49 protein-coding genes, 5 tRNA genes and 1 pseudogene (1 of these 55 running past the window's edge) are annotated in these 57,671 nt (G+C 69.8%); 34 read left to right on the top strand and 21 right to left on the bottom strand.

Annotation, left to right across the window (positions count from 1 at the left end; translation table 11 throughout):
- From O3W51_RS19085 to O3W51_RS19060, 6 genes are all read left to right on the top strand, one after another.
- A protein-coding gene (locus tag O3W51_RS19085; RefSeq protein ID WP_244809871.1) for a putative bifunctional diguanylate cyclase/phosphodiesterase crosses the window boundary here: on the top strand, positions 1-1,119 show its end. Its footprint begins 1,722 nt before the window's first position; only the last 1,119 of its 2,841 coding nucleotides appear in the window; the start codon falls outside the window, past its left edge; the stop codon is at positions 1,117-1,119.
- 197 nt (positions 1,120-1,316) lie between these two features.
- On the top strand, positions 1,317-3,194 hold the full coding sequence (locus tag O3W51_RS19080; protein WP_138358734.1) for an acetolactate synthase large subunit: 1,878 nt from the start codon (positions 1,317-1,319) through the stop codon (positions 3,192-3,194).
- 31 nt (positions 3,195-3,225) lie between these two features.
- Positions 3,226-3,753, top strand: coding sequence for an acetolactate synthase small subunit (ilvN, locus tag O3W51_RS19075; RefSeq protein ID WP_138358736.1), 528 nt, complete (start codon positions 3,226-3,228; stop codon positions 3,751-3,753).
- Positions 3,754-3,876: 123 nt separating this feature from the next.
- The gene (gene ilvC / locus O3W51_RS19070; protein WP_138358738.1) at positions 3,877-4,878 is read left to right on the top strand and encodes a ketol-acid reductoisomerase; all 1,002 of its coding nucleotides are present in this window, start codon (positions 3,877-3,879) and stop codon (positions 4,876-4,878) included.
- Positions 4,879-5,113: 235 nt separating this feature from the next.
- Complete coding sequence (serA, locus tag O3W51_RS19065; RefSeq protein WP_138358740.1) at positions 5,114-6,706, top strand: phosphoglycerate dehydrogenase; 1,593 nt, start codon at positions 5,114-5,116, stop codon at positions 6,704-6,706.
- A gap of 132 nt (positions 6,707-6,838) precedes the next feature.
- Entirely contained in the window at positions 6,839-7,423 is a 585-nt protein-coding gene (locus O3W51_RS19060; RefSeq protein ID WP_138358742.1) for a Uma2 family endonuclease, read from the top strand.
- 29 nt (positions 7,424-7,452) lie between these two features.
- Here the strand turns inward: O3W51_RS19060 and O3W51_RS19055 are convergent, their stop codons facing one another.
- On the bottom strand, positions 7,453-8,682 hold the full coding sequence (locus O3W51_RS19055) for a PucR family transcriptional regulator (protein ID WP_138358744.1): 1,230 nt from the start codon (positions 8,680-8,682) through the stop codon (positions 7,453-7,455).
- Between the two features lie 135 nt (positions 8,683-8,817).
- On the opposite strand from O3W51_RS19055, the gene O3W51_RS19050 reads away from it, so the two are divergent.
- Together O3W51_RS19050 and pruA are read left to right on the top strand one after the other, a co-directional pair.
- A complete protein-coding gene (locus O3W51_RS19050; RefSeq protein ID WP_138358746.1) occupies positions 8,818-9,747 on the top strand; it encodes a proline dehydrogenase family protein in 930 nt (309 codons plus the stop codon).
- Between the two features lie 121 nt (positions 9,748-9,868).
- Positions 9,869-11,497, top strand: coding sequence for an L-glutamate gamma-semialdehyde dehydrogenase (gene pruA, locus O3W51_RS19045; protein ID WP_198357694.1), 1,629 nt, complete (start codon positions 9,869-9,871; stop codon positions 11,495-11,497).
- A gap of 479 nt (positions 11,498-11,976) precedes the next feature.
- Here the strand turns inward: pruA and O3W51_RS19040 are convergent, their stop codons facing one another.
- The gene (locus tag O3W51_RS19040; RefSeq protein WP_138358750.1) at positions 11,977-13,569 is read right to left on the bottom strand and encodes a purple acid phosphatase family protein; all 1,593 of its coding nucleotides are present in this window, start codon (positions 13,567-13,569) and stop codon (positions 11,977-11,979) included.
- 130 nt (positions 13,570-13,699) lie between these two features.
- Between O3W51_RS19040 and O3W51_RS19035 the strand changes: the two genes are divergently transcribed.
- The gene (locus tag O3W51_RS19035; protein WP_138358752.1) at positions 13,700-14,737 is read left to right on the top strand and encodes a 3-isopropylmalate dehydrogenase; all 1,038 of its coding nucleotides are present in this window, start codon (positions 13,700-13,702) and stop codon (positions 14,735-14,737) included.
- 243 nt (positions 14,738-14,980) lie between these two features.
- Complete coding sequence (locus O3W51_RS19030; protein ID WP_138358754.1) at positions 14,981-16,069, top strand: branched-chain amino acid aminotransferase; 1,089 nt, start codon at positions 14,981-14,983, stop codon at positions 16,067-16,069.
- Between the two features lie 88 nt (positions 16,070-16,157).
- On the opposite strand, the gene O3W51_RS19025 is transcribed toward O3W51_RS19030, so the two are convergent.
- On the bottom strand, positions 16,158-17,585 hold the full coding sequence (locus O3W51_RS19025; protein WP_138358756.1) for a cytosine permease: 1,428 nt from the start codon (positions 17,583-17,585) through the stop codon (positions 16,158-16,160).
- A 133-nt stretch (positions 17,586-17,718) separates the two neighbouring features.
- On the opposite strand from O3W51_RS19025, the gene ureA reads away from it, so the two are divergent.
- From ureA to cimA, 7 genes are all read left to right on the top strand, one after another.
- Positions 17,719-18,432: an urease subunit gamma gene (gene ureA, locus O3W51_RS19020; protein ID WP_269287026.1), complete on the top strand. Its 714-nt coding sequence runs from the start codon at positions 17,719-17,721 to the stop codon at positions 18,430-18,432.
- Positions 18,429-20,120, top strand: coding sequence for an urease subunit alpha (locus tag O3W51_RS19015; RefSeq protein WP_198357696.1), 1,692 nt, complete (start codon positions 18,429-18,431; stop codon positions 20,118-20,120). Before ureA ends, O3W51_RS19015 begins: the two co-directional genes overlap by 4 nt.
- 14 nt (positions 20,121-20,134) lie before the next feature.
- Positions 20,135-21,169, top strand: coding sequence for an agmatine deiminase family protein (locus O3W51_RS19010; protein WP_198357697.1), 1,035 nt, complete (start codon positions 20,135-20,137; stop codon positions 21,167-21,169).
- A 27-nt stretch (positions 21,170-21,196) separates the two neighbouring features.
- Positions 21,197-21,808: a TetR/AcrR family transcriptional regulator gene (locus tag O3W51_RS19005; protein ID WP_244809446.1), complete on the top strand. Its 612-nt coding sequence runs from the start codon at positions 21,197-21,199 to the stop codon at positions 21,806-21,808.
- Positions 21,809-21,832: 24 nt separating this feature from the next.
- A complete protein-coding gene (locus O3W51_RS19000; RefSeq protein WP_138358224.1) occupies positions 21,833-22,375 on the top strand; it encodes a hypothetical protein in 543 nt (180 codons plus the stop codon).
- 60 nt (positions 22,376-22,435) lie between these two features.
- The gene (locus O3W51_RS18995) at positions 22,436-23,773 is read left to right on the top strand and encodes an MFS transporter (protein WP_138358223.1); all 1,338 of its coding nucleotides are present in this window, start codon (positions 22,436-22,438) and stop codon (positions 23,771-23,773) included.
- A gap of 277 nt (positions 23,774-24,050) precedes the next feature.
- On the top strand, positions 24,051-25,649 hold the full coding sequence (gene cimA / locus O3W51_RS18990) for a citramalate synthase (RefSeq protein ID WP_138358222.1): 1,599 nt from the start codon (positions 24,051-24,053) through the stop codon (positions 25,647-25,649).
- Positions 25,650-25,667: 18 nt separating this feature from the next.
- Here cimA and O3W51_RS18985 read toward each other — a convergent pair whose 3' ends face one another.
- The 5 genes and pseudogenes from O3W51_RS18985 to O3W51_RS18965 form a co-directional block, all read right to left on the bottom strand.
- Complete coding sequence (locus O3W51_RS18985; protein WP_269287025.1) at positions 25,668-26,336, bottom strand: hypothetical protein; 669 nt, start codon at positions 26,334-26,336, stop codon at positions 25,668-25,670.
- Entirely contained in the window at positions 26,333-26,932 is a 600-nt protein-coding gene (locus O3W51_RS18980) for a hypothetical protein (RefSeq protein WP_138358218.1), read from the bottom strand. The genes O3W51_RS18985 and O3W51_RS18980 overlap by 4 nt, the downstream gene beginning before the upstream one ends.
- Positions 26,929-28,299, bottom strand: a complete 1,371-nt coding sequence (locus tag O3W51_RS18975) for a hypothetical protein (protein ID WP_198357698.1) — start codon at positions 28,297-28,299, stop codon at positions 26,929-26,931. Before O3W51_RS18975 ends, O3W51_RS18980 begins: the two co-directional genes overlap by 4 nt.
- A gap of 60 nt (positions 28,300-28,359) precedes the next feature.
- Positions 28,360-28,656 (bottom strand): hypothetical protein, encoded by a 297-nt coding sequence (locus O3W51_RS18970; protein WP_198357699.1) that lies wholly within the window; start codon positions 28,654-28,656, stop codon positions 28,360-28,362.
- Positions 28,657-28,881: 225 nt separating this feature from the next.
- Positions 28,882-29,010, bottom strand: a pseudogene (locus O3W51_RS18965) (DUF397 domain-containing protein); the annotation flags it as partial.
- 207 nt (positions 29,011-29,217) lie between these two features.
- Between O3W51_RS18965 and O3W51_RS18960 the strand changes: the two are divergent.
- Positions 29,218-29,721 (top strand): hypothetical protein, encoded by a 504-nt coding sequence (locus O3W51_RS18960; RefSeq protein WP_138358232.1) that lies wholly within the window; start codon positions 29,218-29,220, stop codon positions 29,719-29,721.
- Positions 29,722-29,789: 68 nt separating this feature from the next.
- Here the strand turns inward: O3W51_RS18960 and O3W51_RS18955 are convergent, their stop codons facing one another.
- From O3W51_RS18955 to O3W51_RS18940, 4 genes are all read right to left on the bottom strand, one after another.
- Positions 29,790-30,035 carry an RICIN domain-containing protein gene (locus O3W51_RS18955; protein ID WP_138358210.1) on the bottom strand — a complete coding sequence of 82 codons (246 nt, stop codon included), beginning with the start codon at positions 30,033-30,035 and terminating at the stop codon, positions 29,790-29,792.
- A gap of 164 nt (positions 30,036-30,199) precedes the next feature.
- Positions 30,200-31,045 (bottom strand): class II fructose-bisphosphate aldolase, encoded by an 846-nt coding sequence (locus O3W51_RS18950; protein ID WP_269287024.1) that lies wholly within the window; start codon positions 31,043-31,045, stop codon positions 30,200-30,202.
- Positions 31,046-31,101: 56 nt separating this feature from the next.
- Positions 31,102-31,998 (bottom strand): SIS domain-containing protein, encoded by an 897-nt coding sequence (locus O3W51_RS18945; RefSeq protein WP_269287022.1) that lies wholly within the window; start codon positions 31,996-31,998, stop codon positions 31,102-31,104.
- A gap of 214 nt (positions 31,999-32,212) precedes the next feature.
- Positions 32,213-33,976, bottom strand: a complete 1,764-nt coding sequence (locus tag O3W51_RS18940) for a glycoside hydrolase family 35 protein (RefSeq protein ID WP_269287021.1) — start codon at positions 33,974-33,976, stop codon at positions 32,213-32,215.
- Between the two features lie 195 nt (positions 33,977-34,171).
- Here O3W51_RS18940 and O3W51_RS18935 point away from each other — a divergent pair, with 195 nt between their 5' ends.
- The 6 genes from O3W51_RS18935 to O3W51_RS18910 all read left to right on the top strand — a co-directional run bounded on the left by O3W51_RS18935 (position 34,172) and on the right by O3W51_RS18910 (position 41,288).
- Positions 34,172-36,598 (top strand): polysaccharide lyase 8 family protein, encoded by a 2,427-nt coding sequence (locus O3W51_RS18935; RefSeq protein WP_269287020.1) that lies wholly within the window; start codon positions 34,172-34,174, stop codon positions 36,596-36,598.
- A 53-nt stretch (positions 36,599-36,651) separates the two neighbouring features.
- Entirely contained in the window at positions 36,652-37,203 is a 552-nt protein-coding gene (locus O3W51_RS18930; RefSeq protein WP_269287019.1) for a GNAT family N-acetyltransferase, read from the top strand.
- Between the two features lie 151 nt (positions 37,204-37,354).
- The gene (locus O3W51_RS18925) at positions 37,355-38,416 is read left to right on the top strand and encodes an HpcH/HpaI aldolase/citrate lyase family protein (RefSeq protein WP_138358200.1); all 1,062 of its coding nucleotides are present in this window, start codon (positions 37,355-37,357) and stop codon (positions 38,414-38,416) included.
- A 5-nt stretch (positions 38,417-38,421) separates the two neighbouring features.
- Complete coding sequence (locus tag O3W51_RS18920) at positions 38,422-39,294, top strand: HpcH/HpaI aldolase/citrate lyase family protein (RefSeq protein WP_138358198.1); 873 nt, start codon at positions 38,422-38,424, stop codon at positions 39,292-39,294.
- 147 nt (positions 39,295-39,441) lie between these two features.
- Positions 39,442-41,025 carry an acyl-CoA carboxylase subunit beta gene (locus O3W51_RS18915; protein ID WP_138358196.1) on the top strand — a complete coding sequence of 528 codons (1,584 nt, stop codon included), beginning with the start codon at positions 39,442-39,444 and terminating at the stop codon, positions 41,023-41,025.
- 11 nt (positions 41,026-41,036) lie between these two features.
- Positions 41,037-41,288 carry an acyl-CoA carboxylase epsilon subunit gene (locus tag O3W51_RS18910; RefSeq protein WP_443048301.1) on the top strand — a complete coding sequence of 84 codons (252 nt, stop codon included), beginning with the start codon at positions 41,037-41,039 and terminating at the stop codon, positions 41,286-41,288.
- Between the two features lie 112 nt (positions 41,289-41,400).
- Here O3W51_RS18910 and O3W51_RS18905 read toward each other — a convergent pair whose 3' ends face one another.
- From O3W51_RS18905 to O3W51_RS18870, 8 genes are all read right to left on the bottom strand, one after another.
- On the bottom strand, positions 41,401-41,979 hold the full coding sequence (locus O3W51_RS18905; protein ID WP_138358192.1) for a GTP-binding protein: 579 nt from the start codon (positions 41,977-41,979) through the stop codon (positions 41,401-41,403).
- A complete protein-coding gene (locus O3W51_RS18900; RefSeq protein WP_138358190.1) occupies positions 41,960-42,481 on the bottom strand; it encodes a DUF742 domain-containing protein in 522 nt (173 codons plus the stop codon). The genes O3W51_RS18905 and O3W51_RS18900 overlap by 20 nt, the downstream gene beginning before the upstream one ends.
- Before the next feature lie 112 nt (positions 42,482-42,593).
- On the bottom strand, positions 42,594-43,007 hold the full coding sequence (locus O3W51_RS18895) for a roadblock/LC7 domain-containing protein (protein ID WP_138358230.1): 414 nt from the start codon (positions 43,005-43,007) through the stop codon (positions 42,594-42,596).
- A 9-nt stretch (positions 43,008-43,016) separates the two neighbouring features.
- Entirely contained in the window at positions 43,017-46,211 is a 3,195-nt protein-coding gene (locus O3W51_RS18890; RefSeq protein WP_381586281.1) for a sensor histidine kinase, read from the bottom strand.
- A gap of 312 nt (positions 46,212-46,523) precedes the next feature.
- The gene (locus O3W51_RS18885) at positions 46,524-47,129 is read right to left on the bottom strand and encodes a GTP-binding protein (protein ID WP_374117340.1); all 606 of its coding nucleotides are present in this window, start codon (positions 47,127-47,129) and stop codon (positions 46,524-46,526) included.
- Complete coding sequence (locus tag O3W51_RS18880; protein WP_138358185.1) at positions 47,110-47,517, bottom strand: DUF742 domain-containing protein; 408 nt, start codon at positions 47,515-47,517, stop codon at positions 47,110-47,112. The genes O3W51_RS18885 and O3W51_RS18880 overlap by 20 nt, the downstream gene beginning before the upstream one ends.
- Before the next feature lie 77 nt (positions 47,518-47,594).
- The gene (locus tag O3W51_RS18875; RefSeq protein ID WP_138358229.1) at positions 47,595-48,008 is read right to left on the bottom strand and encodes a roadblock/LC7 domain-containing protein; all 414 of its coding nucleotides are present in this window, start codon (positions 48,006-48,008) and stop codon (positions 47,595-47,597) included.
- A 9-nt stretch (positions 48,009-48,017) separates the two neighbouring features.
- A complete protein-coding gene (locus tag O3W51_RS18870; RefSeq protein ID WP_198357702.1) occupies positions 48,018-51,824 on the bottom strand; it encodes a sensor histidine kinase in 3,807 nt (1,268 codons plus the stop codon).
- Positions 51,825-52,426: 602 nt separating this feature from the next.
- On the opposite strand from O3W51_RS18870, the gene O3W51_RS18865 reads away from it, so the two are divergent.
- The 9 genes from O3W51_RS18865 to O3W51_RS18825 all read left to right on the top strand — a co-directional run bounded on the left by O3W51_RS18865 (position 52,427) and on the right by O3W51_RS18825 (position 56,326).
- The gene (locus O3W51_RS18865) at positions 52,427-52,609 is read left to right on the top strand and encodes a hypothetical protein (protein ID WP_138356494.1); all 183 of its coding nucleotides are present in this window, start codon (positions 52,427-52,429) and stop codon (positions 52,607-52,609) included.
- 96 nt (positions 52,610-52,705) lie between these two features.
- Positions 52,706-53,488: a fumarylacetoacetate hydrolase family protein gene (locus O3W51_RS18860; RefSeq protein ID WP_138356493.1), complete on the top strand. Its 783-nt coding sequence runs from the start codon at positions 52,706-52,708 to the stop codon at positions 53,486-53,488.
- Positions 53,481-54,962, top strand: coding sequence for a glutamate--tRNA ligase (gene gltX / locus O3W51_RS18855; protein WP_269287017.1), 1,482 nt, complete (start codon positions 53,481-53,483; stop codon positions 54,960-54,962). The genes O3W51_RS18860 and gltX overlap by 8 nt, the downstream gene beginning before the upstream one ends.
- A 56-nt stretch (positions 54,963-55,018) precedes the next feature.
- The gene (locus O3W51_RS18850) at positions 55,019-55,750 is read left to right on the top strand and encodes an HAD family hydrolase (RefSeq protein ID WP_269287016.1); all 732 of its coding nucleotides are present in this window, start codon (positions 55,019-55,021) and stop codon (positions 55,748-55,750) included.
- An 88-nt stretch (positions 55,751-55,838) separates the two neighbouring features.
- Positions 55,839-55,910: transfer RNA gene (locus O3W51_RS18845), tRNA-Gln, on the top strand.
- A gap of 21 nt (positions 55,911-55,931) precedes the next feature.
- Positions 55,932-56,004, top strand: a tRNA-Glu gene (locus O3W51_RS18840).
- Positions 56,005-56,065: 61 nt separating this feature from the next.
- Positions 56,066-56,138, top strand: a tRNA-Glu gene (locus O3W51_RS18835).
- A gap of 12 nt (positions 56,139-56,150) precedes the next feature.
- A tRNA-Gln gene (locus O3W51_RS18830) sits at positions 56,151-56,222 on the top strand.
- A 31-nt stretch (positions 56,223-56,253) separates the two neighbouring features.
- A tRNA-Glu gene (locus tag O3W51_RS18825) sits at positions 56,254-56,326 on the top strand.
- Positions 56,327-56,397: 71 nt separating this feature from the next.
- On the opposite strand, the gene O3W51_RS18820 is transcribed toward O3W51_RS18825, so the two are convergent.
- Positions 56,398-57,045: a MerR family transcriptional regulator gene (locus tag O3W51_RS18820; protein WP_187145332.1), complete on the bottom strand. Its 648-nt coding sequence runs from the start codon at positions 57,043-57,045 to the stop codon at positions 56,398-56,400.
- 83 nt (positions 57,046-57,128) lie between these two features.
- Here O3W51_RS18820 and O3W51_RS18815 point away from each other — a divergent pair, with 83 nt between their 5' ends.
- The gene (locus tag O3W51_RS18815) at positions 57,129-57,620 is read left to right on the top strand and encodes a DUF4188 domain-containing protein (RefSeq protein ID WP_138356490.1); all 492 of its coding nucleotides are present in this window, start codon (positions 57,129-57,131) and stop codon (positions 57,618-57,620) included.
- Positions 57,621-57,671: the final 51 nt, after the last annotated feature.

Raw genomic sequence — 57,671 nt, 5'->3', positions numbered from 1 at the left:
TACCAGATCCACGAGATCGCCGACCGGCTGCGCTCCGCGCTCTCCGAGCCGTACCGCGTGGAGTCCGGCGAGGTGCGGGTCGCGGCCAGCATCGGGGTCGCCTTCGCCGAGCCGGGGATCACGCCCAGCGAGCTCATGCGCAACGCGGACCTGGCGATGTACCGCGCGAAACAGGCGGGCAAGGGCCGGGTCGAGATGTACGCGCCCCAGATGCAGGCCGACGTGGTGCGCCGCGCCGAGCTGGCCACCCGGCTGCGCAACGCCCTGCACGACGGGGAGTTCACCCTGCTGCACCAGCCCGTCGTCGAGCTGCGGACCGGCCGGGTGGCGGCCGTCGAGGCGCAGGCCCGCTGGCGCTCCGCGCAGGGCATCCTCTTCACCCCCGCCGAGTTCCTGCGGGTGGCGGAGGACACCGACCGCACCGCGGAGCTGAGCCGCTGGCTGCTGCAGGAGGCGGTCGAGCAGGCCGCGCTGCGGCACGGCTCGGGCCATGCCGTGCCGGTGGCCGTCCGGATGTCCGTCCGCCGGCTGATGCACCGGGACCTGCCGCTCGGCAACATCGAGACGCTGCTGAGCCGCCATGAGCTGCCCGCCGGCGGACTGGTGCTGGAACTGACCGACAACGACCCGCGGATCTCCCTGGAGGAGCTGGAGCGCAGGCTCTCGGCGCTGCGCCGGCTCGGCGTGCAGATCGCGCTGGGCGGCTTCGGCACCGGATACGCCGCGATGACCGCGCTGCGCACCCTCCCGGTGGACCTGCTCAAGATCGACCGCAGCTTCGTGGAAGGAATCGTCGAGTCCGCCCGGCTGCACAAGATCACCGCGGGCATGCTGCGGATCGCCGAGGACCTGGGCATCCGCACCGTGGCGGACGGGGTGGACCGGCCCGAGCAGGTGATCGCGTTGCGCGCCATGGGCTGTACGCACGGCCAGGGCATGGCCTTCTCCGGTCCGCTCGACGAACACCGGCTGAGGGGCTCGCTGGCCCGTGGCGGCTACCCGGTACCTCATGGTTCCATCGCCCTGACCGGCGGCCCACTGCCCGTGCGGCACACCGGAAGCACCGGAACGGGTGATCCCCTTCGCTCAAATGCTGAGACGCCCGTCCCACCCGCTTGACACTCCGAGGGGTCCAGGGGGAGGGTCGTGTCCATGCGCACCCGAATTCTCGTACTTGGAAAGCGCGTCGGCTGACCGAGGCCCACCATCGCCTTGGAAAACGCACCGACGCGCTCCCCTCGCTTGCCTGACGGCACGAGGGGTTTTTTGTTGCCTGGCACCCAGAAGAAACTCATCTTCGAGAGAAGAGAACGCAGATGACCGAGCAGGCCACCGGGGCCCCCCATCCGCAGCAGCGGGCCCGCAGCGGGGGACAGCAGCCCACCACTCCCGAGCGCATGACGGGCGCGCAGTCCCTCATTCGTTCGCTCGAGGCGGTCGGCGCCGACACCGTATTCGGTATCCCTGGCGGTGCGATCCTGCCGGCCTACGACCCGCTGATGGACTCCGTCAAGGTCCGCCACATCCTGGTCCGCCACGAGCAGGGGGCCGGCCACGCCGCCACCGGCTACGCGCAGGCCACCGGCCGGGTCGGCGTGTGCATGGCCACCTCGGGTCCGGGCGCCACCAACCTCGTCACGCCGATCGCCGACGCCCACATGGACTCCGTCCCGCTGGTCGCGATCACCGGCCAGGTCGCCTCCAAGGCGATCGGCACCGACGCCTTCCAGGAGGCGGACATCTGCGGCATCACGATGCCGATCACCAAGCACAACTTCCTGGTGACCAAGGCCGAGGACATCCCGCGGACGATCGCCGAGGCGTTCCACATCGCCTCCACCGGCCGTCCGGGCCCGGTCCTCGTCGACATCGCCAAGGACGCGCTGCAGAACCAGACGACCTTCTCCTGGCCGCCGCAGATGGACCTGCCGGGCTACCGCCCGGTGACCAAGCCGCACGCCAAGCAGATCCGTGAGGCCGCCCGGCTGATCAACGAGGCCAAGCGTCCGGTGCTGTACGTCGGCGGCGGCGTCATGAAGGCCCGCGCCACCGCAGAGCTGCGGATCCTGGCCGAACTGACCGGCGCCCCGGTCGTCACCACGCTGATGGCGCTCGGCTCGTTCCCCGACAGCCACCCGCAGCACGTCGGCATGCCCGGCATGCACGGTGACGTCACCGCGGTCACCGCGCTGCAGAAGTCCGACCTGCTGATCGCGCTCGGCGCCCGCTTCGACGACCGGGTCACCGGCCGGCTCGACACCTTCGCCCCGTTCGCGAAGATCGTGCACGCCGACATCGACCCCGCCGAGATCGGCAAGAACCGCGCCGCGGACGTGCCGATCGTCGGCGACGCCCGCGAGGTCCTCGCCGACCTGATCGTCGCGGTCCAGGCGGACCACGAGGCCGGCCACAAGGGCGACTACGCCGACTGGTGGAAGGACCTCAACCGCTGGCGTGACACCTACCCGCTGGGCTACGACACCCCGGACGACGGCAGCCTCTCCCCGCAGCAGGTCATCGAGCGGATCGGCCAGCTGGCCCCCGAGGGCACCCTGTTCGCGGCTGGCGTCGGCCAGCACCAGATGTGGGCCGCGCAGTTCATCAAGTACGAGAAGCCCAACACGTGGTTCAACTCCGGCGGCGCCGGGACCATGGGGTACGCGGTGCCCGCGGCGATGGGCGCCAAGGCCGGCGTCCCCGGCGCGACCGTCTGGGCGGTCGACGGTGACGGCTGCTTCCAGATGACCAACCAGGAGCTGGTCACCTGCGCGCTCAACAACATCCCGATCAAGGTCGCCATCATCAACAACGGCGCCCTGGGCATGGTCCGCCAGTGGCAGAACCTCTTCTACGGCGAGCGGTTCTCCAACACCGTGCTGCACGCCGGTGAGACCAACTCCGACAGCGGCTCGACGGTCGGCGTCGGCTCGACGGTGAACCGCGGCACCCGCGTCCCGGACTTCGTCAAGCTGTCCGAGGCGATGGGCTGCGTGGGTCTGCGCTGCGAGAGCCCGGACGAGCTGGACGCGGTCATCGCCAAGGCCAACTCGATCAACGACCGCCCGGTGGTCGTGGACTTCATCGTCCACGAGGACGCCATGGTGTGGCCGATGGTCGCGGCCGGTACCTCCAACGACGAGATCCTGGCCGCCCGCGATGTCCGCCCGGACTTCAGCGACGGCCAGGAAGACTGAGGCGCAGGACCGAGAGAAGGAACGAAGCGACATGTCCAAGCACACGCTCTCCGTCCTGGTGGAGAACAAGCCCGGCGTCCTCGCCAGGATCACCGCGCTGTTCTCCCGCCGCGGCTTCAATATCGACTCCCTCGCGGTGGGCACCACGGAGCACCCCGAGATCTCCCGCATCACGATCGTCGTCAACGTGATCGACGAGCTGCCGCTGGAGCAGGTCACCAAGCAGCTCAACAAGCTGGTCAACGTTCTGAAGATCGTAGAACTGGAGCCCGCAGGAGCCGTTCAGCGTGAACTCGTTCTGGTGAAGGTGCGGGCCGACAACGAGTCCCGTTCCAAGATCGTCGAGATCGTCCAGCTGTTCCGCGCCAAGACCGTTGACGTCTCTCCCGAGGCCGTCACGATCGAGGCCACCGGCGGCGCCGACAAGCTCGAAGCGATGCTCAAGATGCTGGAACCCTTCGGCATCAAGGAGCTGGTGCAGTCCGGCACCATCGCCATAGGGCGTGGCGCCCGGTCCATCACCGACCGCTCGCTGCGGGCCCTCGACCGCTCCGCGTAGTGACAGCGCACCGCGTGGCCGCTCCGGCGGCGACGCGGTACCGCATAGCGAGACCGACAAGCTTTCTTCCGCCCACCGGACGTACTGTGTGGGCAATCCACCAGAACCAAGGAGATATCCCAAGTGGCTGCCGAGCTGTTCTACGACGACGACGCCGACCTCTCCATCATCCAGGGCCGCAAGGTCGCGGTCATCGGATACGGCAGCCAGGGCCACGCCCACGCGCTGTCGCTGCGTGACTCCGGCGTCGACGTGCGCGTCGGCCTGCACGAGGGTTCCAAGTCCAAGGTCAAGGCCGAGGAGCAGGGCCTGCGCGTCGTCTCCGTCGCCGAGGCGGCCGCCGAGGCCGACGTGATCATGATCCTGGTCCCGGACCCGCTCCAGGGCAAGGTCTACGAGGAGTCCATCAAGGACAACCTCAAGGACGGCGACGCGCTCTTCTTCGGTCACGGCCTCAACATCCGCTACGGCTTCATCAAGCCGCCGGCCAATGTCGACGTCGCCCTGGTCGCCCCGAAGGGCCCGGGCCACCTGGTCCGCCGCCAGTACGAAGAGGGCCGCGGCGTCCCGTGCATCGCGGGTGTCGAGCAGGACGCGACGGGCAAGGCGTTCGCGCTCGCCCTCTCGTACGCGAAGGGCATCGGCGGCACCCGCGCCGGCGTCATCAAGACCACCTTCACCGAGGAGACCGAGACCGACCTCTTCGGTGAGCAGGCGGTCCTCTGCGGCGGCGCCTCCGCGCTCGTCAAGGCGGGCTTCGAGACCCTCGTCGAGGCCGGCTACCAGCCCGAGATCGCGTACTTCGAGTGCCTCCACGAGCTCAAGCTGATCGTGGACCTCATGTACGAGGGCGGCCTGGAGAAGATGCGCTGGTCGGTCTCCGAGACCGCCGAGTGGGGCGACTACATCACCGGCCCCCGCATCATCAACGACCAGACCAAGGTCGAGATGAAGAAGGTCCTCGCCGAGATCCAGGACGGCACCTTCGCCAAGAACTGGATGGCCGAGTACGAGGCCGGTCTGCCGAAGTACAACGAGTACAAGAAGGCCGACCAGGACCACCTGCTGGAGACCACCGGCAAGAAGCTCCGCAAGCTCATGAGCTGGGTCGACGACGAGGCGTGAGCCTCATCGGGTGCGGGGCGGTCGCAGTGGCCGCCCCGTACCTTGTCCACGGCGTACAGCCACGTGCGGGTGATCCTTCCACCAAGGCACAAGTCGCGCTCGGCGGCGCCGATACACTGCAACTACAAAGCGCGTCAGGCTCACAGCGTCGTGCGTCTTCCACGCGGCATGCCATCCCCTCCCTCCCTGGAGCGTCCGCGGGACCGGCCGCCCACGAAGGACAAGTGAGGACCACGTGAGCCAGAAGCCTGTCGTACTCATCGCCGAAGAGCTGTCGCCTGCCACTGTCGACGCACTGGGGCCGGATTTCGACATCCGGCACTGCAACGGCGCCGACCGGGGTGAGTTGCTCTCCGCGATCAAGGATGCCGACGCCATCCTGGTCCGCAGCGCCACCAAGGTGGATGCGGAAGCCATCGCCGCCGCGCCCAAGCTGCGAGTCGTCGCCCGCGCGGGCGTCGGTCTGGACAATGTCGACGTGTCCGCCGCCACCAAGGCCGGCGTGATGGTCGTCAACGCCCCGACCTCGAACATCGTCACCGCCGCCGAGCTGGCCTGCGGCCTGCTCATCGCCACCGCCCGTAACATCGCGCCGGCCAACTCGGCGCTGAAGAACGGCGAGTGGAAGCGGAACAAGTACACCGGCGTGGAGCTGGCCGAGAAGACCCTCGGCGTCGTCGGCCTCGGCCGCATCGGCGCGCTGGTCGCCCAGCGCATGTCCGCGTTCGGCATGAAGATCGTGGCGTACGACCCCTACATCCAGCCCGCTCGCGCGGCCCAGATGGGTGTCAAGATCCTCAGCCTGGACGAGCTGCTGGAGGTCTCCGACTTCATCACCGTCCACCTGCCGAAGACCCCCGAGACCCTCGGCCTGATCGGTGACGAGGCCCTGCACAAGGTCAAGCCGTCGGTCCGGATCGTGAACGCCGCGCGTGGCGGGATCGTGGACGAGGAGGCGCTCGCCTCGGCCCTGAAGGAGGGCCGCGTCGCGGGTGCCGGCCTGGACGTCTACGCGAAGGAGCCGTGCACCGACTCCCCGCTCTTCCAGTTCGACAACGTGGTGGCCACCCCGCACCTGGGCGCCTCCACCGACGAGGCGCAGGAGAAGGCCGGCATCGCCGTCGCCAAGTCCGTCCGCCTCGCGCTCGCCGGTGAGCTCGTACCGGACGCGGTCAACGTCCAGGGCGGCGTCATCGCCGAGGACGTACGTCCGGGCCTGCCGCTCGCCGAGAAGCTCGGCCGGATCTTCACCGCGCTGGCCGGCGAGGTCGCCGCCCGCCTCGATGTCGAGGTCCGCGGTGAGATCACCCAGCACGACGTGAAGGTGCTCGAACTCTCCGCGCTCAAGGGCGTCTTCGAGGACGTCGTCGCCGAGACCGTCTCCTACGTCAACGCGCCGCTGTTCGCCCAGGAGCGCGGTGTCGAGGTCCGGCTGACCACGTCGAGCGAGTCGCCCGACCACCGCAACATGGTCACGGTGCGCGGCACTCTGACGGACGGCACGGAGGTGTCGGTCTCCGGCACGCTGGCCGGCCCGAAGAACATCCAGAAGATCGTCGCCGTCGGTGACGAGGACGTGGACCTGGTCCTCGCCGACCACATGGCCTTCCTCCGCTACACCGACCGCCCCGGCGTCGTCGGCACGGTCGGCCGCATCCTCGGTGAGGCCGGCGTCAACATCGCGGGCATGCAGGTCGCCCGCGCGGCCGTCGGCGGCGAGGCCCTCGTGGCCCTGACCGTCGACTCCTGCATCCCGCCGGCCGCCCTGGCCGAGATCGCCGAGGAGATCGGCGCCACGTCGGCCCGCGCGGTGGACCTCACGGACTGACCGCAGGTCACCGACCGACCGAGGTCACGACGTCAGCGACGAAGCCGCCCTTCACTCGTATGAGGGGCGGCTTCGTCATTCCCTCCCGCTACGCTGAACGCTGCGGACAGAATCCCGTCGATGGGAGGAATCATGACTGCCGAACCGCTTCCGGCCTGGGCTTTCCCGCCCCCGGGCGGGTTCACCGCGGACGACCTCGACCGTATCCCCGATCTCCCGCCGCACACAGAGCTGATCGACGGGAGCCTTGTCTTCGTGAGTCCGCAGAAGTATTTCCACATGCTGGCCGTGGATCTGTTGAGCACTTTCCTGCGACAGGCGGCCCCGGAGAAGTTCCGTGTACTGCGCGAGATGACCATTACCGTGAGCAGGAGCAATCGCCCTGAACCCGATATCTCGATCGTCCGGGCCGAGGCCGTGTCGGAATCGGCGAATGAAACCGGTTATCAGGCCTCGGACGTCGTTCTCGCCGTCGAAGTCGTCTCGCCCGAATCCGAGGACCGGGACCGCAAGCGCAAGCCCCAGCTCTACGCGGAAGCGGGTATCCCGCACTTCTGGCGGGTGGAGAAGGGTGAGGGCCGGCAGCCGGTCGTCTACGTCTACGAGCTCGACACGATGACCCATACCTATGTTCCGTCGGGCATCCACCACGAGCGGCTCAAGGTTCCCGTCCCCTTCACCATCGATATCGACCTCACCGAGATCGACCGTCTCTAGGCTTCCCGCAAGACGGCACATCCGGCCGATCACAGCCGCGCGGCCTTCAGCGCCATGTGGAGCAGCAGCCGGTCCTCGCCCTCGTCCAGGTCGAGGCCGGTGAGCTGCTCGATGCGGGAGAGGCGGTAGTAGAGGGTCTGCCGGTGGATGGCGAGGGCGGCGGCCGTGCGGCCCGCCTGGCCCGCGCAGTCCAGGTAGACCTCGGCGGTGCGGGCCAGCTCGCGGTGGGACGGCTCCAGCAGCGGGCGTACGGCGGGGTCGGCGGAGGAGCCGCCGGGGAGCGCCGAGAGCATGCGGTACGGGCCGAGGCCCGCCCAGTCGGCGACCGGCGCGAGCCGGGGCTGGGCCCGTGCCGCGCGGGCCGCACCGGTCGCCTGCCGCCATGCCTCGGACAGTCCGTCCAGCCCGCGGGCCGGCTCGCCGATACCCGCCACCGCGCCGGGCGAGCTCGAGGTCTCCAGCAGCCGGGCGGCGGCGGTGCGGGCGGGGGAGAGGTGCTGGACGGAGCGGAGCCGGACGAGCACGGCGAGCGGGTCGGCGGCCGGGACCGGGCCGGGGGTGGGCGGCCCGTGGGCCGGGACCCGGCAGAGGGCTGCGGCGCCCGGGATCGAGCGGATCCCCGGCAGTTCCGCCGAACCGTCGTCCGCGCCGTCGGCGGTATCCGGCCCGGCGCTGCTGTCCAGAGTGGGCGGGGCCGTCCAGCCAAGAACGCACACCAGCGCGTGCACCTCGTCCGCGTCCGGGCCGAGCGCCGCGCTCAGCGCGTCCCGCGCGGCCTCGCGCCGCTGGCCGGGGCCCGCCGTCAGTGCCGCACGCAGTTCACGGCCGACATCGGCGCCCGCCCGGGACTCGGCGGCCAGCCGGTCGCCGATCCGGTCGCAGACCTCCATCGCGGCGACGAGCCGCGGATCGGGATCCGGTCCGGCGTCCGAATCGTCGAGCAGCCACACATAGCCGTGCACGATGCCCCGATGGCGCACCGGCAGGCAGATCCGGCCCCGGACGACGCCCGCGTCGGGCGCGGCGGGGATGCGCACCGGGCCGGTGGCGCGGGCGATGCCGAAGCGTTCGAACCAGGACCGGACCTCGGCCGTCGAGCGCCGGGTCAGGATCGACCGGGTGCGGACGGGGTCCATCGCACCGTCGTCGCTGTCGTGCGCGCCGAAGGCGATCAGCCGGAAATCGCGGTCCTCCAGGGTCGCGGGCGCGCCGACGAGAGCGGACACCTCGTCGACCAGTTCCTCGTAGTCACCTCGCACCCCGCCATTGTCTCTTACATCTGTATGAGGGATGCCGCACGGATGCGTGACAGGTGTCGATGGTTCACGGGGTAGGTGAACCCTAGATTTCGCGGTGTCGCTGCCTGTTCATGCTCTGATCCTGAAGGAGCCCCCGTGCTCGGTCCCGTGTTGCTCGCCGCCTCGCGCAGCGACCGCATGCGTCGCATCGTCGCCGCCGCGCCGATCACCCGTCCCGTGGTGAACCGTTTCGTCGCCGGCGACGAACTGCATCCCGCCATGGACAACGTCCGCGAGCTCACCGCCTCCGGCCTGGAGGTCACCCTCGACCACCTGGGCGAGGACGTCACGGACGAGGCCACCGCGCACGCGACCCGCGACGCGTACCTGAGCCTGCTGCGGGCGCTGGAGACCGAGGGCCTCGGCACCCGCGCCGAGGTCTCCGTGAAGCTGTCCGCGTTCGGGCAGGCGCTGCCGGACGGCGGCCACGACATCGCGCTGGAGAACGTCCGCGAGGTCGCGGAGCTCGCCACCGCGATCGGCACCACGGTCACCCTCGACATGGAGGACCACACCACGGTCGACTCCACCCTGGGGATCCTCGCCGAGCTGCGCAAGGAACACCCCGACACCGGCGCCGTCATCCAGTCGTACCTGTTCCGCACCGAGGACGACGCCAGGAAGCTGGCCGTCGCCGGCTCGCGCGTGCGTCTGGTGAAGGGCGCCTACAAGGAGCCCGCGAGCGTCGCGTTCCAGTCCAAGGCCGAGGTCGACAAGGCGTATGTGCGAGTCCTGAAGATCCTCATGGCCGGTGACGGCTACCCGATGATCGGCTCGCACGACCCGCGCATGATCGCCATCGCCCAGGAGCTGGCCGCGCGCTACGACCGCAAGCCCGGCAGCTACGAGTTCCAGATGCTCTACGGCATCCGCACCGCCGAGCAGCGCCGCCTCGCGCACGACGGCGAGCGCATGCGCATCTACGTGCCTTACGGCGCAGACTGGTACGGATACTTCATGCGCCGCCTCGCGGAGCGTCCGGCCAACCTCGCCTTCTTCCTCCGTTCCTTCCTCCCCAGCCGCTGAGCCCACCCGTCACCCGCCGCCACCCTTCCAACGAGCGCTGCGCGCGCCCCCTTCACTCTCAACCTCGCTGAGTAACCCTCATCCCCGCTGCGAAACCCTCACCCCAAAGGAGCGCACCTCGATGGATGCTGTGACCCAGGTCCCCACGCCGGTGAACGAGCCGATCCACTCCTACGCCCCGGGATCCCCCGAGCGCGCCCGGCTCGAAGCGAAGCTGAAGGAGCTGGCCGGCAATCCGATCGACCTGCCGATGACCATCGGCGGCGAGCAGCGGATGGGCGGCGGCGAGCGCTTCGACGTCGTGCAGCCGCACAATCACAGCGCCCGCATCGGCACCTACGCCAACGCCACCGCCAAGGACGCGCAGGACGCCGTCGACGCCGCCCTCGCCGCCGCCCCGGCCTGGCGCGCGCTCTCCTTCGACGACCGCGCCGCGATCATCCTGCGCGCCGCCGACCTGCTGTCGGGCCCGTGGCGCGAGACGCTCGCCGCCTCGACGATGCTCGGCCAGTCGAAGACCGCCCAGCAGGCCGAGATCGACTGTCCGTGCGAGCTCGTCGACTTCTGGCGCTTCAATGTCTCCTTCGCCCGGCAGATCCTCGCCGAGCAGCCGATCAGCAGTGCCGGCGTGTGGAACCGCAGCGACCACCGGCCGCTGGAAGGCTTCGTCTACGCGATCACGCCGTTCAACTTCACGGCCATCGCGGGCAACCTGCCGACCGCCCCCGCCCTGATGGGCAACACCGTCGTGTGGAAGCCGTCCCCGACGCAGACGCACGCCGCCGTGCTGCTCATGCGGGTGCTGGAGGCCGCCGGCCTCCCCAAGGGCGTCATCAACCTGGTGACCGGTGACGGCATCGCCGTCTCCGAGGTGGCGCTCACCCACCCGGACCTGGCCGGCATCCACTTCACCGGCTCGACCAAGACCTTCCAGCACCTGTGGAAGACGGTCGGCACCAACATCGAGAACTACAAGACGTACCCGCGTCTTGTCGGCGAGACCGGCGGCAAGGACTTCGTCGTCGCCCACCCCTCCGCCGACCCGGCGATCCTGAAGACCGCGCTGACCCGTGGCTCCTTCGAGTACCAGGGCCAGAAGTGCTCGGCCTCCTCCCGCGCCTACATCCCGCGCTCCATCTGGGAGAACGGCTTCAAGGAGGAGTTCGCGGCCGAGGTCGACGGCATCACCATGGGTGACGTCACCGACCTGTCGAACTTCATCGGCGCCGTCATCGACGAGCGTTCCTTCGCCAAGAACAAGGCGGCCATCGACCGCGCGAAGTCCGACCCGACGATCGAGGTCGTCGCCGGCGGCACCTACGACGACTCGGTCGGCTACTTCGTCCGCCCGACCGTCCTGGTCTCGACCGACCCGGCGAACGAGATCTTCCGCGACGAGTACTTCGGCCCGATCCTCGGCATCTACGTCTACGACGACGCCGACTTCGACACCATGCTCGCCCAGATGGAGTCGGTCTCGCCGTACGCCCTCACCGGCTCGATCATCGCCCAGGACCGCGCCGCGGCCGTCGACGCGATGGAAAAGCTGCGCTTCGCCGCCGGCAACTTCTACATCAACGACAAGTCGACCGGCGCCGTCGTCGGCCAGCAGCCCTTCGGCGGTGGCCGCGCCTCGGGTACGAACGACAAGGCCGGCGCCGCGTCCAACCTGATGCGCTGGACGTCCACCCGCTCCATCAAGGAGACGCTGGTCCCGCCGACCGACTACCGGTACCCGCACCAGGGCTGATCAGGCCCTTAGCGGCCCCACCGCGGGCCGACGCAGACCGCCGCCCCCGTATTCCGGTCCCCATCCGGATGCGGGGGTGGCCTGCGTTCGGGTGGTCTCCGTCTCAGATAGTAGGAAGTCCGAGTAACTGTGGAGACATAACTGCCGCGCTGACCTAGCTTTGTAGATGCCGAACGAATCGCTCCACCAGCGATCGGCGGATGCGAACCAGCGCCCTTCACGCAGGTCACCCCCTGCCGCGCACGTTCCCCGCCCCGTTCTATGGCGACAACCATCTCCTTGATCTTCCTTTGGAGCTGATCACCATGGACGAGACCGCACGCGAGAACGCGATGAAGGCACTGCAGCGCTCGCTCGACCGCCGGGACAACGGCGGCAGCACGGGCCACGAGGCTCGTTAGCTCGGGCGCAGCCAACAACGAAGCGGTCCTCAAGCGCCGGACGGGCTGAAAAGCCCGTCCGCCGCTTGAGGATGTTGCTCAGCGAGCCTTGCGCGCCACCGTGAAGTGGTCGACGCGCTCACCGGTCTCCGCCAGCGCGGACACCGTCAGCGTCGACGTCCGGCCGGACGACGCCGGCTCGACCTCGACCGCGATGAACGAGTAGCCCGTGTAGCGGACCCGGGACCAGGCGACGGTCTCGGTGACCTTGCCGCCGCCCTTGGCCGAGTGCCAGGTGGTGACGGAGTCGACGTTGTGCTCGTGACCCTCGTACGAGTCGGGCGCCGGGAAGTCGTAGAGGCTGCGGCCCGCGCCGCCGGCCGTCACGTAGACGACGCCGTCCTTCTCGGGGTGCACCGTGTCGCCGATGGCGACCGGCTTCGAGACCTTGCCGCCGCGGATCGCGTCGGTGCGCTCGTAGACGTGGTTGTGGCCGTTGACGACCAGGTCGACCTGGTGCTTCTCGAAGAGCGGCACCCACTTCTCCTGCACACCGCCGTCGGAGGCGTGCGAGTTGGTGGTCGAGAAGGCGCAGTGGTGGAAGAAGACCACGATGAAGTCGATGCCGCGCTGCCTGCGCAGCTCACCGAGGCGCTTGTCCAGCCACGCGGTCTGCTTGCCGGCGCTGATGTCGTAGTTGGCCGGGATCTCGTACGAGACGTCGTTCGCGTCGAGCGCCACCACAGCGGTGTTGCCGTAGACGAAGGAGTACGCGCCCGGCTGGTTCTTCGCGTCCGGGCCGTTGCCCGGCAGGCTCCAGCGCGCTTCCTGGCCGCCGTAACCGTTGGGGGAGTACCAGGCCTCCATGTCGTGGTTGCCGGTCGTCACCATCCACGGGACACGGGCCGCGACGGACTCGGTCTGGGCCAGGAACTGGTCCCAGGTCCGCGCGTCGTAGACGGAGGAGTCGGACTGCTGGCCGGAACCGGCCGGGTCGGCGTAGCAGATGTCGCCGGCGTGCAGGTGGAACGCCGGGTTCTGCGCCAGGATCAGGCTGTCGTTGGCGAGCGCGTGGTAGCTGACGCCCTGGTCGCCGAAGGCGGTGAAGGTGAACCGCTCACCGCTGCGCGCGGGCGCGGTGGTGAAGGTGCCGATGGTGCCGAACGCCTGGCCGGCGGCCGGGTCGAAGCCCTCGTGGCCCACACCGTAGTAATAGGTCGTGCCGGGGTGCAGCCCGTCCAGCGCCGCGTGCAGGTAGTACTGGTCCACCGGCGGCAGCTTGCTGTTGAGCAGCTGCGGGGTGTGCAGCGCGCGGACCTCGGCCTGGATCTTGTGGCTGAGGGCCCAGGGCTTGAGGCCCACCCGGATGAACGGCTTCTTGACGGCCAGCGGGACCTGCCAGGAGACCCGGAACTGGGTCTTGGGGTCCGCGCCGAAGGCGAGGTGGCGCCCGAAGGGGGCGACGAGGGAGCCGCTGACGTGATGCCCGGTCGCGGGCTTGCTCAGCAGCGTGGGGGAGGCGGCGGCCGCGGTGCCGCTCAGCAGTCCGGCCCCCGCCACCGCACCGGCGGCAGCGACGGTGCCGCGCATGACCCCGCGGCGGGTCAGCCGGGAGCGCAGGTATTCATGCTGTTCGGCCATGCTCATCCGGTCGGCGAGCTTGTCCGCAATACCCATACGTGGTGTGTCCATGCCGCGCAATCTCGCATTGCCGTTCGACACTTGGTCGTACTCCGGATGAACGGTGCATGGCGACCCTCCCATATGTCCGTCATGCGGACACCATGTGTCATTCAATGGGACGCCGAGTAGGGTTTCCGCCATGTCTCGCACCCTCAGCCTCGCAGTGATCCCCGGTGACGGAATCGGCCAGGAGGTCGTGGCCGAAGGCCTCAAGGTCCTTGCCGCCGCCCTCCCTTCGGACGTGAAGCTGGAGACGAAGTCCTTCGATTTCGGCGCCAAGCGCTATCACGCCACGGGTGAGACGCTCACCGAGGACGATCTGACGCAGCTCAAGGAGCACGACGCGATCCTGCTCGGCGCGATCGGCGACCCGTCCGTGCCGTCCGGAGTGCTGGAGCGCGGCTTCCTGCTGAAGCTCCGCTTCGCCTTCGACCACCACGTCAACCTCCGCCCCAGCAGGCTCTTCCCCGGCGTGGCCACCCCGCTGGCCGGCAGCCCGGACATCGACTTCGTCGTGGTCCGTGAAGGCACCGAGGGCCCGTACACCGGCAACGGCGGTTCCATCAGGACCGGCACCCCGCACGAGGTGGCCACCGAGGTCAGCCTGAACACCGCGTTCGGCATCGAGCGCGTGGTGCGTGACGCCTACGCCCGCGCCCAGGCCCGCCCGCGCAAGAAGCTCACGCTGGTCCACAAGAACAACGTGCTGGTCTACGCCGGCCACCTGTGGACGAACATCTTCAACAAGGTCGGCGAAGAGTTCCCCGACGTGACCACGGACTATCTGCACGTGGACGCGGCGACGATCTTCCTCGTCACCGACCCCGCGCGCTTCGACGTGATCGTCACCGACAACCTCTTCGGCGACATCATCACCGACCTCGCCGCCGCCGTCTCCGGCGGCATCGGGGTCGCCGCCAGCGGCAACATCAACCCCAGCGGCGATTTCCCGTCGATGTTCGAGCCGGTGCACGGCTCCGCCCCGGACATCGCCGGCCAGAGCAAGGCCGACCCGACCGCGACGATCCTGTCCGTGGCCCTGCTGCTCCAGCACCTGGGCTACGCCGACGAGGCCGCCCGCGTCGAGAAGGCCGTGCACGCGGACCTCGCCGAGCGCTCCGCCCCGCGCAGCACGGTGGAGGTCGGCGACGCGCTGGCCGCCCGAGTAGCCGGCTAGCGCCCGCCCGTCTCCCGCCACCGCCCTTCCAGGGAGCGCTTCGCGCGCACCTACCCCTCTGGCCCCCCTGGGCCAATCCCCCGGCCGGGTGCGACCATCGACCCCGGGCCGCACATTTATGCCGATGGCCCCATCGCTGCGATAATCAGCGGTGGGGCCGCTGTGCGAGGGGAAACTCGGACGTCCAAGCACTGGGACGGCGGGTGCGGTCCGCCATGACCTCACGGTGAAGGACACGCAGACATGACGACGACGCCCACGATCGAGCTCAAGCCTTCCTCGCACCCGCTGTCCGACGCGGAGCGCGAGGCGATCCTCGCCAACCCCGGGTTCGGCCGCCACTTCACCGACAACATGGTGACGATCCGGTGGACCGAGGGCCGTGGCTGGCACGACGCGCAGCTCGTGCCGTACGCCCCGCTCTCCATCGACCCGGCGAACATGACGCTGCACTACGCGCAGACGATCTTCGAGGGCCTGAAGGCGTACCGCCAGCCCGACGGCACGGTCGCCACCTTCCGTCCCGAGGCCAACGCCAAGCGCTTCCAGGACTCCGCGCGCCGGCTGGCCATGCCCGAGCTGCCCGTCGAGACGTTCATCGAGGCCGTGGACGCGATCGTCGGCCAGGACAAGGCGTGGGTGCCCAGCGCGGGCGAGCAGTCGCTCTACCTGCGGCCGTTCATGTTCGCCACCGAGGTCGGGCTGGGCGTCAAGCCGGCCAACGAGTACCTCTTCATGGTGATCGCCTCACCGGCCGGCGCGTACTTCGCCGGCGGCGTGAAGCCGGTCTCCGTCTGGCTCTCCGAGGAGTACGTGCGCGCCGCGCCCGGCGGCACCGGCGCCGCGAAGGCCGGCGGCAACTACGCCGCGTCCCTCATCGCCCAGGCCCAGGCCATCGAGCACGGCTGCGACCAGGTCGTCTGGCTGGACGCGATCGAGCGCAGCTGGATCGAGGAGATGGGGGGCATGAACCTGTACTTCGTGTCCGGCAACAAGATCCTCACCCCCGCCCTGACCGGCTCGCTGCTCCCCGGCATCACCCGCGACTCGCTGCTGAAGATCGCCGCGGACCTGGGCTACGACGTCAACGAGGGCCGGATCTCCGTCGAGGACTGGAAGCGCGGCTGCGCCGACGGCACCATCACCGAGGTCTTCGCCTGCGGCACCGCCGCCGTGATCACCCCGGTCGGCTCCGTGAAGTCCACCCGAGCCGACTGGACCGTCGCCGACGGCAACCCCGGCAAGGTGACGATGAAGCTCCGCGAAGCACTCCTGTCCATCCAGACCGGCACGGCCCCGGACCCCCACGGCTGGATGCACCAGCTCGGCTAGGACCCGCACATCTTCGGCCAGGTTGTGCCCACCCGTTCCGCAAGGCGGAACGGGTGGGCACAACCGACCACCGGCCCGCACGGGCTTGTCAGACCTGCTGCACGAGCGCCCGCTCCGTTTCCTTCGCCGGAAGCGGATGCGGGCGTTTGGCGTTCAGCGCGAGATACGCGCCGGCCGTGACAGCCGCCGACAGCAGGAAGCTGAAATCGATGCCGCCGGTCCACGAAACGAGCGGTCCGCTGTAAAGCGGCGTATCCACGGCCAGGAGGCCGATCACCGCGCCGGAGGCCCAGGCGGCGGTAGCCGCGACGTTCCAGCCGCCCCGGTACCAGTACAGCCCCCCACGCGTCCCCCGGTTGAAAACCTGCAGCGCATCGGTGTCGTAGCGGCCTCGAACCCGCACGAACCCCAGCAGCGTCACCACCGCCCAAGGCGTCCCCACCGCCGTCAGCAACAGCACGAACGACGTCATCGCGTCCTGCGCCGCCCACGCGAAGTGCCCCAGGAAGACCAGTGCGGTGGAGAAGGCCGCCACGACGTACGTGGCCTGCGTCCGGGACGCGCGGGGCAGGATCGCGTCCAGGTCGAGGCCCATGCTGTAGAGCATCAGGCCGGCGTTGCCGACCGAGCCCGCCGAGGCGTTGGCCAGCAGTAGCGCGAGGTACCAGGCGGGGGCGGCGGCCACCAGCGGGCCCGCGTAGTCGTCGGCGGCGCCGACGGCCAGGGCGGTGAACGTGCCGAACAGCTGCGGCACGAGGAGCCCGACGACCAGGCCCAGACAGGTGGACCAGAAGACCTTGCGCTGACTGAAGCGGCGCGGCGAGATGTAGCGCGTGTAGTCGCCGAGCAGCGTGATGAAGGCGATGGGCCCGCTCAGCCCGGCGGACACGGCCGCGAGCAGCCAGGTCGGCCAGAAGCCGCCGAGCAGGTACGTGGAACCTTCCACCGGTGAGGTGGTGAAGCTGCCGGCGTAGGCGATGAAGCCGATGAGCAGCAGCACGGTGAGGCCGACGGCCAGGGCGCGGCTGAGCCGCAGCAGCATCCGGTAGCCGAAGACGGCGGCGGTCGCGGTGCAGGCGGCGAGGGCCGCGTAGACGACGGCGTAGCTCGCCGCGCCGGTCGGCAGGCCGAAGAGCCGGTTGAGGCAGCCGACGACGGCGTCGCCGCCGACCCACAGGGTCAGGGCGGTGTAGCCGAGCGAGAGCAGCAGGCCGATGACCGATCCGAGCAGCCGGCCGCGTACCCCGAAGTGGGCGCCGCTGCTGGTGGAGAGGTTCGTGGCGCTGCGCAGCGATACGAGGGCGAGCGGCGCGGTCAGCAGCGTGCCGACCAGGGTGCCGGCCGCCAGGGCGCTCACCGAGGCCCACCAGCCGAGGCCGAAGGAGACCGGCAGCCAGCCGAAGACGATCACTCCCAGGGCGAGATTCGACCCGAGCAGGATGCTGACCAGATCGCGCGGGCCGCTGGTGCGCTCCTCGTCCGGAACGGTGTCGACTCCGCGTTGCTCGATCTGCATGGGCGGTCTCCCTACGGGGTTCCTGTCGTCTTTGAACGCCATTCAATGTCTCCCACCTATGGCCTACGGTCAATACTTCCCGTCGACGGGATGAATTGTTAGAGTGGTGTTCTAACCCTTCGAGAGGCGCGACATGCGACTGACCCCGACCGAGCGGGACCGCCTGCTGCTGTTCGGTGCCGCCGAGCTGGCGCGGGCCCGCCGGGCCCGCGGCCTGCTGCTGAACGTGCCGGAGGCGACCGCGCTCATCGCCGACACCGTCTGCGAGGCGGCCAGGGACGGCCGCCGGCTGGCCGAGGCCATCGCCGCGGGGAAGGCGGTCCTCGGGCCCGAGGACGTGCTGCCCGGGGTGGCCGACGTGGTCAGGGAGGTGCACGTCGAGGCCGTCTTCGACGACGGCTCCCGGCTCGCCGTGATCACCGCGCCGATCGGCGGGGGATCGCTCGGCGACGACGCGCCCGGCGCCGTACTGACCGGCCCCGCGGTCCCCGATCGGGCTCCGTCCGTGACGGTGAGCGTGCACAACACCGCGACCGTGCCGATCAGCGTGACCTCGCACTTCCACTTCTTCGAGGCCAATCCGCGGCTGGACTTCGACCGGTCCGCCGCCTACGGCATGCGGCTCGCCGTCCCGGCGGGCTCGTCGGTGCGCTTCGGCCCGGGGGAGTCCGCGCCGGTGGGCCTGGTGCCGATCGGCGGTGCCCGGGTCGCGATCGGCTTCGCGGGTCTGGTGGACGGCCCGCTGGACGCGCCCGGTGCCCGCGAGGAGGCCCTGCGCAGAGCCGCGGCCTGCGGCTACCTCGGCACCCAGCCCCCGAACCCGACCCCGTTGGAGGACGGCTCATGACCGGAATCGACCCGCGCGAATACGTGGCGGTGCACGGTCCCCGCGCCGGGGACCGGGTGCGGCTGGGCGACTCCGGGCTCGTCATCCGCGTCGAGTCCGACGCGCAGTTGCCCGGTGACGAGTTCCTGGCCGGCTTCGGCAAGACCGCCCGCGACGGCATGCACCTCAAGGGCGCCGCGGTCCGCGACACCTGTGACGTCGTGATCAGCAACGTCGTGGTGATCGATGCCGTCCTCGGCATCCGCAAGGTGTCCATCGGCATCCGCGAAGGCCGGATCTCCTCGATCGGCCGGGCGGGCAACCCGGACACCCTCGACGGGGTCGATGTCGTCGTCGGGACCGGCACCAGCATCGTCTCCGGCGAGGGCCTGATCGCGACGGCCGGATCCGTGGACACCCACGTCCATCTGCTCTCGCCGCGGATCATGGAGGCCTCGCTGGCCTCCGGCGTCACGACGATCATCGGCCAGGAGTTCGGCCCGGTGTGGGGTGTCGGCGTCAACTCGCCCTGGGCGCTGCGGCACGCGTTCAACGCCTTCGACGCCTGGCCGGTCAACATCGGCTTCCTGGCCCGCGGCTCGTCCTCCGACCCGGCTCCGCTGGTGGAGGCGCTCGCCGAGGGCGGCGCCTCCGGCTTCAAGGTCCACGAGGACATGGGCGCGCACACCCGCGCGCTGGACACCGCGCTGCGCGTCGCCGAGGAGCACGACGTCCAGGTGGCGCTGCACAGCGACGGCCTGAACGAGTGCCTGTCGGTGGAGGACACCCTCTCCGTCCTGGACGGCCGCACCATCCACGCCTTCCACATCGAGGGCTGCGGCGGCGGGCATGTCCCCAACGTCCTGAAGATGGCGGGCGTACGGAACGTCATCGGCTCGTCCACCAACCCCACGCTGCCCTTCGGACGGGACGCGGTCGCCGAGCACTACGGCATGATCGTCTCGGTCCACGACCTCAAGCCCGACCTGCCGGGCGACGCGGCCATGGCCCGTGACCGGATCCGCGCCGGGACGATGGGCGCCGAGGACGTGCTGCACGACCTGGGCGCGATCGGCATCACCTCCTCCGACGCCCAGGGCATGGGCCGCGCCGGCGAGACCGTCCGCCGCACCTTCCAGATGGCCGGGAAGATGAAGGCCGAGCTGGGGCCGATGGAGGGCGACGGGCCCGCCGACGACAACGCGCGCGTGCTGCGCTACATCGCCAAGCTCACCATCAACCCCGCCATCGCCCACGGCCTGGCCCACGAGATCGGCTCCCTCGAAGTCGGCAAGCTCGCCGACATCGTCCTGTGGAAGCCGCAGTACTTCGGCGCCAAGCCGCAGATGGTCCTCAAGTCCGGCTTCCCCGCCTACGGCGTCACCGGCGACCCGAACGCGGCCACCGACGACTGCGAACCCCTCGTCATCGGCCCGCTGTTCGGAGCGCACGGCGCGACCGCGGCCGATCTGTCGGTCGCCTTCGTCGCCCGCGCCGCGGTCGAGTCCGCGAACGACCGGATGCCGACCCGGCGCCGCCGGGTGGCGGTGCGCGGCACCCGCGGTATCGGCCCCGCCGACCTGCTGTTCAACTCGCGCACCGGCCAGGTCGACGTGAACGGCAGCACCGGCCTGGTCACCCTCGACGGTGACCCGCTGCGCTCGGAACCCGCCGACCAGGTGTCCCTCAGCCGCCTGTACTTCTTGTGACAAGGATCCGCACCATGAACACGACCCCTGCAGCCGACGGCTTCCGGATGCCCCCCGAGTGGGCCCCGCACGCCCGCACCTGGATGGCGCTGCCGTCCGCCAGCACCACCTTCGCGGACGGCGAGGACCTCGACGTATCCCGTCGCGCCTGGGCCGAGGTGGCCCGCACCATCAGCCGCTACGAGCCGGTCACCGTGCTCACCACCCCCGGTGACGGCGACAGGGCCCGCGCGCTGCTCGGCCCCGGTGTCGACGTCGTGGAGCAGCCGCTCAACGACGCGTGGATGCGCGACATGGGCCCGACGTTCCTGGTCCGCGACGGCGAACTGGCCTCCGCGAACTGGGTGTTCAACGGCTGGGGCGCCCAGGAGTGGGCGCAGTGGGACCAGGACTCCCAGGTCGGCGCGAAGGTCGCCGAGCTGGCCGGTGCGCGCGCCTACGCCTCGTCGCTGGTCAACGAGGGCGGCGGCATCCACGTCGACGGCGAGGGCACCGTCCTGCTCACCGAGACCGTCCAGCTCGACCCGGGCCGCAACCCGGGCTGGACCAAGGAGCGGGTCGAGGAGGAGCTGCACGCGTACCTCGGCACGACCAAGGCGATCTGGCTTCCGCGCGGGCTGACCGCCGACTACGGACTCTTCGGCACCCGCGGCCATGTCGACATCCTGGCCGCGTTCGTCCGGCCCGGCACGGTCGTCGTGCACAGTCAGCAGGACCCGTCGCACCCCGACCACGCGGTGTCGCAGGAAGCGATCAAGCTGCTCCGCGACGCCACCGACGCGCGCGGCCGCGCCCTGGAGGTCGTCGAGCTGCCCGCCCCCTCGGTCACCGAGGAGGACGGAGAACTGGTCGACTACTCTTACGTGAACCACTACCTGTGCAACGGCGCCGTCGTGCTGTGCTCCTTCGACGACCCGGCCGACCGGGTCAACGCGGAGATCTTCGGCCGGCTCTTCCCGGAGCGCGAAGTGGTCCCGGTCGACGCCCGCACGATCTTCGCGCACGGCGGCGGCATCCACTGCATCACGCAACAGCAGCCCCAGGTGTGACCCAGGGATACATCGTCGGAGGACAGGGTGACCGGACAGCCCCGCGCCAGGCGGCGGCTCAAGCAGCCCCGTGAACTGGTGATGGCGGCCGCGATGACGGCCATCGCGGAGCACGGTCTGGCCGAACTCACCCTCGCCGGTCTCGGCCGCGAGGTCGGTATGAGCAGCGGTCACGTCCTCTACTACTTCGGCAGCAAGGACGAGCTGCTCCTCCAGACCCTGGAGTGGAGCGAGGAGCAGCTCGGCGCCCAGCGCCGCGCCCTGCTGTCCAAGCCGCTGCCCGCCCGCGAGCGGCTCGACCTGATCATCGACCACTACCTCGCCGACGGCCACCGCGATCCGCACTGGGTGCTGTGGTCCGAGGTCTGGACCCGCTCCCAGTTGGGCGAGGAAGGCCTCCAGCGACAGCTCTCGCTCGAACTGGCCTGGCACCGGGACCTGGTGGCGCTGGTCGCCGAGGGCATCTCCCGCGGCGAGTTCCGCGCCACCGACCCCGAACGCTTCTCCGTCCGGCTCCGCGCGCTGCTCGACGGCTTCGGCACCCACCTGGTCGTCGGCCTCCCCGGCACCGACCGCGAGGCGGTGCTCGGGCACGTCCGGGAGTTCCTCCAGGAGGGCCTGTTCGCGCCCGCCGCGTAGGCTTTCGCGGCTACCGTGGAGAGCGTGACCGCCCTCGTCGTCGCCGTTGTCGGTGTCCTCGGCACACTCCTGACCGCCCTGCTGGCGCACCGCGTTGCCGCCAGGAATGGCAACCGTGCGGAGCGGAAGGCATCGAACGCGCAGCTGAACCAGTCGATCCGGCGGTATCACGACGCGCTGTCCGGCTGCCTGGCCGTGCGGAGCGACGCCCTCGAGGTCGCGCGCCGCCAGGTACTGGAGGAGGCGCGCGCTGCGAACCGCGAGACGTACGCGGAGGCCCAGATGGTCATCAGCGACGCGGTGCTGGTCTCCGCGGCGGAGCTCATCGGGCGGCTGAACCGGGTGTACTCGCTGCTCACGCCCGCCGGCGGCGAGCAGCCGTCGGGGGAGCGGCGGAGCGAGGCGGAGACCGAACTGGCCGGGTGCTCCGACGATCTGTATGCGCTGCGCCAGCAGATGCGCCGCGATCTGGGCATCACCGAACTGCCGCCGCAACGGCCGGCGCCCCCGCGGCCGGGGCCCACCCGGTACTCCGGGGGAGGCGGGGGCAGCAGCGCGGGTCCGTGAGCCGGCGCCGCCGGAGGCGGTCTTGCGGGGGAACGGTCGGTTCCGGCACGGTCGTTGACCATGGGCACCACGGAACGCGCCGACGGTCAGCAGCACTGGAAGAAGATCTGGGTCGGCTCGGCCGGCAACATGGTCGAGTGGTTCGACTGGTTCGTGTACTCGACGTTCGCGACGTACTTCGCGGCCTCGTTCTTCCCCAAGGGGGACGAGACCGCCCAGATGCTGAACACGATGGGCATCTTCGCGGTCGGCTTCTTCATGCGGCCGGTGGGCGGCTGGCTGCTCGGCCGGATCGGCGACCGCAAGGGCCGCAAGGCGGCTCTGACGCTCTCCGTCTCGCTGATGTCGGCGAGCGCGGTGCTGATCGCGGCGGCGCCGACGTACGCGGTCGCCGGGTACGGCGGCGCGGCCGTCCTGCTCGTGGCGCGGCTGCTGCAGGGTCTGTCGGTCGGCGGTGAGTACGCGGCGAGCGCCACGTATCTGACAGAGGCGTCGGCGCCCGGCCGCCGCGGGTTCGCCTCCAGCTTCCAGTACGTGTCGATGACCGTCGGGCAGATCATCGGCCTCGGACTGCAGCTGATCCTGCAGCACACGATGTCCGACGGAGCGCTGCACAGCTGGGGCTGGCGGATCCCGTTCATCGTCGGCGCCGCCGGCGCGGCCATCGTCTTCTACCTGCGGCGCAACATGCTGGAGACGGACGTCTACGAGGGGGCGTCCGCGGAAGCGGGCGAGGCCGGGGAGGACAGCGGCACCCTGGGGACGCTGTGGAAGCACCGGCGCGAGGCGTTCCTGGTCATGGCGCTCACCATGGGCGGCACCGTCGCGTACTACACGTACACCGTGTACCTCACGAAGTATCTGTCCAGCAGCGCGGGCCTGCCCAAGCAGACCGCGACCCTCGTCAGTTTCTGCGCGCTGACGGTCTTCGCCTGTCTGCAGCCGCTCGCGGGAGCGCTGTCGGACCGCATCGGCCGCCGCCCGCTGCTGATCACCTTCGCGGTCGGCTCGACCTTCCTCACCGTCCCGATCATGACGATGCTCCGGCACGTCAGCGGCTTCTGGTCGGCCCTGGGGCCGGCCCTGCTCGCGCTGGTGGTCGTCACCGGCTACACGTCGATCAACGCCTGTGTGAAGGCCGAGCTCTTCCCGACCCACATCCGCGCCCTGGGCGTCGCCCTGCCGTACGCCCTCGCCAACGCCCTCTTCGGCGGCACCGCGGAGTACGTTGCGCTGTGGTTCAAGAAGGGCGGCATCGAGTCCGGCTACTACTGGTACGTGGCGGGCTGCGCGGCCGTGTCGCTCGTCGTCTACCTGTCGATGCGCGAGACGAAGGAGATCGATCTGCACCGGGTGGGCCCCGACACGCGGGACCGTGAGAAGGCGCTCGCATCCTGAGACGGGCCGGAGCGCGGGGGCAGGTCTGTGCCAGACTGCCTTCGTGCTCTCCAACGTCATCATTATGGACAGCGCACGCCGGTCCGCAGTGAGCGCCCCGTAGAAAACGTACGGCAGCGACCACCGTGTCCCAGACCCGCGTGCAGACCTCTCGCATCCGCGAGAGGTTTTTTCGTTTCCCGGCCCACCCACGCCGGACGCGAAGCGCGAGGGATCATTGGGGGCAAGTGGAGACGGGTCTTCCGGTAGCCACTCATCCGACAGGAGTCTCACCACCATGACAGCCGCATTGGACGACAGCTTCCATGTCTTCGACACCACGCTGCGCGACGGCGCGCAGCGTGAGGGGATCAACCTCACCGTCGCGGACAAGCTGACGATCGCCCGGCACCTGGACGACTTCGGGGTGGGCTTCATCGAGGGCGGCTGGCCGGGCGCCAACCCCCGCGACACCGAGTTCTTCGCCCGTGCCGCCACCGAGCTGGAACTGCGGCACGCCACGCTGGTCGCCTTCGGTGCCACCCGCCGCCCCGGCGGCAAGGCCGCCGAGGACATGCAGGTCAAGGCGCTGCTGGACTCCCAGGCTCCGGTGATCACGCTGGTCGCCAAATCCCACGACCGTCATGTCGAGCTGGCGCTGCGCACCACGCTGGAAGAGAACCTGGAGATGGTCCGCGACACCGTCTCCTACCTGCGCGAGCAGGGAAGGCGGGTGTTCGTCGACTGCGAGCACTTCTTCGACGGCTACAAGGCCAACCCGGAGTACGCGAAGCAGGTCGTGAGGACCGCGCACGAGGCCGGCGCCGACGTCGTCGTCCTCTGCGACACCAACGGCGGCATGCTGCCCGCACAGGTACAGGCCGTGGTCGGCCTCGTCCTCGCCGACACCGACGCGCGGCTGGGCATCCACGCCCAGGACGACACCGGCTGCGCGGTCGCCAACACCCTCGCCGCCGTCGACGCGGGCGCCACCCACGTGCAGTGCACGGCCAACGGCTACGGCGAGCGGGTCGGCAACTCCAACCTCTTCCCGGTGGTCGCCGCCCTGGAGCTCAAGTACGGCAAGAAGGTGCTCCCCGAGGGCGCGCTGGCCGAGATGACCCGCATCTCGCACGCCATCGCCGAGGTCGTCAACCTCGCGCCGTCCACCCACCAGCCCTACGTCGGCGTCTCCGCCTTCGCGCACAAGGCCGGTCTGCACGCCTCCGCGATCAAGGTCGACCCGGATCTTTACCAGCACATCGACCCCGAGCAGGTCGGCAACACCATGCGGATGCTCGTCTCCGACATGGCGGGACGCGCCTCCATCGAGCTCAAGGGCAAGGAACTCGGCATCGACCTCGGCGACGACCGCGAGCTCGTCGGCCGGGTCGTCGCCCGCGTCAAGGAGCGCGAGCTCCAGGGCTACACCTACGAGGCGGCCGACGCCTCCTTCGAACTGCTGCTGCGCGACGAGATCAACGGCCGCCCCCGCCGCTACTTCCGCGTCGAGTCCTGGCGCGCGATCGTCGAGGACCGCCCCGACGGCACCCACGCCAACGAGGCCACGGTGAAGGTGTGGGCGAAGGGCGAGCGCATCGTCGCCACAGCGGAGGGCAACGGCCCCGTCAACGCCCTGGACCGCGCACTGCGCGTCGCCCTGGAACGGATCTACCCGCAGCTCGCCGAGCTCCAGCTCGTCGACTACAAGGTCCGCATCCTCGAAGGCCGCCAGGGCACCGACTCCACCACCCGCGTCCTGGTCACCACCAGCGACCGCAAGGGCGAGTGGAACACGGTCGGTGTGGCCGAGAACGTGATCGCCGCGTCCTGGCAGGCGCTGGACGACGCTTACGCGTACGGGCTGCTGCGGGCGGGCGTCGACCCGCAGGAGTAATGGGGCCCGGGGCCCCCGTCAGCTGGTGGCGGGGGCCTGTCCGGTGGACCCGGTTCCGGTCTTGTCCGGGTCCGGGATGCAGCGGATGCTGCGGACGAATGCGTCCAGGTCGGGGAGGACTTCCAGGAATCGCTGGTGGTCCCACGACATCAGGAAGACGTGCACGTCCGTGTCGAAGTCGTCGTCGCGGAAGATGTAGTTGACCTGGTCGTACTGACCGATTTCGGTGACACCGCTCCACTGGGCCTTGACGCCCCGACCGAGCGCTTCGGTCTCGAACCACTCCGCAACCGGTTGGACCGTCGCGCTCTTGGTGCCGAAGTAGCTGTAGTGCTGGAACGCCTCTTCCCTGGTTCCTTCACGCTTCCACAGTGCGATGGCGACCGCGACCGGCATCTTCGTGTAGTCGGGGCAGTGAAAGTACAGCTTGTGCGCAGCCACGCTGCCGACGATTTCGCTCTGCCCCCGGACCAGGGCTTGCGCGAAGGGCAGAACTTCCTTCTTCACGACCTTCTTGGTCAGCTCCCGGCCGCCACGAAGGAAGCGGTCACCGGCGTAGTCGAAAGCCCACTCGGCGGCATCCGCCCATTTGGTGCCCTTGAAGGCAAGAGGGATGAGAAACCAGACGTCCCGGTCGTAGTCGATCCGGGCCCAGTTCTCCGTCGACTTGCGGTGGTCGAAGCTCACGCGTCCTCCTGCTGGTACTTCCACCGGAACGTGCTCATGATCGCATCGAACAGCGCGCCGAGGAGTTTTGCGATGTCGTCGTCGGGGCTTCCCCCACCGAATGTGGAGAACGAGGAGAGCAGCCAGCTGTCGGCGGTTCCGGGCACGGGAAGTATGTACTCGATGCGCCGCGACGCGTAATCGACCTCGCGTTCCGGATCGGCGTCGTAGTTCCGTTCCGTCCGGATGCCGGAGCACCCGGCGATTTCCACCGGCTCCCCACCCCGAGTCGTCGACAGTACTTCGGCCAGCACCTGCTGGGGATCAGGTGCGTCGAGCCGCCCGAATTCGACGTAGGAGATCAGGAACGAGGCCGGAAGGTTCTGCTCGCGGTTTCCCATGGGCAGGAAGAGATCGACGCCCGCGTTTTGACGCGCCTGGTTGATCACCTTTTTCAGCCGCGCCTCCAACTCCCGCCGGTACTGGGCGACCTGATCGCGTCCATGCTTCGCGAAGGCGCGGTCGAGGAGGGCGGCGATGGCCTTGTCCGTGCCCCGCTGGACCGGGATCTTCTCCCACTCGTCCGGGACGACCAGCCGGTATCCGCTCACTGTCATGAGCCGACCTCCACGGTGGTCAGTTCCTTGAACTTGCCGAATATGGGCAAGGGCTTCGAGGTGTCGCCTTCCACCACCGGGTGCAGGAGATCGCCGTCGAACCCCTTGCCGTGCACCAGGTTCCCGATGAAGTTGAACGTGTCGCTGCCGCCCGCCCAGTGGCTGAACTCGTCGGCCGCATTGGCGGCGCCATTGATGATCCGCACCGTCTTCAGGAAGCCGCCCGCGCGAGTGAGCGCGTTGGGGAACAGCCGGGTGTTCGGGAACTCCTCAGCGAGTTGGCGGAGTTTCGTCATGTTCTCCAGGACTTCCTTCTCGCCGCCGGCGAGGAACTTCTGGCCGACCGCGGTGCCGTAGTCGGACAGCGAGGACCACAGTCGGGTGAAGCCTTCCTGGTCCGCGCCTTCTGCCATGTCCGCGCCTTCGGCCAATGCCCGGCTCGCGTTCGTCCCGCCCTCCTCGCCCTCCGCTCCGGCGCGCGTCGCGTTCGCCACTCCCTCGGCGAACTCCGTCGAGCCGTCCAGCAGGCCCTTCGCCCAGGCCGCGGTGCCCAGGGTGACGATGGCGAAGGCGTCCATCGCCACGTCCGTCCAGGAGCCGTCGCCGGTGAGGGCGACGGCGGTATGGCCGAGCAGGGCGGCCAGCATCAGTCCACCGAGCAGGGCGGTGACGATGTCCAGGCCGGGGATGAAGAGCGAGACGATGATGAGGGCGGTGACGATCCAGGTACAGATGTCGGCGAGCAGCTTGATCAGCCCGGCATGCTCATGGATGAAGTCTTTGATCCCGTCCCACCGGCTGTCCTTCAAGCCGTCGTGTTCGGTGTCCTCGATCTTCTGCATCCAATGGTGGGCACGTTCGTCCCGATGGCTCTTCGTATGCGCCAACTGCGTTTTCGCCTGCGCCAGTTCGCCCTGGGCAGCCTGTTTCGCGTGGTCCAGGACGTCCTTGTGGTGTTGCTGCTCCGGGGTGAGTTTCGGCGCCGGCTGCCCGGGCGCCGGCTTCGCTTCGGGGGAGTTGGCGGTCGGCGCGACGGCCTGGGCCTTGGTCAGGGCCTTCAGCGACTCGGACTGGCAGTGGTCCAGGTCGTCGGCCCAACTGCCCAAATACCCGGACACCGTCTCGTACCGGGTGGCGACCTTTCCCAGGTCGCCCTTGAGTTCCGAAGCGGTATCGCGGAGCTTGTCGGCGAACTTGCCGACGTTCTCGTCGCCTGCGATATCCGTCAACAGGCCGATCTGATCGCGGATCGTCTCGGCCATTTTGCTGAGTCGCTTGGCTTCGGCTCGAACCTCGTGCGGTTCCCCGGGTATCGGGTCCTGGCTCTCGTCGAGCACGGCCCATTCGTAGTCCGGCGGCCTACTCATGCTGCTGGTTCTCCTCAGACGTGAACATGCTGGATCGACTACTGGCGGGGGGAGACGGGGCTACTTCTTCTTGCCTGCTCCGTCGAGGCCGTCTTCGAGCTTCTTGTCCACGTCCTTGAAGGCTTCCATGGTCTTCTCGGCCATCTCGCCCATCGCCTTCACCTTGTCCAGCAGCTTGTGCCGGTGGTAGTCCCAGTTGCTGGCGAAGTCGTGCATCGCGTGAGCGATGTCACCGGAGCCGAGAAATTCCTTGATTTCCTTCTGGCGCCCGCCCGTGTCCCCCAGCTCCCGCTGGATCGTCTGCAGGCTCTTCGTCGATTCTTCGAGCCTGTCGTAGGACACTTTGAGGTCCGCCATCCCCGCAACCATTCCGCTCGCCCTGGTCATGATCTGAATGCCGGGGAGGATTTCGCGGCATGCGGGCGCGCCACATCAACTGCGGGAGTTCCCCTGTTCGGCAATCCATTGATCGTTTCAAGCCCACGGGGGCCGGACAACCTGGAGCTCGCAAAGAACGGTAAAGACCTGGCCTATTCCTGACTCACGGTGACCAGGCGCTGCGGACCGGGCGGCGTCGTACGCCTACGCGGTGAGGTCGGCCCCGGCGGCGAAGGCGACGAAGCGGGTCCAGGCGGCGGGCGAGACCGTCAGAGCCGGGCCGTCAGGGTCCTTGGAGTCACGGATGTGCACGGCCTGGGGGTGGGCGGCGACGGGTCCATGCTGTGCGATCGCCCCAGCGGCCCACCAACACAGCGCCAACGCCTCCGCGGGCACGGCCTGTTACCCGTCCGGCCACCCTCTGGCGGACGCGCGTAGAACTCGGGCACACTCGTCACGCACCAACAGCGGCACCTGCACAACCGCCCCACCGGTTGCACGTATCCCGCAGGAGGTTCCCATATGAGTCCCAGCAGAGTGATGAAGCTCCGCAGGGTGCTGAGCGCGCTCGTTCTCGCGCTCGGTGTCCTGTTCGCCCCGGGGGTCGGCATCGCCGCCTCCCACGACGCCTACGCGGTCAGCAAGCTGACACACGCACAGGCCACGTCCATGTTCAGCTCGGCGGGGATCACCTGGTCCTCGTCCGGCGGCTGCTCCAACCGCAACGTCTCCACCTGTACGTCCTTCGACCAGCTCAACCTGGCCACCGCGCAGGGTGCCGTCACGCTCAAGCACGCGAGCGGCTGCGCCCTGAACATCACCGGCGGCACGGAGACCGGGCACGCGAGCGGCACGTACAGCCACTGGAACGGCTACAAGCTCGACTTCGGCAAGAACACCTGCATCACCAACTACATCCACCGGTTCACGTACATCGGGCTGCGGGGCGACGGTGCTCCGCAGTACAAGTCCGGGTCGGGGAACATCTACGCCGACGAGGGCAGCCACTGGGACGTCCTCTACTACAACTGCGGCGGCTGCTGAGAGTTCCGAACGAGCCGGTCACGGCCCGCACCGCCCGTGACCGGCTGCCTATGTGCGGAGCACCGTGCTCAGAGCCCGGTCTGCCACTGCCACTGCTGGTCGGGGTGGCCGTGGCAGTCCCAGATGACCAGGGCCGTGCCGTTCGCGGTGCTTCCGTTGTTGGCCAGCCCCACACACTTGTGCGCGCCGGCGAGACTGTGCCAGAGGTAGCTGTCGGCCTGTGCGTCGGCGTTGGCGGTCCCGGGGAGGACCAGTGCTGCGATTCCGGTCGCCGCCGCTAACAGCCCTAGCCGATATTTCAGACGAGATCTCATGAGCGATTTCTCCCTCGGATCAGTGGAAACTGCGTGACGGCCAGATTTCCGGCAAGCCCTTCGGCCTGTCCACAGACGTTCCGCTGAACGGAACCAGCGGCGCTTTTCTCAGCCAGGTGCCGTGACGTCCGGCGAGGACGCTCCCTGGAGCCGGCGCCGGCGCCCTAGCCCGCGGCCGGACCGGCCAGTACCCGCAGCAGTCGTGCCACCTCGTCCGTGACGGCGGAGCGCCCCGGGCCGAGGTACTTGCGGGGGTCGGTCACCTGCGGCTGCGCCGTGAGGGTTTCGCGCACCGCCGCCGTGAAGCAGGCGTTGAGGTGGGTGGCGATGTTGACCTTCACCATGCCGTGCGTGACGGCCCGCGCCAGGTCCTCGTCCGAGACGCCCGACGAGCCGTGCAGGACGAGCGGCACCCTGACATCGGCTCGCAGCCGTCCGATCAGCTCGAAGTCCAGCGCAGCGGTCCGCGTGCTCATCGCGTGCGAGGTGCCGACGGCGACGGCCAGGCCGTCCACGCCGGTCGCCGCGACGTACGCCGCCGCCTCGGCCGGATCGGTGCGCACGCCCGGCGCGTGCACCCCGTCCTTGCCGCCGACCTCGCCCAGCTCGGCCTCCAGCCAGACGCCCGCGCGGTGGCAGTGCTCGGCCACCGAGGCGGTGACGGCCACGTTCTCCTCGTAGGGCAGCGTCGAGGCGTCGAACATCACCGAGGTGAGGCCCAGCGCGACGGCCTGCTCCACGAGCATGCGGTCGGTCGCGTGGTCGAGGTGGACGGCGACCGGTACGGAGGCGGCGCGGGCGATGGCGAGGGTCGCGGCCGCGACCGGCTCCAGGGCGCCGTGGTAGAGCACCGCGTTCTCGCTGATCTGCAGGATCACCGGCAGACCCGCGCGCTCCGCGCCCGCCGTGATGGCGGTGGCGTGCTCCAGCTGGATGACGTTGAACGCGCCGACCCCCCGGCCGGCGGCCATCGCGGGGCCGGTGATCTCACCCGTGGTGACCAGTGGCATGGGATCCCCTTCAAGCAGTCGGATTCAGGTAGTCGGACGGAAGCAGGCGGAGCGCGTCAGGACAGGACGACGGAACGCGTCAGGTTGCGCGGGGTGTCGGGGTTGAGGCCGTTCGCCTCGGCGATGGCGACGGCCAGCCGCTGCACCCGGATCAGATCGGCCAGCGGGTCGGTGCCCGAGGCCTCCAGCGTGCCGCCGGTGCGCGCCACGTCCCCGTCCAGGCCCTCCGGGAGATCGCCGAAGACCCAGGCGATCCGGTTCGGGCCGGTGATCGAGATGGGGCCGTGCCGGTACTCCATCGCGGGGTACGACTCGGTCCAGGCGCCCGCCGCCTCCCGCATCTTGAGGCCGGCCTCCAGCGCGATGCCGTAGGACCAGCCGGTGCCCAGGAAGCTGAACTGTTCGGCGCCCAGCAGGTCCGGCGACAGCGCCTCGGCGATCGCGCGGCGCGCGTCGGCGACGGCGGGCGCGATGTCCTCGCCCAGGTGGGTGCGGAGCAGCGCCAGCACGCTGGTCGCGAAGCGGGTCTGGACGACGGACTTCTCGTCGGCGAAGTCCAGCACGACCAGGTCGTCCACGAGGTCCACGATCGGGGTGTCCGGATCGCCGATGACCGCTGTGGTCCTGACCGTTCCGCGCGTCCCGCCCGTCCCGCGCACCTTGCGGAGCAGTTCCAGCACCTCGGTGGTGGTGCCGGAGCGGGTGATGGCCACGATCCGGTCGTAGTCGCGGCCGTAGGGGAACTCGGAGGCGGCGAAGGCGTCGGTCACGCCCAGCCCGGCGCGCTCGCGCAGCACGGCGTACGACTGGGCCATGAACCAGGAAGTACCGCAGCCCACGACCGCGACCTTCTCCCCGGTGGCGGGCAGCAGGCCCGCGACCTCGGGGATGAGTCCGGCGGCGCGCTCCCAGCACTCGGGCTGGGTGACGATCTCTTCCGCGGTGATCGACATGGAGGTGCCGTCCCTTCGTCGTTCCGTCCGTCAGGTCGGACGGTACTGGATGCCCCGCCCGGAACCGGTGGCGAGGTGGAGAAATGGACTAGACCAGATGGGTGGACCGCAGAACCGGTCGACGGAACCGGTCGACGGAACCGGTCGACGGAAACCGGCCAGTGGAACCGGCCAGTCGAGCCGGCCCGTGGAGCCGGCCTGTGGAACCGGCCGGTCAGCCGAGGTCGGGTTCGGTGCGGATCTCGACGAACGGTCCGGCGTGCCCGTCGAGTTCGAGGACGGCGATCTCGTTGCGGCCGGGACGCAGCAGAGGCCACGGCACGTAGAGGGTCCGCTGCGGGCCGCGGTCCCAGTAGCGGCCCAGGCAGAAGCCGTTGACCCAGACGTAGCCCTTGGTCCAGCCGGGCAGCGCGAGGTAGCCGTCCGCGGGCACGTCGACGTCCAGGAAGCCGCGGTGGAACGCGGCGGGGGCCGGGCTGCTTGAGGCAGCGGCGGCGCCCCACGGCAAGCTGTCCGGCGTCCCGTCGCCGAGCGGCACCGGCTCGGCGGTCCAGCCGTGCAGGTACTGCTGGGTGTGCAGCACGCCCGACAGGCCCTTGCGGTCGCCGATCGCGGCACCGTAGTTGACCCGGCCCATGGACTCGACGAGCAGCTCCAGCCGGGCGGCCGACCCGTCCACCGCGATCTCCGGCCGCTCGTCGCCGTCGCGTTCCAGTACGGCGGCCGGTGCGCCGTCCACGAAGACGTGCGCCCGGTCGGCCAGCCCCTCCAGGGTGAGCGGATACGCCTTGCGGGGGCCGGGGATGCTGGTCCGGTAGAGCACCAGGCCGTGGGCCAGGCCGAGTTCCTCGAAGGACGGCGGCACCGGGGAGTGGACGGTGCCGGTCGAGAGCTGCCCGATGACGTCGAACAGCGGTACGGACTCGGTGAGTTCGATCCGGGCGGGCGCCAGCAGCGGCGGCATCGGCTCGGGGTCCGGCGCCGGCTGTTCGGCGTAGGCCGCGAGCACCTCGCGGAACGACCAGAACTTGGGGGTGGGCGCGCCGCGCTCGTCGATCGGCGCGTCGTAGTCGTAGGACGTGATCGTCGGCTGGTAGCCCTCGCCGGTGCGCGGGTCGGCGGTGTTGGCGCCCGCCCAGGTACCGAAGTTGGTGCCGCCGTGCGCCATGTAGAGGTTGACGGAGGCGTCGTTCTCCAGGATCTCGCGCAGCGCGCCGGCGGCGTCCTCGGGGGAGCGGACGGTGTGCTTCTCACCCCAGTGGTCGAACCAGCCGTTCCAGAACTCCATGCACATCGCCGGGTCCTGCGGCCGGAAGCGGCGCAGCTCGCAGAACGCCTCGGTGGCGCGGCTGCCGAAGTTGACGGTGGCGAGATGGCCGGGGGCCGCCCCGCCGGTGAGGAAGAAGTCCTCCGGACCGTCGGAGGTGAACAGCGGGACGTCGATCCCGCGCGACCTCAGGCCGTCGGCGAGGTGCTGCAGGTAAGCGCTATCCGTACCGAATGACCCGTATTCATTTTCTATTTGGACCATCAGCACATTTCCGCCCCTGGTGGTCTGATGGGCCGCGATCATCGGGATCAGCCGGTCGTACCAGCGGTCCACATGGGCCAGGTACTGCGGGTCGGCGACCCGCAGCCGCAGGTTGCGGTCGGCCAGCAGCCACCAGGGCAGTCCGCCGTTCTCCCACTCCGCGCAGATGTACGGGCTGGGGCGCACGATCGCGTGCAGGCCGGCCTCGGCGGAGGCGCGCAGGAAGGCGTCCAGGTCGGCGATGCCGTCGAAGTCGTACTCGCCGGGGCGCGGCTCGTGGAGGTTCCACGGGACGTACGTCTCCACGGTGTTCAGGCCCATCGCGCGCAGCATGCGCAGCCGGTGCGGCCACTGTTCGGGGAGTGTGCGGAAGTAGTGCAGTGCGCCGGACAGCAGGCGCAGGGGGCGGCCGTCGAGGGAGAAGCCCTCGGGTGACATCTCGAGCATGAGGGTTCTCCGGTGCTGTGACGTGCTGCTGCGGTTGGCGTCAGCGTGATCGTAAGTGGGCGTTCCTGTCGCCACAATCCAAAGAATCAAACAGTGTTCAATCCGTTGTGGGGTGCGGAACGCCCGTGGTAGAAACCGCTTACTAGAGAGAAGTGAAGCACACCGTCGTCTTCGCCCATGGAGGTTCCAACCGCCATGCCCTCCCCCTGGTCCCGCCGGACATTCCTCGCCGGAAGCGGCGCCGCGACCGTTGCCGCAGGCCTTCCCGCCGCCTCGCCCGCTGCCGCCGCACCTGCTGCCACCGCCCCCGCCGCGGCCGCCACCACGGAGGCCGCGGACGCCTTCGACACCCTGCGGCTGCGCTGGCGCGCCCTCACCCTGGGCACCGGATTCGACGCCGCTGCCGAGCCGTACGCGACGAAGCTCGCCACCCTCGGCACCGCCGCGCGCACCTCACTGGCGTCCATGGCCCCGGCCACCGGATCGCTCTGGCCCGACCAGCCGCTGAGCAGCACCGCCTCCATCACCGGCAGTTACGCCCGGCTCAACGAGATGGCGCAGGCCTGGGCCCAGCCCGCCACCGGCTCCACCGCCGACCCGGCGCTGATCGCGGCGGTCGTGCGGGGCCTGGACCACCTCTACGGGCAGGTCTACAACGAGAACACCACGCCGTTCCTCCCCAACTGGTGGGACTGGCAGATCGGCAGCCCCCGGCTCCTGCTCGACACGGTGACCGTGGCCTACGACGCGCTGAGCGCGGCTCAGACCGCCTCCTACCTGCGGGCCGTCGACCACTTCGTGCCGGACTCCGCCGTCGGCTCGTACTCCGGCACCAGCACCGGCGCGAACCGGGTCGACCTGTGCCGGGTCATCGCCACCCGGGGCGTGCTGGGCAAGTCGGCGGCGAAGCTGGTGCTGGCCCGCGACGCGCTGTCGCCGGTCTTCCCGTACGTGACGACCGGCGACGGGCTGTACGCCGACGGCTCGTTCGTCCAGCACACCTATGTCGCGTACACCGGCTCCTACGGCGAGGTGCAGATCGACGGCCTGGCGCGGCTGTTCGCCCTGCTCGCCGGCTCCACCTGGGCGGTCACCGACCCGAACCGGCAGATCATCCTGGACTCGGTCGAGAAGGCGTACGCACCCTTCCTCTACAACGGCCTGGTCATGGACGCCGTCTCCGGGCGCGCCATCAGCCGGGGCGTCGCCACCACCGATCCCACCCGTATCCAGGGCGACGACCACCGGCGCGGTCATCCGCTGCTCGCCCACATCGCGCTGCTCGCCGAGGGCGCGAGCGCCAACGAGCGGACCCGCTGGCAGGGCCTGGTGAAGGGCTGGATCCAGCGCGACTACTACAGCCCGGTGCTGGCGGACGCCAAGCTCGGCACAGCCGACCTCGCCCGGCTGCAGGCCATCGCCGACAGCGCCGTGACCGCGGTGGCGGAACCCGTCGCGCACCGGCTCTTCACCGGCATGGACCGGGCCGTCCACCGCCGCGCCGACTGGGCCGCCGCGATCAGCATGGCCTCGAAGCGCATCACGTACTACGAGAACGGCAACGGCGAGAACCTGCGGGGCTGGCACACCGGCTCGGGCATGCTCTCCTGGTGGGGCTCCACCTACGGCAACGGCCAGTACAGCGACGCCTTCTGGCCCACCGTCGACCCGTACCGGCTGCCCGGCACCACGGTGTCGAAGAAGGCACTCGCGGACGGGGAGGGCGGCGCGTGGGGCGCGGCGCGGCCGGACGTGACCTGGGTCGGCGGCGCCACGGACGGAGTGTTCGCGGCGGTCGGCCAGCACCTCAAGGGCCTGTCGAGCACGATGAGCGCCCGCAAGTCGTGGTTCTGTCTGGACGACACGGTCGTCTGTCTCGGCGCGGGCATCACCAGCACCGACGGCACGGCCGTCGAGACCGTCGTCGAGAACCGGAACCTCGGCGCGACCGGCACCCACGGCCTCGCCGTCAACGGCACCACGCAGTCCACGGCGCTCGGCTGGTCCGCGACCCTGGCCGGCACCACCTGGGCCCGGATCACCGGCTTCGGGGGCTATGTCTTCCCGGGCGGCGGGGGAGCGACGGTGAAGGCGGTGCGCGAGGCGCGCACCGGCACCTGGGCCGCCATCAACACCGGCGGCACGACCGATGCGCTGACCCGCCGCTATCTCACCCTCTGGCTCGACCACGGCGTGAACCCGACCAACGCCTCCTACGCCTATCTCGTCATGCCGGGCGCGACCGCCGCCGCCACCGCGGCCCGCGCCGCCGCCACCGGCTGGCTGGTGACCCTCGCCAACACCGCCGCGCAGCAGGGCGTCTCGGTCCCGTCGCTGGGGTTCACCGGGATCAACTTCTGGTCGGCGGGCACCGTCGGCGGCGTCACCGCCTCGCTCCCCGCCTCCGTCATGATCCGCGTCAGCGGCACCACGGCCACGGTCTGCATCTCGGAGCCGCCCCGGTCCGGCGGCTCGCTCGACATCACCTGGAGCCGGCCGGTGTCCGCCGTCACCTCCAAGGACGCCACAGTCACCGTCACCGGCACCGGGGCCTCACTGCGGCTCACCATCGCGCCGGGCATCACCGGGGCGACCCACCGAGCCACGGTGACTCTGGCGTGACACGCGGTCTAAATGATTCGTTCACGCGGGCAGCTTGCTCGTAAGGTGCCCGCGTGACGGATGACAGGACGCAGGACAACACGCCCACCGGCCGGTACAACGGCAGGCTGGAGATCCGGCCCGCGGACATCGGGGACGCGGTTGTCATCGCCGAGATCCACATGGCGTCACGCGCCGGCACCATGCCGTACCTCCCTCCGCAGCAGCGGAGCCTGGAGGAGGTCGCGTGGTGGGTGGAGAACATCGTGCTCACCGAGGGCCAGGCCTGGGTGGCGGTCGACTCCTACGGCGAGGTGCTCGGCTACGCCGCGCTGGAGGGCGACATGCTGGAGCAGCTGTACCTGCGGCCGGAGGCCCGCCGCCGGGGCGTCGGCTCGGCGCTCCTCGGCGAGGTGCGGCGCAACAGTCCCGACGGCCTGTCGCTGCACGTCTTCCAGGCCAACACCGGCGCCCGCGCGTTCTACGAGCGGCACGGCTTCACCGTCCTGGACACCAACGACGGCAGCCGCAACATGGAGAACCTGCCCGACATGACGATGCGCTGGATTCCCGGCACGGGCACGGGCACGGGTACGGGTACGGGTACGGGTACGGCTACGGAGTAGGGAGCAGGGAGCGTTGGCCAGGGCATACGGCCGGGCTGCTGACACGCGGTGACCAACGGCACACATACTGGCCGGTAACGTGCGGCAGTGGTGGCCGTAGGGTGATCGCCGTACGCTCCTCCCCACCCTCGACCGACATCCGGGAGACCGCATGCGTTCCGCGAAGGACTTCTTCCGCCCGCTGGCCGTAGGGGCTCCGGCCCCGGTACGGGAGGTGCCGTTCCGGCCCTCGCGGATGATCCACTTCTTCGATCCGGGCAACGAGAAGATGGCTGCCAAGGTCCCCTCCATCGCGCCCCAGGTGGACGTGCTGCTGGGCAACCTGGAGGACGCCATCCAGGCCGACCGCAAGGAGGCCGCCCGGAACGGGCTCGTGCAGATCGCCAAGGCGACGGAGTTCGGCGACACCCAGCTGTGGACGCGGATCAACAGCCTGGACTCGCCGTGGGCGCTGGACGACCTGCTCACCCTGGTCACCGAGATCGGCGACAAGCTCGACGTCATCATGGTGCCCAAGGTCGAGGGCGCCGAGGACATCCACTACGTCGACCGGCTGCTGGCGCAGCTGGAGGCGAAGGCCGGCATCACGCGGCCGATCCTGGTGCACGCCATCCTGGAGACCGCGACCGGCGTCGCGAACGTCGAGGAGATCGCCGGCGCCAGTCCCCGGATGCAGGGCATCTCGCTGGGCCCGGCCGACCTGGCCGCCAGCCGCCGGATGAAGACCACCCGGGTCGGCGGTGGCCACCCCGGCTACCTGGTCAGGGAGGACCCGAACCCGTCCGACGCCGACGCCCCGCGCGCCACGTTCCAGCAGGACCTGTGGCACTACACGATCGCCCGCATGGTCGACGCCTGCGCGGCGCACGGGATCCTGCCGTACTACGGGCCCTTCGGCGACATCCGCGACACCCTCGCCTGCGAGGACCAGTTCCGGAACGCCTTCCTGCTCGGCTGCGTCGGCGCCTGGAGCCTGCACCCGGTGCAGATCGCCATTGCCAAGAAGGTCTTCTCGCCCTCCCCGGCCGATGTCGCCTGGGCCCGCAAGGTGATCGACGCGATGGGCGACGGCACCGGCGCCGTCATGATCGACGGCAAGATGCAGGACGACGCGACGTACAAGCAGTGCCTGGTGGTCTCCGAACTGGCCGACACCCTCGCCGCCCGCGACCCCGAGCTCGCCGAGGCGTACGCCGCGGCAGAGAAGGAGTGACGACCATGACGGACAGCACCCTCCGCCCCCGCCGCTCCGTGCTCTACATGCCCGGGGCCAACGAACGCGCGCTGGAGAAGGCCAAGACGCTCCCCACCGACGCGCTCATCCTCGACCTCGAGGACTCCGTGGCGCCGGACGCCAAGGCCGACGCCCGCAAGCGCGTCGCGGCCGCCGCCGCGTCCGGGGAGTACGGCTACCGCGAGGTGACGATCCGGGTCAACGCCCCGGACACCGAATGGCACGCCGACGACCTGCGTGCCGCCGCCGAGGCCGGCCCGGACGCCGTCGTCGTCCCCAAGGTCGACTCCCCGGAGACCGTACGGGCCGTCGAGCGCGCCCTGGAGGCGGCCGGCGCCCCCGACCGCACCGCGATCTGGGCCATGATCGAGACGCCGCAGGCGATGTTCGACGCCCGCGCCATCGCCGCCGCGAGCGAGCGGCTGACCGTCCTGGTGATGGGCACCAACGATCTGGCCAAGGAACTGCACGCCGAGCACGTCCCCGGCCGGGCCCCGCTGCTGACCGGTCTCTCGCTGGCGCTGCTCGCCGCCCGCGCCACCGGCAAGACCATCTTGGACGGTGTCTACAACGACGTGCAGGACCTGGCGGGCTTCGAGGCCGAATGCCTCCAGGGGCGCCAGTTCGGATTCGACGGCAAGACCTTGATCCACCCGAAGCAGCTGGAGCCCTGCAACCGGCTCTTCGCACCCTCCGACGATGCGGTCGCACACTCCCGCCGGATCATCGAAGCCTTCGATCAGGCCACGTCAGAGGGGCGCGGCGTGGTCACGGTCGACGGCCGGATGATCGAGAACCTGCACGTCGAGGACGCCCGCCGGATCCTCGCGCTGGCCGGAGCGGTCGCCGGACGGTAGGGCGAAAGGTACAAAAAACCGGGTCCCGCGTGCCATGCGCGGGGCCCGGTCCTCTTTTGGTTCTGTCGATACCCGCCATGAAGTCGGAGCGGACACTGTACGAAGTGGACCCCCCGTTCGCGGGGGTCCCGCTCGTACTGTCGATACATGAGCTTTCTGGAAGAGGTGCCCGTCGAGGTGAACGACGCTCGCGGGCGCGTGGCCGAGCTTCGCGCGATCCGCGAGCAGGTCCTGCGCGGCCCCAGCGAGCGGGCGACCGAGGCGCAGCGCGCCAAGGGCAAGCTGACCGCACGCGAGAGGATCGCGCTGCTGCTGGACGAGGGCTCCTTCAACGAGGTCGAGCCGCTGCGCCGGCACCGCGCCACGGGCTTCGGCCTGGAGGCGAAGAAGCCGTACACCGACGGTGTCATCACCGGCTGGGGCACCGTCCACGGCCGGACCGTGTTCGTCTACGCCCATGACTTCCGGATCTTCGGCGGCGCGCTCGGCGAGGCGCACGCCACCAAGATCCACAAGATCATGGACATGGCCATCTCCTCGGGCGCCCCGCTGGTGTCGCTGAACGACGGCGCCGGCGCCCGTATCCAGGAGGGCGTCTCGGCGCTCGCCGGCTACGGCGGCATCTTCCAGCGCAACACCCGGGCCTCGGGTGTCATCCCGCAGATCTCCGTGATGCTCGGCCCGTGCGCGGGCGGCGCGGCCTACAGCCCGGCGCTGACCGACTTCGTCTTCATGGTCCGCGAGACCTCGCAGATGTTCATCACGGGACCGGACGTCGTCCAGGCCGTGACCGGCGAGAAGATCTCCCAGAACGGGCTCGGCGGCGCCGACGTCCACTCCGAGGTCTCCGGCGTCTCGCACTTCGCCTACGACGACGAGCAGCACTGCCTCGAAGAGGTCCGCTACCTGCTCTCGCTGCTCCCGCAGAACAACCGGGAGAACCCGCCCGCCACCGAGACCTCCGACCCGGCCGACCGCCGCGGCGACGTCCTGCTGGACCTCGTGCCGGCCGACGGCAACCGCGCGTACGACATGCGCAAGGTCATCGAGGAGATCGTCGACGAGGGCGAGTACCTGGAGATCCACGAGCGGTGGGCCACCAACATCATCGTCGCGCTCTCCCGGCTGGACGGCCAGGTGGTCGGCATCATCGCCAACCAGCCCAACAGCATGGCGGGCGTCCTGGACATCGCGGCGTCCGAAAAGGCCGCGCGTTTCGTCCAGATGTGCGACGCCTTCAACATCCCGCTCATCACTCTCCTGGACGTACCCGGCTTCCTGCCGGGCGTCGACCAGGAGCATGGTGGGATCATCCGGCACGGAGCGAAGCTGCTCTACGCGTACTGCAACGCCACCGTGCCGAGGATCTCGCTGATCCTGCGCAAGGCCTACGGCGGCGCCTACATCGTCATGGACTCCCAGTCCATCGGGGCCGACCTCACGTACGCCTGGCCCACCAACGAGATCGCGGTGATGGGCGCCGAAGGTGCCGCCAATGTCATCTTCCGCAAGCAGATCGCCGAGGCCGACGACCCCGAGGCCATGCGTGCCCGCATGGTCAAGGAGTACAAGGCCGAACTGATGCACCCCTACTACGCCGCGGAACGCGGTTTGGTGGACGACGTCATCGACCCGGCCGAGACCCGCGAGGTGCTCATCCGCTCGCTGGCGATGCTCCGGACCAAGCACGCAGACCTGCCGTCGCGCAAGCACGGCAACCCGCCGCAGTAATGGAGACCACCTTGAGTACTCCCGCCGACACCCTGGCCCCCGACGCTCTGGCCCCCGACACCGTGACCCCGGACACCCTGGTCCGCGTCGAGAAGGGCCACGCCAGCGCCGAGGAGCTCGCGGCTCTCACCGCGGTCCTGCTGGCCCGCGCCGCCGCCAACGGCCACGCCGCCACCAGCTACGAGCAGCCCCGCTCCACGGCCGGCTGGCGCCGCCTGGAGCGCACTCCGGGCTTCCGCAGCTCGCACAGCTGGCAGGGCTGATCCCGCCGGTACGTCCCTGACGTGCCTCAGCACGACAGAAACACCGCAGAACGACAGAACGCCGGGCGGCCCCCGTAGGGGCCGGCCCGGCGTTTCTCGTTTGGGGGGATCCTCAGCGCAGGCGCGCCATCAGCGCGTGCTCCACCAGGGTGATCAGCGCGGACTTCGCCTCACCGCGGTTGCGGGCGTCCGTGGTGATGATCGGTGCCTCGGGCCCGATCTGCAGGGCCTCGCGCACCTCCTCGGGGCCGTACGGCTGGTGGCCGTCGAAGCCGTTGAGCGCGATCACGAACGGCAGGCCGCTGTTCTCGAAGTAGTCCACGGCCGGGAAACAGTCCGCGAGCCGCCGGGTGTCCACCAGGACGACGGCGCCGATCGCTCCGCGCACCAGGTCGTCCCACATGAACCAGAAGCGGTCCTGGCCCGGGGTACCGAACAGGTACAGGATCAGGTCCTCGTCCAGCGTGATGCGGCCGAAGTCCATCGCCACGGTGGTCGTGGTCTTGTCGGGCGCGTGCGTCAGGTCGTCGATACCGGCCGACGCGGAGGTCATCACAGCTTCGGTGCGCAGCGGGTTGATCTCCGAGACGGCACCGACGAACGTGGTCTTGCCCACGCCGAACCCGCCCGCCACCACGATCTTCGCGGAGGTCGTGGAGCGGGTCGCCCCGTTAGAGCTTGCGAAGTCCACTGAGCACCCTTTCAAGCAATGTCACTTCTGGCTGACCACCCGCGGACTCGTCGCCACCGGGCTGGTGGACGGCGACCAGCCCGGCCTCGGCCAGGTCGGCGACGAGAATACGGGCGACACCGAGAGGGATCGTCAGCAGTGCGGAGATCTCCGCCACCGACTTGATCTCCCGGCAGAGAATGCAGATCCGCTGGTGCTCCGGCAACTGCCCCCGCAACTGCACCGGGTCGGCCGTGGTGCTGACCAGCGCCTCGATGGCGAGCTGGTAGCGCGGCCGGGTCCGGCCCCCGGTCATGGCGTACGGCCGCACCAGCCCGGAAGGGGCCTGGGCGCGCTGCCGGCCGGGCCGTGCCGGTGCCTGCGGCGGATCGTACGGCTGGATCCGGGGCTGGCGGTAGCGCGGCTCGGGGTCAGGAGTCGGAGCCGAGGGGAAGTTGTAACGGTTCAGAGGCGGCTGCTGCTGCTGGCTGCCGTACGGATCTCCGCCTGGTGGCGTTGTCACGGTTCCTCCTCCTGATGAAGGTTGTGGGGGCTGCGTTCCCGCACCCTATGGGTACGGGGACGCGCCCGCACGCCTGTCCGTTAGTTGAGCAGGCACCTAGTTGAGAAGACTGCTAATTGAGCAAACTGCCTTGAAGTTCGGAGCGGAGGTCGGGGGTGAGGACGGTCCCGGTCCGGTCGACCAGCAGGGCCATCTCGTACCCGACGAGGCCGATGTCGCACTCGGGGTGAGCGAGTACGGCCAGCGAACTGCCGTCGGAGACGGACATGATGAAGAGGAATCCGCGTTCCATCTCCACGACCGTCTGGTTGACGCTGCCGCCTTCGAAGATGCGGGAGGCTCCGGCGGTGAGCGAGGTCAGGCCGGAGGCGACGGCGGCGAGCTGGTCGGCGCGGTCACGAGGAAAGCCCTCGGACATCGCGAGCAGCAGGCCGTCGGCGGAGACCACCACCGTGTGGGACACCCCAGGGGTGTTGTCCACGAAGTTGGTGATCAACCAGTTCAGATTCTGTGCCGCCTGGCTCATCGGACTCAACTAACGCTCCTGGTTCTGAGGGCCACCGTAGTGATGGTCGGGGGCCTGGCCGTTCGTGTCAGTTCCCGCAGTGCGTCCCTGCTGGACGCCACGGCGCAGATTGCTCAGCCGGCCGCGGACGTCCTCCGGCGCGCGGGAGACCTGTGGGCCGCCCTGCGGAGTCTGCTGTGCGGTACCCGCGACCAGGTTGGCCTTGGGTACTCGACGGGGCAGGCCGGAGGGGGTTACCCCACCCGCCTTGGGTTCGCGGACCTGTTCGGCCCGCTGCCAGTGCTGGTCGTTCTGGGAACGCCAGTCGGTCTCGGCCTCTTCCGGCGCCTGTTCCGGCTCCGGATCGGGCTGGGGGACCGGCTGGACCGCCGGCTCCGCCGCCACCTGGTCCGGTTGCGGCCACTGCCGGTCGCGGCGTGGCAGGCCGGCATCCGTCAGCGAGGGGGAGCCTACGCTCTCCGGCGCCCCGAAGGGGGCCCCGGGAACGGAATCCGGCGCCTGCTGATCCTGCTGGGCGACGGGCTGCGCCCAGTCGTCCAGCACGGGTGGGACGGGAGCTCCGGAAGGTGCGGGCTGGACCGGGAAGTCCTGCTGCCACTCCGGCTCGTAGGACGACGGCTGCTGGTACGCGGGCTGCGCACCGTACGGGTCGCCCTGACCGTTGTACTCCGGCTGGCCGGCGAAGTCCTGCCCGCCGAAGTCCTGCCCCTGGAAGTCCTGCGCCGGGTAGCCCTGGCCCTGGAAGTCCTGGCCCGGGGCGTAGCCGCCGTCGTACTGCGGCTCGTACCCCTGCTGGTCCTGCTGTCCCCGCTGCCGCGGGATGTCGTCGCCGAACATCGCGACGTCCTCCGGCCGTTCCGAGGCCGAGGCCTCCAGTTGGGCACGGCGCTCCTCGCGCTGCAGCGAGCGGCCGACGGGGTCGAGCTGCCCGGGGGCGCCGGAGGCCGTGAACGCGGACTCGTCCGACCGCTCGTACTGGGAGTCGTCGAAGCCCAGCTCGGCGGCGGTCGGCTGGTAGCCGAACTCGGCGGTCGAGTGCTCGGGGACGATGCGCGACACGGTGAAGTCCGAATCGTCGTCCTCGGGCAGCTGGTCCTCGCCGCCACCACCGTGGGTGATCGGCTCCGGGAGCATGACGAGCGAGGTGGTGCCGGCCTGCTCGCCCGAGGGGCGCAGCTGGACGCGGACACCGTGCCGGTCGGCGAGCCGGCCGACCACGAACAGGCCCATCCGCTGGGAGATCGCGACGTCCACGGTCGGCGGGTCGGCCAGCTTGTGGTTGATGTCGGCGAAGTCCTCGGCGGTCAGGCCGATGCCCTTGTCGTGGATCTCGACCATGACGCGGCCGTCCGGCAGCCGGGTCGCGGTGACCCGCACCTTGGTCTGCGGCGAGGAGAACGTGGTGGCGTTCTCCAGCAGCTCGGCCAGCAGGTGCACGAGGTCGGTCACGGCGGTGCCGTGGATTTCCGTCTCCGGTATCCCGACCAGCTCGATGCGCTCGTACGCCTCCACCTCGGAGGCCGCCGCGCGCAGCACGTCGACGAGCGGGACCGGCTGGTTCCAGCGGCGGCCCGGCTCCTCGCCGGCGAGGACCAGCAGGTTCTCGCCGTTGCGCCGCATACGGGTGGCGAGGTGGTCCATCTTGAACAGGTTCTCGAGCTGGTCCGGGTCCGCCTCGTTGTTCTCCAGCTCGGTGATCAGCGTGAGCTGTCGCTGGATGAGGCCCTGGTTCCGGCGCGAGAGGTTGGTGAAGATCGCGTTGACGTTGCCCCGCAGCAGAGCCTGCTCGGCGGCGAGCCGCACGGCCTCGCGGTGCACCTGGTCGAAGGCGCGGGCGACCTCGCCGATCTCGTCGTGGCTGGTGATCGGGATCGGCTGGACCGTGGTGTCCACCCGGCCCGGGTCGGTGCGCGACAGCTGGTCGACCAGCCCCGGCAGCCGCTGTTCGGCGACGTCGAAGGCGGCGTTGCGCAGCTTGCGCATGCTGCGGCTCATGTTGCGCGCCATCATGCCCGCGATGATGAAGGCGACGATCAGGGCGAGGACGACGATGGCCGCGTTGATGATCGCGTCGGTCTTGGCGCTGGAGGAGATGGTCTCGGCGTCGCCCACGGCCGTTTCTGCGAGGTTCTGCTCGACGGTCCGGTACGCGTCGAAGGCGAGCGTGTTGCTGGCGAACCAGCTCTCCGGGGTGATGCCCTCGGCGCGGAGCTCCTTGGCCGACTTGTCCGAGGCGATCTCGGCGACCATCTTCTCGATGCCCGGCGGGGGCACGAACGTCTGACCGGCCTGCTCGGCCTGCGCGGCGGCGGCCGTGAGCTGCTCCTTGCCCTTCTTCTCCGCGGCGGCCTGGGCGTCCTTCAGGTGCTGGGCGTCGGCGGGGGTACCGCCGCCGCTGTACTCCTGGAGCGCGATGCCCTGCAGGTAGAGGTACGAGGTGAGGGCGGTCTGCTGGAGCTTCTTCTCCCTGGCCGGCACCTGGCCCTCGACCAGGATGTGCATGCCGATGGAGCGGCTCAGCGACTCGGCGGCCTTGGCCAGCGAGATGGCGTAGAGGGTGCGGCCGTAGCTGGTGATGTTCCCGGTGCCGAGGTTCAGCTCGTTGGAGAGTTCCATCAGCGGGTGCTGCACGCTGACGTACGCCTCTTCGGTCTGCTTGTCGGGCAGCTGCCGGGTGTAGGCGGCCTTGCGGATGGTCTGCAGGCGGGGCTCCGCCTTGCGGAAGCCCTCCACGCGGCGCTCCAGGGAGGCGGAGGCGGGCATCTGGTCGACGGCTTCGTTGAAGACCTGGGCGGCGGCGTCGGTGGCCGCGTAGGCCCCTGTCACCACCGGGTCGTCCCGCCTGCCCTGCACCAGGGGAACGACCGTGACGTCACGTTCGTTGATCAAGGCGTGGCTGTAGCCGGCCGCCGCGCGCACCAGGATGGCGGTGCGCTTGGCGGCGTCCGCCTGCTGCCAGGTGTGCACGGAGTTCTGCACGGTGAAGCCGCCCATGACGAGGGCGACGAGTACCGGGATGAGGAGGATGGCGTTCAGCCTGGTGGCCACCCGCCAGTTGCGCACCGCGAAACGGCTGCCGGACCCGGCAGGCTCCGGGGTGGCGACAGCGGTCGCGTCGGGCACGCCCTCGTACCGCTGGGGCGGTGTGAAATTGCCCCGGGGGCCATCCGCGGAGCCCGGCTCTGCTCGCCTCGTGTCCCTCACTTGACCAACAACCTCTCGGCGACAACACAGCAAAGTGCCGTTACTACTCTCGGGTTCTGCGAATTTCAGCACGTCATGGGGGTAGTAGCCAAACGTCGTACAAAGTGCAACGAACACTCGAACACGCTGACATAAATAGGGCATAAGCTCTTTGGGGTGCCAAATCGCACGACTGGTATCACCGCAACGGAACCAGTCGAGCGCGGGGGGTGTTCGCCACCCGTCGATTCTCTGTCGAAACGTTATGAACGCAAGAACCGGCCGTGTCAAATGACACAGCCGGTCCTGGGGACAACTGGCAACCATGAAGGCTTACTTGAGTCGAGCCAGCAATGCGTGCTCCACGAGCGTGATCAACGCGCTCTTCGCCTCGCCGCGGTGGCGGGCGTCCGTGGTGATGATCGGAGCCTCGGGCCCGATCTGCAGCGCCTCGCGTACTTCCTCCGGCCGGTAGGGCTGGTGGCCCTCGAAACCGTTGAGGGCGACGACGAACGGCAGGCCGCTGTTCTCGAAGTAGTCCACGGCCGGGAAACAGTCCGCCAGCCTGCGGGTGTCGACCAGCACGACGGCGCCGATCGCGCCCCGCACCAGGTCGTCCCACATGAACCAGAAGCGGTCCTGGCCCGGCGTACCGAACAGGTACAGGATCAGGTCGTCATCGAGGGTGATTCGGCCGAAGTCCATCGCCACCGTGGTGGTCGTCTTGTCCTGGACGTGGCTGAGGTCGTCGATCCCGGCCGACGCGGAGGTCATGACGGCCTCCGTGCGCAGCGGGTTGATCTCCGAGACCGCGCCGACGAACGTGGTCTTGCCCACGCCGAAGCCGCCCGCCACCACGATCTTGGCCGAGGTGGTGGACCGGGCCACAGGCGGGCCGTAAGCCGCCTGCGGTTGCGGTCTAGAGCTTGCGAAGTCCACTGAGCACCCTTTCGAGCAGTGTCACATCAGGCTGTCCGCCGGCCTCGCCACTGCCCGGCTGGTGGATAGCGACCATGCCGGCCTCGGCGAGGTCGGCCACGAGAATGCGGGCCACGCCGAGCGGGAATCCCAGCAGCGCGGAGATCTCCGCGACCGACTTGATCTCCCGGCAGAGGTGGCAGATCCGCTGGTGTTCGGGGAGCAGCCCCTGGTACTGGCCCGCATCGGCCGTGGTGCTGACCAGCGCCTCGATGGCGAGCTGGTAGCGCGGCCGGGTACGGCCACCGGTCATGGCGTACGGCCGCACCAGCGGCTGGTCGCCTTCATCCCCGTACGGCGCGTGGTGGGACGCGCCGTACGGGCCCGGCGAGGCGGGTGGCGGGGTCATGAGGGTCCTCCGTGTCCGGGCAAAACGGTCTCGGTGCAGGAAGTACGCATCGTGCGGTGAAAACGTGATCAGAGCAGTCAGTGCATCAGGCTGCCCTGGAGTTCGGAGCGGAGGTCGGGGGTGAGGACGGTCCCGGTCCGGTCGACCAGCAGGGCCATCTCGTACCCGACGAGGCCGATGTCGCACTCGGGGTGAGCGAGTACGGCGATCGAGGAACCCTCGGAGACGGACATGAGGAAGAGGAATCCGCGTTCCATCTCCACGACCGTCTGGTTGACGGCGCCGCCTTCGAAGATGCGGGAGGCTCCGGCGGTGAGCGAGGTCAGGCCGGAGGCGACGGCGGCGAGCTGGTCGGCGCGGTCACGAGGGAAACCCTCGGACATCGCGAGCAGCAGGCCGTCGGCGGAGACCACCACCGTGTGGGACACCCCAGGGGTGTTGTCCACGAAGTTGGTGATCAACCAGTTCAGATTCTGTGCCGCCTGGCTCATCGCACTCAACTATCGCTCCTGGTTATTCGTGCCGAAGCCCCGGCCGTCGGTGTTGCCATTGCCTGCCTCGCGGCCCTGCTGGATGCCACGCCGGAGGTTCGTCAGCCGGCCGCGCACATCGTCGGGCGCCCGGGAGACCTGAGGACCGCCCTGCGGCGCCTGCTGGGGGGTTGCCCCGCCTGCGACCAGGTTGGCCTTGGGTACCCGGCGCGGCAGACCGGAGGGAGTGACCCCGCCCGCCGACGGCTCGCGGACCTGTTCGGCCCGCTGCCGGAGTTCGTCGTTGGGAGAGGTGCGCCAGTTCGGCGTCTCCCGGGGCGCCGGCTGGGTCGGCTGGGCCGGAGTGACCGGCCGCGCCTGGACCGGAGCCGGTGCGGGCTGTTCGGCCCGGGCCCGCTGGGGCTGCTGCTGCGGCTGGGCCGGCGGCGTCTGCCGGGGCTGCGGAGCGGGACGGGCCGGAGCCGCGGGCGCGGCGGCGGTGGGAGCGGCGGGCGCCGCCCGTTCCACGTGCACCTGCTGCATCCGCTCGGCCTGACCGGTACGGAACCAGTCGGACTCCATCGTTGCGAAGATCGGCGTGGGCTCGTCACCGCGCGGCGGGGCCGGCGGCAGTGCCATCGGCTCGTTGACCGGCGGCAGTTGCGGCTCGACGCCGCGGTTCGGCTGCCGGTTGGCCTGCTGTGGGTAACCCTGCTGCTGATTGCCCTGCTGGCCGTTCTGCGACGGCTGGCCCTGCTGCGGCGGCCGGTTCCCGTTGAACCCGCCCGCGGCCGGAGGCCCGCCGCGCTGCGGCAGACCCTGGGCCGGGACGTTCTGGCCCGGGTACGGCTCGGTCAGCGACCGGTCGCCCGCCGGGGGAGTGCCGACCACCGGGAACTGCCCGGTGTCGGTCCGGCCGTCGGGGTAGCCGGGGCCGGCCTGCTGCCGGCCGGCCGGCAGCGGGAACTCGCCGGTACCGCTGTTGTCGGGCTGCGCGGGGCGCTGGAACTCACCCGTGGACTCCGGCTGGTACCCGTCGGGGCGAGCCCCGCCGCGTACCGGGGCCGGGCCCGGTGCTCCGCCGAAGACGTCGGAACGGAAGCCGCCGGGGCCCGCGTCCTGCGCGGTGGGCGCGGGGTACGGGTTGTTCGTCGGGGAGAACGGGTCGCCGAGCGGCAGACCGGCGTCCTGCCGGGAGCCGGCACCCGGGTTCGGGCGCTGGTAGTCGCCCCGCGGCTGCGGCTGCTGCGGTGCCGGGCGTGAGCCGGGCGGCGGGCCGTCGAAGTCGGGGCGCTCGAACCTGGCGGTGGACTCCACGTCCTCGTGGCCGCGCGGAGCGTCCATCGCCGGGCCGCGGTCGGCCGGAGCGGGGAAGCCCTGCTGCGGGTTCCCGCTGCGCTGCGGCTGGCCCTGCGGGGGCTGGCCGCCCTGCGCCCAGCTCGGTCCGGACGGCTGCGGCTGGCCCTGCGGCTGGCCGTTGTGCTGGCCGCCGCGCCGGGTGCCGGTGCCGCCCTGGCCACCGAGGCCGGGGCCGCCGCCGGAGTTCAGCGCCGGGCGCTGCCCGCCGCCCGCGACCTGGCCGCGCTGCGGCGGCCGGCCGACCTGTCCCGCGGGACCGGCGGGGGCACCGAAGGCGTTGGTGGCGGGGGCGCCGGGGCCGTTGGGCGTACCGGGCATGCCCGTCGCGATCGGGCCGCGCTTGCCTGCGGCCGCGTTCTTGGCGTTCTGGCCGCCCTGCGTGACGTCCACCGGCAGCATGACGAGCGCGGTGGTGCCGCCGGAGTCCGACGGGCGCAGCTGGATGCGGATGCCGTGTCGCAGGGACAGCCGGCCGACCACGAACAGGCCCATGCGGCGGGAGACCGAGACGTCCACGGTCGGCGGGTTCGCGAGCCGCTCGTTGATGTCCGACAGGTCCTCGGGCGAGAGCCCGATGCCGGTGTCGTGGATCTCGATGAGCACCCGGCCGTCCGGCAGCGCGTGGCCGGTGACCTTCACCTTGGTCTGCGGGGAGGAGAACGAGGTGGCGTTCTCCAGCAGCTCGGCGAGCAGGTGGACGAGGTCGTTGACGATACGGCCGGTGACCTCGGCGGCGGGCACCGAGGTGAGCTCGATGCGCTCGTACTGCTCCACCTCGGAGGCGGCGGCACGGAGCACGTCGACCAGCGGGACCGGGCGGGTCCAGCGGCGGCCCGGCTCCTCACCGGCGAGGACGAGGAGGTTCTCGCCGTTCCGGCGCATACGGGTCGCGAGGTGGTCGAGCTTGAAGAGGCTGGACAGCTGGTCCGGGTCCTGCTCGCGGCTCTCCAGCTCGGAGATGAGCGAGAGCTGGCGCTGGATGAGGCCCTGGCTGCGGCGCGAGAGGTTGGTGAACATCGCGTTGACGTTGCCTCGCAGGAGCGCCTGCTCGGCGGCGAGCCGGACGGCCTCGCTGTGGACCTCGTCGAACGCGCGGGCGACCTGGCCGATCTCGTCCCGGCTGTGGATACCGATCGAGACGACGGACGTGTCGACGTCCTGCGGGTCGGACTCCGACAGCTGCTTGACCAGCTCGGGCAGCCGCTTCTGGGCGACGTCCTGGGCGGTCTCCTGCAGCCGGCGCAGGGAGCGGATCATCGAGCGGGCCACGATGAAGGCGCCGACGACGGCGACACCGAGGACGATCAGGATGATCGCACCGTCGATGATCGCCTGGCGCTGGGCCTCGCCCCGCAGCTTGAGGGCCTGCTGCTGCATCTCGTTGAGCAGCGACCGCTCGATGTTGGTCATCGCCTGGATCTTGCTCCGGGCGGCGTCGTCCCAGTCGCGGTAGGTGGCTCCGGTGGCCTGGAAGGTGTTGATGCCGCCCTTGGAGTTCAGGATCCGGGTGGCGTTGGTGTCGTGGTTCTTGATCGTGTCGTTGCCGCCCTCGAGGGGGGCCATCAGCTCGACGGAGTCGGCGCCGCCGTAGATCTTCCCGAACCGGGTCAGCGCGGTCTTCTCGGACTGCGCGGCGGCCTTCGCGTACTGCCAGTCGTTCTCCGAGAGCGTGACGCCGCCCTGCGGGGCGAGCGCGGCGCTGATCACCGCGCGCTGGATGGATTCGAACTCCTTGGCGGAGGAGAACGCGGCCAGCGCGCGGGTGCTGCGGATCATTTCCTGGTTGCTGGTCGCCTGCGCCATGTCCTGGGACAGCGAGAGCAGCGACTGGATCAGCGAGTCGTACTTGTTGACCGTCAGCGCGATGTACTGCGGCTGCTGGTAGGCCTGGTCACGGATCTCGTTGATGCTGCCGAGCTGCTGCTCGATCGCGAGCAGGGTGGAGCGGACACCGACGAAGACCTGGTCGTTCGGGTCGACGTCGTCGGTGGTGCTCTGGAAGAGCTTGCGGTAACGGTCGGTCGTCTCCCGGGAGGCGCCGACGGCGTCGTCGCTCTTGCCGGTGCCGGAGGACATCGGTCCCGCGGAGCGGTCCCGTTCCTCCTGCAGCGCGCCGGCGAGGTCGGTCGCGTGCTCGGTGATCTCGGTGAGCTGCTTCATGTGCTCGAGCTGGGCGATGTTGTCCAGCGAGCTGGAGATACGCAGCGCACCGAGCGAGGTGGCCGCGACCACCGGCAGGGCGAGCAGAGAGATCAGACGGGTGCTGATCCTCCAGTTGCGCATGGCTATTCGGGGGCCTGGCTTACCGACACCGCCCGTGATCCGGCCGGCGTCGATGCCGCTGTGCGTGCTTGAGCGTCCGGCGGCCGCGGTGTTCACGGCGTCGTCGGATCGCTGCGGCGACGGACCGCTGTTGGCTCCGCCGGGCTGCTCCGGGTCGCCCGCAGCGCCGCTGTCCCTCTTGAAACGTCCCTGCACTAGCGTCGCAACCTCTGGACCAGGCGTCCCCCGCATGTGCGGCGGGACGGTGTCGAGTCATGGGGGCCCCGGTGATCCCGGAGTAGGGATGACCGACGATGCCCTTCACCGCCACTCGATGCTCGTACGCGCCCCCTGACGCGCTGGCTTCGATTGATGTGGCGGTCCGGGGAATTCCAGCACAGTGCAGGATCTCCAACAAGGGCCGCAGCCCAGTCAATGACATGAGTGACTGACTGCGCCGGTCCGGGCACAGAGCGTTCAGGTCCGTTTCGGCGAAAGCCCGCGATTCTGGAACTTTTGGGCACCGAAGGGCGCTCCGGGCAGGGCGAACGGCTCGTGTCCGGGTGGAGGGTAAGGTCCGTGAACTCCCGTAATGTCCGCTTGGTGGAGGGGCGCGGACCGCCCGATTCGGGCCTTATGCCGGGTAGTTCGTGAGCAAAATCACAACGAGATCGTTGCCTGGGTCGCGTAAATCGGGGAACTGTCGCCACTAGCCTGGATCTTTACGCACGGCAGCGTTCTGTAAACCAGTGCACCCAGGTGACCCCGCAGACCCGCGTCGCAACCGGCGCCCCGACCCCCTGAGGCCCAGACACCCCATGAAGACCACCATGCTGTTCCGCCCGATCGCCAACCCGCGCCGCACCACCCTCATGCACCTCAAGGATGCCGAGGAACTGCAGGCCCCGGTGATCGCGGCCGAGGACATCATCGGCGACGAGCTGCCGCAGCAGACGGCCAACCCGCGCCGCACGATCCTCATGGACGCGCCCACCGCCTGAACCACGGGCAGCGGCGGAAATCAGCAGGGTGCGCCCGGGGCCTCACGTTAACCTGGAGAGATCCAGTCTTCGGCCAGTGAGGGGCAGCAGCTTCCCGTGCGCATCGCCAGGTTCTCCATCGACGGCAATGTCGCCTTCGGCGCGGTCGAGGGCGACCCGACCGTCCCCGACGGTCTCGTCCTCGACATCATCAAGGGCATCCCGTTCGCCGAATTCGAGCTCTCCGGCACCAAGGTGCCGCTGAGCAAGGTCCGGCTCCTTCCGCCGGTGCTCCCGAACAAGGTCGTCGCCATCGGCCGCAACTACGCCGAACACGCCGCGGAACTGGGCAACGAGGTCCCCGCGGTCCCGGTCGCCTTCTTCAAGCCGTCCACTTCCGTGGTCGGATCCGGTGACCCGATCGTGTACCCCTCGTTCTCGAACGAGGTGCACCACGAGGCCGAGCTGGCCGTCGTGATCAGCCGGCTGTGCCGCGAGGTCCCGCGCGAACGCGTCAAGGACGTCATCCTCGGCTACACCTGCGCCAACGACGTCACCGCACGTGACGCGCAGCGCGCCGAGGGCCAGTGGGCCCGCGCCAAGGGCTTCGACTCCGCGTGCCCCCTCGGCCCCTGGATCGAGACCGATCTGGACCCCTCCGACCTGGCCATCACGGCCACGGTCAACGGCGAACTGCGCCAGGCGGGCCGGACCAGCCAGATGGTCCGCTCGATCGAGGACCTGATCGTGCACATCACCGAGGCGATGACGCTGCTCCCGGGCGACGTCATCCTCACCGGCACCCCGGCAGGCGTCGGACCGCTCAACGTCGGCGACGAGGTCGCCGTCTCCATCGAAGGCATCGGCACTCTCACCAACAAGGTGATCAAGCGTGGCTAGCGCATCCCCCGTACGCGTCCGTTTCTGTCCCTCGCCGACCGGCAACCCGCATGTGGGCCTGGTCCGCACCGCCCTGTTCAACTGGGCGTTCGCCCGGCACCACCAGGGCAAACTGATCTTCCGTATCGAGGACACCGACGCGGCCCGGGACTCCGAGGAGTCCTACCAGCAGCTGCTCGACGCGATGCGCTGGCTCGGCTTCGACTGGGACGAGGGTCCCGAGGTCGGCGGCCCGCACGCCCCGTACCGGCAGTCCGAGCGCATGGACATCTACGCGGACGTCGCGAAGAAGCTCCAGGACGCCGGGCACGCCTACGACTGCTACTGCACCACGCCCGAGCTGGACGCCCGCCGGGCCGCCGCCCGCGCCGCAGGCAAGCCGTCCGGCTACGACGGCCACTGCCGTGACCTCGGCGCCGAGCAGATCGCGGCCTACCAGGCCGAGGGCCGCACGTCGATCGTCCGCTTCCGGATGCCGGACGCGCCGATCACCTTCACCGACCTGGTGCGCGGCGAGCTGACCTTCACCCCGGAGAACGTGCCCGACTTCGGCATCGTCCGGGCCAACGGGGCGCCGCTCTACACGCTGGTCAACCCGGTGGACGACGCGCTGATGGAGATCACGCACGTGCTGCGCGGCGAGGACCTGCTGTCCTCCACCCCGCGGCAGATCGCGCTCTACGGCGCCCTCGCCGAGATCGGCGTCGGCAACGGCACCACCCCGGCGTTCGGCCACCTCCCGTACGTCATGGGTGAGGGCAACAAGAAGCTCTCCAAGCGCGACCCGGAGTCCTCGCTCAACCTGTACCGCGAGCGCGGCTTCCTGCCAGAGGGTCTGCTCAACTACCTGTCGCTGCTCGGCTGGTCCCTCTCGGCCGACCAGGACCTCTTCTCGATGGAGGAGATGGTCGCGGCCTTCGACATCGCGGACGTCAACGCCAACCCGGCGCGCTTCGACCTCAAGAAGTGCGAGCACATCAACGCCGAGCACCTGCGGATGCTGGACGTGAAGGCGTTCATGGCGGCCTGTGCCCCGTGGCTGAAGGCGCCGTTCGCACCCTGGGCCCCCGAGGCGTTCGACCAGGCGGCCTTCGAGGCCATCGCCCCGTACGCCCAGACCCGCCTCCAGGTCCTCTCGGACATCACGGCCAATGTCGACTTCCTCTTCCTGGACCAGCCGGCCGAGGACGAGGCGTCCTGGCAGAAGGCGATGAAGGAGGGCTCCGACGCCCTGCTGCGCACCGCCCGCGCCAAGCTCGCCAACGCGGATTGGTCCGACCCGGAGTCGCTGAAGGGCGCCGTGCTGGCGGCCGGCGAGGAGCACGGCCTGAAGCTCGGCAAGGCCCAGGCCCCGGTCCGCGTGGCGGTCACCGGCCGCACGGTCGGCCTGCCGCTCTTCGAGTCCCTGGAGGTGCTCGGCCGCGAGCGCACCCTGGCCCGCGTCGACGCCGCACTGGCGAAGCTCGCCGGCTAGGGCCTGTCCGGTCCTGGGGCTGACGGCTCCGGGGCCACCGTCCTAGGGTTGGCGGCATGCCGATCCGTGCGGTCCTCTGGGACGTAGACGACACCCTGTTCGACTTCACGACAGCCGACGAGCAGGGGTTTGTGCAGCATGTGGTGGCCGAGGGCCTGGCCGGCGGATCCGAATCCGCCGGCCAGGCCCTCGGTCGTTGGCAGTTGATCACCGCGCGCCACTGGCAGCGTTTCGCGGACGGAGCCGTCGACTACGAGGGCCAGCGCCGCGACCGGGTCCGCGAGTTCCTGGGTGAGCCGCTGAGCGACCCGGAGGCGTCCGCCTGGTTCTCCCGTTACGTCTCCCACTACGAGGCCGCCTGGGCCCTGTTCCCGGACGCCTCGCCCGCCGTGGCGGCGCTGGCGCCCGGCTACCGGCAGGGAGTTCTGTCGAACTCCAGCACCGTCCACCAGGAGCGCAAGCTGCGCACGCTCGGGCTGCGGGACCGTTTCGAGGTGCTGCTGTGCGCGGCGGAGCTGGGGGTGAGCAAGCCCGCCGCCGGGGCGTTCCTGGCGGGGTGCGCGGCGCTGGGCCTGCCGCCCGCCGAGGTGGCGTACGTCGGCGACCAGCCCGAGATCGATGCCCGTGGTGCGGACGAGGCGGGTCTGTTCGGCATCTGGCTGGACCGCCGGGGCACCGCCGCGGGACCGGATATCCCGTCGGGCCTGCGAAGGATCATCGGACTGGCTGAGCTGCCCGCGCTGCTGGCTGCGAATACCGGTTTTGGAGCCCCGTCCCCCATCGGGTAATGTTCTTCCTGCGCCGCCCAACCGGGCCGAAAGGCCAGGCCGGAAGCGCAACATCAAACAAACCCCCGGCCAGGGGGTTGTGTTTTGGTGGGGTATGGTGTAATTGGCAACACGAGGGTTTCTGGTTCCCTTATTCTAGGTTCGAGTCCTGGTACCCCAGCGCAGTACAAAGCAAGTGCGAGCCCCCGTTGTGTAGCGGCCTAGCACGCTGCCCTCTCACGGCAGTAGCGCCGGTTCGAATCCGGTCGGGGGTACAGATCCTTCTCTCCGTCACCTTCGGGTCGCACCTGACCGTGACGATGCAGGATCGCTAGGGCCCCCGTTGTGTAGCGGCCTAGCACGCTGCCCTCTCACGGCAGTAGCGCCGGTTCGAATCCGGTCGGGGGTACTTGACACACCATGGGGTATGGTGTAATTGGCAGCACGAGGGTTTCTGGTTCCCTTAGTCTAGGTTCGAGTCCTGGTACCCCAGCGCAGTACCGCGTATGTTGAAGCAAGTGCGAGCCCCCGTTGTGTAGCGGCCTAGCACGCTGCCCTCTCACGGCAGTAGCGCCGGTTCGAATCCGGTCGGGGGTACGTATCGAAGAGGCCCTCCGCCACGGCGGAGGGCCTCTTTGCTGTGTCCCCGCACCCCGCCGGGCCGGCGCTCAATCTCCGGTGCCGAAACGGCGGTTGGACTCCTCGGCCTCCGCGAGTCGGCGCAGACTCAGCAGGACCGGCTCGTAGAGCACGGTGAGCGCGACCGCCGCCTCGACCTGTTCGAGGGGGGTGCTGAACCCCTCGACAAGGTCCAGGTCGGTAACGGCCAGTTGGGCCGCGGCCCGGGCGTACGGCGCCAAGTCGTCGGCGTCACAGGGATATCCGAGCCGGACCAGTGCCGACACCGCCACCACGAGCGTCGCCCAGGCCGGGGCCTCCTCGCCGGCGTCCAGGCATTCCTGCCAGGCGAGCCGCCGCATGAGCAGCTCCACCTCGCGCCGGGCGACCGCGGTCGCCGGATCGTCCTCGACCGGCTTCGGGCCCTGCGGCAGCGCCCAGACGGCGGCACCCAGCCGCGTGTTCTGGTCCAGCGACTCGTCCTCGACCGCCGCCAGCACCTGGCGCGCGGTGGCCACCGGCATCCTCCCGACCTGGATCAGGGCCCGGACGAGGCGCAGCCGGCGCAGATGGTCGTCGCCGTACTCCGCCTGGGTGGCGGTGATCCGGCGGCCGGGGGGCAGCAGTTGCTCCCGCAGGTAGTACTTGATCGTGGCGGCCGGGAGTCCGCTGCGTTCACTCAGTTCCGCGAGCTTCATCCTCTTGCGCCCTTCCTTGGATAGCTTCACTATCCAACCATGGATAGTGAAGCTATCCAATACATCGACACCGGGGAGCCACCATGAGCGCCGAACTGTTCGAGGGCCGGACCACCGCCGCCGTGGAGGGTGAGGTGATCGTCTTTCTCATCGGAATGCGGATCAACAACTTCTGGGCCCTGCGCAGCTGGTGGCCGGTGATGAGGGCGATGCCGCGCATGCTCAAGGAGCTGTCGCGGGAGAAGGAGAGAGGACTGCTGGGCTTCCGGCTCCACTTGGGCATGCCGCGGGTCTTCGAGGTGACCCAGTACTGGGAGTCGCGTGAGCAGCTGATCGCCTACGCCTCGGCGCAGGACGGCGAGCACCGCCCGGCGTGGGCGGCCTTCAGCCGGCGGGTGCGGGCGGGGAAGAACAAGGTCGGCTTCTTCCACGAGACCTACGCGGTGCCCGCGGGCAGCTACGAGCAGGTCTACATCAACATGCCGGCGTTCGGCCTGGGCGAGGCCACCGGGGTCATTCCGGTCGGCCGCCGCGGCGAGAGCGCCAAGGAGCGCCTGGCGTACCGGGCGGGCTGACGCACCGGGCGGGCTGCCGTCCGGGGACGGGAAACAGGTGCGCGCCGGTGC

Source organism: Streptomyces sp. H39-C1 (genome assembly GCF_027158125.1).
GTDB lineage: Bacteria > Actinomycetota > Actinomycetes > Streptomycetales > Streptomycetaceae > Actinacidiphila > Actinacidiphila fildesensis.
This window is presented reverse-complemented; position numbering and strand designations above follow the sequence as displayed.

Coding starts and splice junctions, on each gene's coding strand:
- O3W51_RS18975 (WP_198357698.1), bottom strand. CDS start 28,299: ATGAGTAGGCCGCCGGACTACGAATGGGCCGTGCTCGACGAGAGCCAG.
- O3W51_RS19010 (WP_198357697.1), top strand. CDS start 20,135: ATGAACACGACCCCTGCAGCCGACGGCTTCCGGATGCCCCCCGAGTGG.
- O3W51_RS19015 (WP_198357696.1), top strand. CDS start 18,429: ATGACCGGAATCGACCCGCGCGAATACGTGGCGGTGCACGGTCCCCGC.
- O3W51_RS18865 (WP_138356494.1), top strand. CDS start 52,427: ATGAAGACCACCATGCTGTTCCGCCCGATCGCCAACCCGCGCCGCACC.
- O3W51_RS19060 (WP_138358742.1), top strand. CDS start 6,839: ATGACTGCCGAACCGCTTCCGGCCTGGGCTTTCCCGCCCCCGGGCGGG.
- cimA (WP_138358222.1), top strand. CDS start 24,051: ATGACAGCCGCATTGGACGACAGCTTCCATGTCTTCGACACCACGCTG.
- O3W51_RS18945 (WP_269287022.1), bottom strand. CDS start 31,998: ATGTCGATCACCGCGGAAGAGATCGTCACCCAGCCCGAGTGCTGGGAG.
- O3W51_RS18980 (WP_138358218.1), bottom strand. CDS start 26,932: ATGACAGTGAGCGGATACCGGCTGGTCGTCCCGGACGAGTGGGAGAAG.
- O3W51_RS19080 (WP_138358734.1), top strand. CDS start 1,317: ATGACCGAGCAGGCCACCGGGGCCCCCCATCCGCAGCAGCGGGCCCGC.
- O3W51_RS18960 (WP_138358232.1), top strand. CDS start 29,218: ATGAAGCTCCGCAGGGTGCTGAGCGCGCTCGTTCTCGCGCTCGGTGTC.
- O3W51_RS18915 (WP_138358196.1), top strand. CDS start 39,442: ATGAGCTTTCTGGAAGAGGTGCCCGTCGAGGTGAACGACGCTCGCGGG.
- O3W51_RS18925 (WP_138358200.1), top strand. CDS start 37,355: ATGCGTTCCGCGAAGGACTTCTTCCGCCCGCTGGCCGTAGGGGCTCCG.
- O3W51_RS18950 (WP_269287024.1), bottom strand. CDS start 31,045: ATGCCACTGGTCACCACGGGTGAGATCACCGGCCCCGCGATGGCCGCC.
- O3W51_RS18850 (WP_269287016.1), top strand. CDS start 55,019: ATGCCGATCCGTGCGGTCCTCTGGGACGTAGACGACACCCTGTTCGAC.
- O3W51_RS18935 (WP_269287020.1), top strand. CDS start 34,172: ATGCCCTCCCCCTGGTCCCGCCGGACATTCCTCGCCGGAAGCGGCGCC.
- O3W51_RS19025 (WP_138358756.1), bottom strand. CDS start 17,585: ATGCAGATCGAGCAACGCGGAGTCGACACCGTTCCGGACGAGGAGCGC.
- ureA (WP_269287026.1), top strand. CDS start 17,719: ATGCGACTGACCCCGACCGAGCGGGACCGCCTGCTGCTGTTCGGTGCC.
- O3W51_RS18970 (WP_198357699.1), bottom strand. CDS start 28,656: ATGGCGGACCTCAAAGTGTCCTACGACAGGCTCGAAGAATCGACGAAG.
- O3W51_RS18820 (WP_187145332.1), bottom strand. CDS start 57,045: ATGAAGCTCGCGGAACTGAGTGAACGCAGCGGACTCCCGGCCGCCACG.
- O3W51_RS18940 (WP_269287021.1), bottom strand. CDS start 33,976: ATGCTCGAGATGTCACCCGAGGGCTTCTCCCTCGACGGCCGCCCCCTG.
- O3W51_RS19040 (WP_138358750.1), bottom strand. CDS start 13,569: ATGGACACACCACGTATGGGTATTGCGGACAAGCTCGCCGACCGGATG.
- O3W51_RS19035 (WP_138358752.1), top strand. CDS start 13,700: ATGTCTCGCACCCTCAGCCTCGCAGTGATCCCCGGTGACGGAATCGGC.
- O3W51_RS18920 (WP_138358198.1), top strand. CDS start 38,422: ATGACGGACAGCACCCTCCGCCCCCGCCGCTCCGTGCTCTACATGCCC.
- O3W51_RS19030 (WP_138358754.1), top strand. CDS start 14,981: ATGACGACGACGCCCACGATCGAGCTCAAGCCTTCCTCGCACCCGCTG.
- ilvN (WP_138358736.1), top strand. CDS start 3,226: ATGTCCAAGCACACGCTCTCCGTCCTGGTGGAGAACAAGCCCGGCGTC.
- O3W51_RS18875 (WP_138358229.1), bottom strand. CDS start 48,008: ATGAGCCAGGCGGCACAGAATCTGAACTGGTTGATCACCAACTTCGTG.
- pruA (WP_198357694.1), top strand. CDS start 9,869: ATGGATGCTGTGACCCAGGTCCCCACGCCGGTGAACGAGCCGATCCAC.
- O3W51_RS18895 (WP_138358230.1), bottom strand. CDS start 43,007: ATGAGCCAGGCGGCACAGAATCTGAACTGGTTGATCACCAACTTCGTG.
- O3W51_RS18815 (WP_138356490.1), top strand. CDS start 57,129: ATGAGCGCCGAACTGTTCGAGGGCCGGACCACCGCCGCCGTGGAGGGT.
- O3W51_RS18880 (WP_138358185.1), bottom strand. CDS start 47,517: ATGACCCCGCCACCCGCCTCGCCGGGCCCGTACGGCGCGTCCCACCAC.
- O3W51_RS18995 (WP_138358223.1), top strand. CDS start 22,436: ATGGGCACCACGGAACGCGCCGACGGTCAGCAGCACTGGAAGAAGATC.
- O3W51_RS18955 (WP_138358210.1), bottom strand. CDS start 30,035: ATGAGATCTCGTCTGAAATATCGGCTAGGGCTGTTAGCGGCGGCGACC.